The organism is Parabacteroides acidifaciens, assembly GCF_003363715.1.
GTDB lineage: Bacteria > Bacteroidota > Bacteroidia > Bacteroidales > Tannerellaceae > Parabacteroides > Parabacteroides acidifaciens.
In genome coordinates this window covers 1-49065 of sequence record NZ_QREV01000038.1, presented here as the reverse complement: position 1 = coordinate 49065, position 49065 = coordinate 1, and the positions used below count along the sequence as shown (strand labels likewise).

44 protein-coding genes and 2 pseudogenes are annotated in these 49065 nt (G+C 42.8%); 27 read left to right on the top strand and 19 right to left on the bottom strand.

Annotated features, from left to right (window positions below):
• Positions 1–439 precede the first annotated feature (439 nt).
• A complete protein-coding gene (locus tag DWU89_RS14445) occupies positions 440–988 on the top strand; it encodes a flavodoxin family protein (protein ID WP_115500340.1) in 549 nt (182 codons plus the stop codon).
• A 35-nt stretch (positions 989–1023) separates the two neighbouring features.
• Positions 1024–1869 carry an aldo/keto reductase gene (locus tag DWU89_RS14440; protein WP_115500339.1) on the top strand — a complete coding sequence of 282 codons (846 nt, stop codon included), beginning with the start codon at positions 1024–1026 and terminating at the stop codon, positions 1867–1869.
• 113 nt (positions 1870–1982) lie between these two features.
• Here DWU89_RS14440 and DWU89_RS14435 read toward each other — a convergent pair whose 3' ends face one another.
• Positions 1983–2570 carry a phosphoglycerate mutase family protein gene (locus DWU89_RS14435; RefSeq protein WP_115500338.1) on the bottom strand — a complete coding sequence of 196 codons (588 nt, stop codon included), beginning with the start codon at positions 2568–2570 and terminating at the stop codon, positions 1983–1985.
• A 155-nt stretch (positions 2571–2725) separates the two neighbouring features.
• Here DWU89_RS14435 and DWU89_RS14430 point away from each other — a divergent pair, with 155 nt between their 5' ends.
• Positions 2726–3118, top strand: coding sequence for a hypothetical protein (locus tag DWU89_RS14430; RefSeq protein ID WP_115500337.1), 393 nt, complete (start codon positions 2726–2728; stop codon positions 3116–3118).
• A 35-nt stretch (positions 3119–3153) separates the two neighbouring features.
• Here DWU89_RS14430 and DWU89_RS14425 read toward each other — a convergent pair whose 3' ends face one another.
• The 7 genes from DWU89_RS14425 to DWU89_RS14395 form a co-directional block, all read right to left on the bottom strand.
• Positions 3154–3909 carry a hypothetical protein gene (locus tag DWU89_RS14425; RefSeq protein WP_115500336.1) on the bottom strand — a complete coding sequence of 252 codons (756 nt, stop codon included), beginning with the start codon at positions 3907–3909 and terminating at the stop codon, positions 3154–3156.
• Between the two features lie 51 nt (positions 3910–3960).
• Complete coding sequence (locus DWU89_RS20895) at positions 3961–4953, bottom strand: hypothetical protein (RefSeq protein ID WP_187574941.1); 993 nt, start codon at positions 4951–4953, stop codon at positions 3961–3963.
• Between the two features lie 17 nt (positions 4954–4970).
• Entirely contained in the window at positions 4971–5441 is a 471-nt protein-coding gene (locus tag DWU89_RS14415) for a hypothetical protein (protein WP_115500335.1), read from the bottom strand.
• A gap of 58 nt (positions 5442–5499) precedes the next feature.
• A complete protein-coding gene (locus DWU89_RS14410; protein ID WP_147292121.1) occupies positions 5500–5964 on the bottom strand; it encodes a hypothetical protein in 465 nt (154 codons plus the stop codon).
• A gap of 95 nt (positions 5965–6059) precedes the next feature.
• Complete coding sequence (locus tag DWU89_RS14405) at positions 6060–7004, bottom strand: EamA family transporter (protein ID WP_115500333.1); 945 nt, start codon at positions 7002–7004, stop codon at positions 6060–6062.
• A gap of 17 nt (positions 7005–7021) precedes the next feature.
• Positions 7022–7609: a PepSY-associated TM helix domain-containing protein gene (locus DWU89_RS14400; RefSeq protein ID WP_115500332.1), complete on the bottom strand. Its 588-nt coding sequence runs from the start codon at positions 7607–7609 to the stop codon at positions 7022–7024.
• The gene (locus tag DWU89_RS14395; RefSeq protein ID WP_115500331.1) at positions 7594–8247 is read right to left on the bottom strand and encodes a flavin reductase family protein; all 654 of its coding nucleotides are present in this window, start codon (positions 8245–8247) and stop codon (positions 7594–7596) included. The genes DWU89_RS14400 and DWU89_RS14395 overlap by 16 nt, the downstream gene beginning before the upstream one ends.
• Before the next feature lie 95 nt (positions 8248–8342).
• On the opposite strand from DWU89_RS14395, the gene DWU89_RS14390 reads away from it, so the two are divergent.
• From DWU89_RS14390 to dnaB, 3 genes are all read left to right on the top strand, one after another.
• Complete coding sequence (locus DWU89_RS14390) at positions 8343–9182, top strand: AraC family transcriptional regulator (protein WP_115500330.1); 840 nt, start codon at positions 8343–8345, stop codon at positions 9180–9182.
• Between the two features lie 99 nt (positions 9183–9281).
• Positions 9282–11657, top strand: coding sequence for a TonB-dependent receptor domain-containing protein (locus tag DWU89_RS14385; RefSeq protein ID WP_115500329.1), 2376 nt, complete (start codon positions 9282–9284; stop codon positions 11655–11657).
• 69 nt (positions 11658–11726) lie between these two features.
• Complete coding sequence (gene dnaB, locus DWU89_RS14380) at positions 11727–13256, top strand: replicative DNA helicase (RefSeq protein ID WP_115500328.1); 1530 nt, start codon at positions 11727–11729, stop codon at positions 13254–13256.
• Here the strand turns inward: dnaB and DWU89_RS14375 are convergent.
• Positions 13253–14107 (bottom strand): helix-turn-helix domain-containing protein, encoded by an 855-nt coding sequence (locus tag DWU89_RS14375; RefSeq protein ID WP_115500327.1) that lies wholly within the window; start codon positions 14105–14107, stop codon positions 13253–13255. The genes dnaB and DWU89_RS14375 overlap by 4 nt on opposite strands.
• 373 nt (positions 14108–14480) lie before the next feature.
• Complete coding sequence (locus tag DWU89_RS21190) at positions 14481–14615, bottom strand: hypothetical protein (protein WP_255419770.1); 135 nt, start codon at positions 14613–14615, stop codon at positions 14481–14483.
• Positions 14616–14727: 112 nt separating this feature from the next.
• On the opposite strand from DWU89_RS21190, the gene DWU89_RS14365 reads away from it, so the two are divergent.
• The gene (locus DWU89_RS14365; protein ID WP_115500325.1) at positions 14728–15495 is read left to right on the top strand and encodes a DUF6624 domain-containing protein; all 768 of its coding nucleotides are present in this window, start codon (positions 14728–14730) and stop codon (positions 15493–15495) included.
• A gap of 206 nt (positions 15496–15701) precedes the next feature.
• On the opposite strand, the pseudogene DWU89_RS14360 reads toward DWU89_RS14365, so the two are convergent.
• Positions 15702–16676: pseudogene (locus DWU89_RS14360) on the bottom strand (serine hydrolase domain-containing protein); the annotation flags it as partial.
• Between the two features lie 288 nt (positions 16677–16964).
• Between DWU89_RS14360 and DWU89_RS14355 the strand changes: the two are divergent.
• Both DWU89_RS14355 and DWU89_RS14350 read left to right on the top strand, forming a co-directional pair.
• A complete protein-coding gene (locus tag DWU89_RS14355) occupies positions 16965–17567 on the top strand; it encodes a hypothetical protein (RefSeq protein WP_115500323.1) in 603 nt (200 codons plus the stop codon).
• A 122-nt stretch (positions 17568–17689) separates the two neighbouring features.
• Positions 17690–19567 (top strand): glycoside hydrolase family 127 protein, encoded by a 1878-nt coding sequence (locus DWU89_RS14350; protein WP_115500322.1) that lies wholly within the window; start codon positions 17690–17692, stop codon positions 19565–19567.
• A gap of 14 nt (positions 19568–19581) precedes the next feature.
• Here DWU89_RS14350 and DWU89_RS14345 read toward each other — a convergent pair whose 3' ends face one another.
• The 4 genes from DWU89_RS14345 to DWU89_RS14330 all read right to left on the bottom strand — a co-directional run bounded on the left by DWU89_RS14345 (position 19582) and on the right by DWU89_RS14330 (position 24142).
• Positions 19582–20883 carry an alpha-L-fucosidase gene (locus tag DWU89_RS14345; RefSeq protein WP_115500321.1) on the bottom strand — a complete coding sequence of 434 codons (1302 nt, stop codon included), beginning with the start codon at positions 20881–20883 and terminating at the stop codon, positions 19582–19584.
• 5 nt (positions 20884–20888) lie between these two features.
• Complete coding sequence (locus DWU89_RS14340; protein WP_115500320.1) at positions 20889–22064, bottom strand: DUF418 domain-containing protein; 1176 nt, start codon at positions 22062–22064, stop codon at positions 20889–20891.
• 3 nt (positions 22065–22067) lie between these two features.
• Entirely contained in the window at positions 22068–23108 is a 1041-nt protein-coding gene (locus DWU89_RS14335; protein WP_115500319.1) for an acyltransferase family protein, read from the bottom strand.
• Between the two features lie 104 nt (positions 23109–23212).
• On the bottom strand, positions 23213–24142 hold the full coding sequence (locus DWU89_RS14330; protein WP_115500318.1) for a helix-turn-helix domain-containing protein: 930 nt from the start codon (positions 24140–24142) through the stop codon (positions 23213–23215).
• A gap of 221 nt (positions 24143–24363) precedes the next feature.
• On the opposite strand from DWU89_RS14330, the gene DWU89_RS14325 reads away from it, so the two are divergent.
• Positions 24364–26610, top strand: a complete 2247-nt coding sequence (locus DWU89_RS14325; RefSeq protein WP_115500317.1) for an outer membrane beta-barrel family protein — start codon at positions 24364–24366, stop codon at positions 26608–26610.
• A gap of 37 nt (positions 26611–26647) precedes the next feature.
• Positions 26648–28978, top strand: a complete 2331-nt coding sequence (locus tag DWU89_RS14320) for an ATP-dependent helicase (protein ID WP_115500316.1) — start codon at positions 26648–26650, stop codon at positions 28976–28978.
• A gap of 164 nt (positions 28979–29142) precedes the next feature.
• On the opposite strand, the gene DWU89_RS14315 is transcribed toward DWU89_RS14320, so the two are convergent.
• Together DWU89_RS14315 and DWU89_RS14310 are read right to left on the bottom strand one after the other, a co-directional pair.
• Positions 29143–30465 (bottom strand): M56 family metallopeptidase, encoded by a 1323-nt coding sequence (locus DWU89_RS14315; protein ID WP_115500315.1) that lies wholly within the window; start codon positions 30463–30465, stop codon positions 29143–29145.
• A gap of 20 nt (positions 30466–30485) precedes the next feature.
• Positions 30486–30845, bottom strand: coding sequence for a BlaI/MecI/CopY family transcriptional regulator (locus DWU89_RS14310; RefSeq protein ID WP_115500314.1), 360 nt, complete (start codon positions 30843–30845; stop codon positions 30486–30488).
• Positions 30846–31190: 345 nt separating this feature from the next.
• Between DWU89_RS14310 and nspC the strand changes: the two genes are divergently transcribed.
• The 16 genes and pseudogenes from nspC (at position 31191) to DWU89_RS14235 (ending at position 47079) form a co-directional block, all read left to right on the top strand.
• Positions 31191–32330 (top strand): carboxynorspermidine decarboxylase, encoded by a 1140-nt coding sequence (gene nspC, locus DWU89_RS14305; RefSeq protein ID WP_115500313.1) that lies wholly within the window; start codon positions 31191–31193, stop codon positions 32328–32330.
• 87 nt (positions 32331–32417) lie between these two features.
• Entirely contained in the window at positions 32418–33371 is a 954-nt protein-coding gene (gene ftsY, locus DWU89_RS14300) for a signal recognition particle-docking protein FtsY (RefSeq protein WP_115500312.1), read from the top strand.
• Between the two features lie 2 nt (positions 33372–33373).
• Positions 33374–34669: a 30S ribosomal protein S12 methylthiotransferase RimO gene (gene rimO / locus DWU89_RS14295; RefSeq protein WP_115500311.1), complete on the top strand. Its 1296-nt coding sequence runs from the start codon at positions 33374–33376 to the stop codon at positions 34667–34669.
• Positions 34670–34752: 83 nt separating this feature from the next.
• Positions 34753–35043, top strand: a complete 291-nt coding sequence (locus tag DWU89_RS14290; RefSeq protein ID WP_115500343.1) for an HU family DNA-binding protein — start codon at positions 34753–34755, stop codon at positions 35041–35043.
• Positions 35036–36214, top strand: coding sequence for an HU family DNA-binding protein (locus DWU89_RS14285; RefSeq protein ID WP_115500310.1), 1179 nt, complete (start codon positions 35036–35038; stop codon positions 36212–36214). Before DWU89_RS14290 ends, DWU89_RS14285 begins: the two co-directional genes overlap by 8 nt.
• Positions 36215–36370: 156 nt before the next feature.
• Positions 36371–37366 (top strand): AAA family ATPase, encoded by a 996-nt coding sequence (locus tag DWU89_RS14280; protein ID WP_115500309.1) that lies wholly within the window; start codon positions 36371–36373, stop codon positions 37364–37366.
• Between the two features lie 113 nt (positions 37367–37479).
• Entirely contained in the window at positions 37480–38349 is an 870-nt protein-coding gene (locus DWU89_RS14275) for a DUF58 domain-containing protein (RefSeq protein WP_115500342.1), read from the top strand.
• Positions 38350–38358: 9 nt separating this feature from the next.
• A complete protein-coding gene (locus DWU89_RS14270) occupies positions 38359–39372 on the top strand; it encodes a hypothetical protein (protein WP_115500308.1) in 1014 nt (337 codons plus the stop codon).
• A gap of 1 nt (position 39373) precedes the next feature.
• Positions 39374–40360 carry a vWA domain-containing protein gene (locus tag DWU89_RS14265; protein WP_115500307.1) on the top strand — a complete coding sequence of 329 codons (987 nt, stop codon included), beginning with the start codon at positions 39374–39376 and terminating at the stop codon, positions 40358–40360.
• A gap of 13 nt (positions 40361–40373) precedes the next feature.
• Positions 40374–41390, top strand: a pseudogene (locus tag DWU89_RS21130) (VWA domain-containing protein); the annotation flags it as partial.
• Positions 41391–42107, top strand: coding sequence for a tetratricopeptide repeat protein (locus DWU89_RS21125; protein ID WP_244205919.1), 717 nt, complete (start codon positions 41391–41393; stop codon positions 42105–42107). It begins immediately after the preceding pseudogene.
• A 44-nt stretch (positions 42108–42151) separates the two neighbouring features.
• On the top strand, positions 42152–43966 hold the full coding sequence (locus tag DWU89_RS14255) for a BatD family protein (RefSeq protein ID WP_115500305.1): 1815 nt from the start codon (positions 42152–42154) through the stop codon (positions 43964–43966).
• 4 nt (positions 43967–43970) lie between these two features.
• Entirely contained in the window at positions 43971–44738 is a 768-nt protein-coding gene (locus DWU89_RS14250; RefSeq protein ID WP_115500304.1) for a tetratricopeptide repeat protein, read from the top strand.
• Positions 44739–44765: 27 nt separating this feature from the next.
• A complete protein-coding gene (locus DWU89_RS14245) occupies positions 44766–45458 on the top strand; it encodes a phosphatase PAP2 family protein (RefSeq protein ID WP_115500303.1) in 693 nt (230 codons plus the stop codon).
• A gap of 113 nt (positions 45459–45571) precedes the next feature.
• Complete coding sequence (locus DWU89_RS14240; RefSeq protein WP_115500302.1) at positions 45572–45847, top strand: DNA-binding protein; 276 nt, start codon at positions 45572–45574, stop codon at positions 45845–45847.
• A gap of 116 nt (positions 45848–45963) precedes the next feature.
• Positions 45964–47079: a universal stress protein gene (locus DWU89_RS14235; protein WP_115500301.1), complete on the top strand. Its 1116-nt coding sequence runs from the start codon at positions 45964–45966 to the stop codon at positions 47077–47079.
• Positions 47080–47103: 24 nt separating this feature from the next.
• On the opposite strand, the gene DWU89_RS21120 is transcribed toward DWU89_RS14235, so the two are convergent.
• Positions 47104–48792: a PAS domain-containing sensor histidine kinase gene (locus DWU89_RS21120; RefSeq protein WP_244205918.1), complete on the bottom strand. Its 1689-nt coding sequence runs from the start codon at positions 48790–48792 to the stop codon at positions 47104–47106.
• A gap of 75 nt (positions 48793–48867) precedes the next feature.
• Positions 48868–49029 (bottom strand): hypothetical protein, encoded by a 162-nt coding sequence (locus tag DWU89_RS20650; protein WP_158543385.1) that lies wholly within the window; start codon positions 49027–49029, stop codon positions 48868–48870.
• Positions 49030–49065: the final 36 nt, after the last annotated feature.

Sequence of the window (49065 nt, the reverse complement as noted above, 5' to 3'; positions counted from 1 at the left end):
CCGGAGAATCGAATATTTGAAAACAAAACGGACGGCGTTCCAAATATCCCAAGGAAATTCAGGTGCTTTTTTGCCCTGAAAACGGTCCTCTTTCCAATTACGACCGTCCAAATCGCCATTACGACCGTCCTAATCTTCGCGAGCTGCCGAGTGCACTACCTATTAGCACGGTCGCAATGGAAATTAGGACGGTCGTAATGGCGGAAAACGCTCGAAAAAGAGGAAAAAGTCCTTTTTCGAGGCCAAAAAAACGGATTAACATTTGTTTTGTTTCGGACGTTTTTCGAGCCTGAAAAATACGTTTTATACAATAAGCCCATGGAATAAATATTATAATCTGTAATTCGGGTACTATTATCCGTAATTCATCTACAAAGTGTCTTCTTGTAACGGTGTATTTTTGTTGCATGAAAAATAACCGATTAAATAATATGTAATTATGAGCAAGAAAGTATTTATACTATCATCCAGTCCCCGGCGTGGAGGAAACTCCGATACACTTTGCGATGAGTTTATGCGTGGCGCAGTTGAAGCCGGGAATGAGGTGGAGAAGATTTTCCTGGGAGACAAAACAGTCAATTATTGTACAGGCTGTAGCGTATGCAGCCAATATAAGAAACCCTGTCCTCAAAAAGACGATGCTGCCGAAATCATCAGCAAAATGCTGGCCGCTGATGTCATCGTTCTCGGAACGCCGGTTTATTTTTATGCGATGAGTGCGCAACTGAAAACAATGCTCGACCGTTGTTGCGGCCCCTATACGGAAATGACGAACAAGGAGTTTTATTTCCTTGCTGCCGCAGCCGAAGGAGATGAGGGGCGCCCTCTTTTGGAGCATGTTTTCGATAATCTTATGGGCTTCATCGATTGTTTGGAGAATCCGGTAGTCAAAGGGAAAATTCTTGCAACCGGAGTGTGGCACGTGGGTGAAATAAAAGGCAATCCTGCCCTACAGGAAGCATATGAGATGGGAAAGAAAATCTTCTGAAAGTCTTTTTGATAATCATATAGAAAAATGAAATTATGGATATAGTAAAATTGAATAATGGCGTCGAAATGCCGATCTTGGGCTATGGCGTCTATCAGGTGACACCTGAAGAGTGTGAACGTTGTGTAGCGGATGCTTTGAGTGTGGGGTATCGTTCTATCGATACGGCGCAGGCTTATTATAATGAGGAAGGCGTAGGCCGTGCTGTGAAGAAAAGCGGTATTGCCCGTGAAGATGTTTTCATCACCACTAAAGTATGGATTTCCAATGCCGGCTATGAACAGGCGAAGGCATCCATCGACGAATCTTTGCGCAAATTGCAAAGCGACTATGTGGATTTGCTGCTGATTCACCAGCCTTTCAGCGACTACTATGGCACTTATCGCGCCATGGAAGAAGCCTACAAAAACGGCAAGGCTCGTGCTATCGGTGTGAGCAATTTCTATCCCGACCGTTTTGTGGATTTAGCGGAGTTTTGCGAAATCAGACCGATGGTCAACCAAGTGGAAACACATGTATTCAACCAGCAGGTAGAACCGCAGAAAATCATGGAACGTTACGGTGCGCGTGTCATGTCGTGGGGCCCGTTTGCCGAAGGGCGGAATGACTTCTTTACAAATGAAACTCTAAAAGCAATTGGTGAAAAGTACGGCAAGTCAGTAGCACAGACAGCGTTGCGTTTCCTTATTCAACGAGGCGTAATTGTTATTCCGAAGTCCACCCGCAAAGAGCGTATGATTGAGAATTTCAATGTATTCGACTTTGCTTTGACGGATGAAGATATGCAGGAAATAGCCGGACTCGACCAGGGAAAAAGTCTGTTCTTCTCGCATTATGACCCGGAAATGATAAAATGGTTGGTCGATTTGGTGAAAAAATAGTCGGGTTAAATAATGAATTATAGATTAGACCTCGCCCTATTTGCTTGTATTATGGCAAATAGGGCGTTTAATTTAATATTGTAATCTGTAATTGGGGTTATGATGTTTCCATATTATGGCATCCATTCAATTATGCCATCTGTCGGATTATTTTTCAACCATTCTGTAAACTCAGTGTAAGTACGAACACCGCCTTGAATTACAGCTTGATAATAAACTATGCCCATAATTTTCTCCGTATCGGGAGTTTCGTATTTAAGTCGCAGAATTGCTTGTCGTGTCTCTTCGGTAAGGAGTTTAGATATACGTTCGGCAACTTTCTCAAAATAGCCATCGTATGTAGACCCTTTTTCAATGTGAATCATATCCAATTGCCAAAGATCTTTGTTTTCATCTTCATACCAAGCGTGCCATTCAATACATTTTTCGTCGGTATCTATGAGATTCCCATACTCAATACGCTTGATACGTGGATGTTGAGCCAATTTTGTCATTGCGGAAAAACTATCGGCAACATCCAACCTTTCAGTATAAATATGAAAATCAATATCCCGATGCTTCATAAGTAGCCCTGTTTTGAGCGAGCCGACAAGATTAATGGTTGCGCCTGCATCTTGCCAAATTCCCATAATGTTAGTATCTCTGATAATCTCCCACGCTTTGTCTTGATTCTTTGTTGCAATTTCTTCAATCTGCTTCATATTTCCATTTTTTAGCTTGCAAATATAGGAATATAAAGCTTATGCTTAAATAGTTATTTAATAGATTTGATGTTGTGTAGATACCAAAGGCAGAGAAATGAGTTGTCCGGTATCTGGTAAATCTATAACTTTGTGCACTGTAAACTGTATTAAACATGAAATTCACAATAAAGTCATTGTTTCATAAAGAACAGGACATAAAGGAAATTGTAAAGCAATGGATATTATCTATTGATAAGGAACAGAGTATACCGGAAGATATTGTTGCGTTGAACTTTGGGTTGTTTGAGCCTTATGGCATAGAACTGACAGGTGCGAAATGTTATGATGAGAAAAACGACGATTGGGCTTGTGAAGAGGACTATGTGCCAGAACACCGGACATGCTCGGATTTGAATATTCCGGTAAATAAAGGGTGGGAAGATGTGTTGAATGATATGGTAGCTTTGCTGAAAGAGCTTATTAGAGAATTGCCGGATCTACAATTGTGGCAAGTGGAACATATCACTACCGGATTTTCGGAAGGGGATTTGATAAGGGTTAAGTAGACCATAAAAACTTGCTGAAACAATGGTTTGAAATGTTAATCAAACCAGTTCAGAATGCAATGAAAGTATTTTCTTTTACTGAGAGATAGATGTTTAAGCTCTCTGTCGCTAAAAATCATATGTGCTCTCGGTAATTTTGCGATTTTGCCATCATTTATGTTTTTTTGAATTTGTAGAAGGAAAGCATCACGATTTTCCAGTCGATCAAAAAGACGTTGGCGCCAATCTTCGATTTTACCATGCCGCCACTCAAAATAATTAGGGTCCCAACTATTTGAAATTTTGGTAATTTCCGTTTTTACTTTGTCAATAAAATTAGGGTTGTTTATATAAAGAGCAATCATGAACTCATATTCCAATACTTTTGATTGAAGTATGGGGCTACTTTGGACAAGGATATAAGAAAAATACCATTTTAATATTCCGAAAATATCTTTTACTGAGACTTGATCCTGAACACATGTTCCAATTTGCTTTCCAGTAAGATCGATCGCTTTCTTTATGGTATCCTGATTAGCCAGATAAGAAACATCTAACTGCATTTTCTTTGCATTGTACATTTGTTGCATGAAAATCCCATCTTTCATATTCATATTATTGTTTTCTCTCCATAAGGGATAGCACATGAAGTGGGGACGATATTCTTCTCCTCCTATAAGAGGCATTAACCTGATTCCGATAACCGCGATATCCAGTGTCATATAAAAGGCTGTAGGAGAAAAAGCTGTTAAACAAGGGAATGCTTCTCCCCACAATTTGTATATTTCTTTTTTTTCTTTTGTAGAAGCCATCAGTTTTAATTTTTAAAGCGAATTTAGGTGTAATATTAGTTACATGATTATTTATTCATATATATCGTCAAAATATATACCTTTCAAACCGAATTTTTTCATTTTTATTTCTGTTTCTAATCCAACCATTATTAATGGTGATTTCTTTTCCTCCGAACCAAATTCTATATCAGAACGGTAAATGAAGTCATTCGAAGGAAGTGTGAAGTTTTTAGATTTAAAACCGGGGCTACTTCCATAAGCACCTTTAAATCCACCACAAGAAGAGCAACATTCTTCAAATTTAATTTTTTGTCTTATCGGATCTAATGGGAAGATGTTTAATGGTGTGAAATAATAATTGCCTGGTGATTTAGGAAATTCTTTGAACTCTAAATTGGGATAATGATTTAGTGTACAAAAGTTTTTAAAATCTTCAGTCACGATACAGAAGCTGTCATAAGTATATCTTAAACATGATCGTTTATTTGAAACTATAAAGTTGGGATTAATTTCACGTTTCAAAGGAGTATGGCATACAGGACAAATATTTGGAGGAAGTGTTTTATACATGTCTTTACACTCGTCTGGTCCCATAAGTGTTCTTGCAATTGCCGTAGTCTGATTTTTGGGTTTTATATCGACTGAAAATTCAACTGCCGGTTTGCCCAATATAGAAGGAATTGAAATTAAGTGAATAGGAGAAGGCATATCTAACTTGTTGAGTTCTTCCCAATTTCCATATTTGTAATCCCAGTATTGAAGATCATCCAGCTTCATGTTCTCTATATCTAAAAGAGCAGAAACAGGGCAATTATTCTCTTTAATTTTTAGAAGAATGTATGGTGTAGAAAGTTCAGCTTCAACATTTGTAGAGTTGGTGATCGGTTTTACCCAAAACTCATCTTGCCCTTCTACATCTTCTTCTTCCAATGCATATATCCATATAGGATACTTTTCTAATTCGGATAGATAAATTTCTTCAAGAGGTACAGCTTTACCTGTTGTATATTCTATTCTATTTTGATTTCGAAATATCTTCGAAAAAAGATTATTTAAAAACATACTTTTCTGTTATTTTATTATGGGGTAACTATTGTACATCCAATTTGAACGAAAAAGTCTTTCATGTCATTATTGAATCTATTTTTATCAAAACTCTTGATTACTTGTGGATATTTTAATGATTCAAGAAACTTCAAAAGTGTGTTACCAATGATATTGAATCCTTCTTTTTCGTTTGATTGGTAGAATGATTCAAAATCCAAATCCATACTGACAGCAAGTATTTTGCAAAAGTGATTTTTCTCACCCTGGATAAATGGATTATTCAGGGTTACATCGCTGTAATATTTAGTCCTTTTAGGTTTATTAAAAGGTCTAAATGCAGGACTGACACATATGAATTCTATATAGTAACTTTCTACTGAATCAGAATAGAACCTATCTTTAAAAAAAACATTCATTTTTTCTTCCAATGATAATATCTCTTGAAATTTAGTCGTATTATCAAATTCTATAGAAAGCACAGGCGGGTTTAATGCTATTTCCATATTAATTATATTGCATCCGATTTATATGATATTTACAGTTTTAAGATACGTATATGTTTTATAATATGCATCCCATTTGAACGAAAAACTCCCTCATGTCATTATTGAATCTCTTTTTATCAAAATTCTTTATTGCAGAAGGATATTTTAATTCTTCGAGAAATTTCAAAAAGGATTGTGCTATTATATTATAGCCTTCTTCTTTGTTTGAAGGAAAGAAGGTTGCATAATCCAATTTTAATTCGAAGAATAAATGGTGTTTAAGATGAATCTCTTCCGGACCAGGCAGGCCTTTTGCTTTTAATATTTTGTCCTCATAATATTTGGGGCGCCTTGGTTTGAAGAATTCATCAAAGCCAGGACTGACACAAATGAGTCCAACACTGTACTCTTCCACCTTATCCAAGTATAGTTTATTATGAAAGAATGTTTCCATTTTTGAGTTTAGCTCATGTATATCATCATATTTTGTTGTCTTCCCGAACTCAACAGAAAGAATGGGGCAATTGATTGAAATCTTCATGTGTTTATTTGTTTGGTCGGTGAAGGTATAAAAAAATATATTATTTAATGGATGAAATTTTGTTTTTTTGTAGATGTGTTGCATATTAGATAATTTCATTTCGGTTGCCAAGGTTTATGAAGTATTTGTCCTATATAAGTAATAGCAACGGTTAATGTTCGAATTTGAATTGATTTACCAATTATTATTAGAATTACAGCTATTAGTATCATCATAATGCCAACAGCCAACCGTAGCGTGAATATTTCATTGAATATAGTAATACCGATAATCACCGCAGTGAGTGGTTCCAATGCGCCCATGATAGCAGTAGGTGTTGAACCTATTTGGCGTACTGCAATTACCATAAATACTAAGGATATAACAGTAGGAACCAATGCAAGCATTATAGCAAACATCCACATAGAAGAGGTTGTAAGTAACTGTAAATGGTTGTTGCTGTCAAAAAATGATTGAACCATGATAGTTAATGTACAAAATAGCAGAACATAAAACGTTAACTTTATAGATGACATTCTTAAAGAGGATTTATTTACAGCAACTATATAAAGTGCATAAGAAAGGGAGGATAGCATAACAAGCGATACTCCCGTTGCATTCAACACGCTACCATTATTCCCTTTGTATAATAGTCCTATGCCCCCAATAGCCAGAAGAATAGATAAAACCGTAATTAAAGACACTTTTTCTTTAAAGAAAATAGCCATGATGACAGTTACAATAACAGGATATACGAACAGAATTGTAGACGCTATTCCTGCATCCATGTAGTGGAAACTTAGGAACAGGGTCAGCGAAGATGCCGCAAACAAAATCCCTAACCCTGCCAAAATCCCTAATTCTTTTCGTGTAACCCTGAACGATTTATTTTGTATAAACATTAACCCACCGAGAAAAAAAGCCGCAAGTAAGAAGCGGTAAAATAATACAGAGTTAGCGTTTATTCCAGCTTCATAAAGAGATAATGCCCCAAGTGGATTTGTACCATAGCTGATTGCTGCAATAATCCCATAAATTGTACCTTTAAATTTAGCATCCATTTTATTATGTAATTTATCTATAAAATTAAAACCAGCGCAGGGATTAATATACCTGCTAATAATTCAATTCCCCCTATTCCGAACAAACCTCGTTTACCTTTATTCATTAGAATACCACTTATACATATCAATATAAGGCATACCGCAGATAGGTCTGAGAAATAGGTCCACCATGTTCCCGGATTATAATGGAGAAATGAGAGTTGATAAAAAACCGGTCTTTTCTTTATTCCTTCATAAGCAACATTTCCTGTTTGAGTATCAAGAATATAGGATGAGCCACTTTTCAAGAAAACTTTCACTGTTGAGTTATTCGGATAAAAATGTTTGATATAATTATCCTGCTCGCCTACCTCTTCTAACAACTGTATTATTTCATTTTTATTAAATTTATGGGAGGTAGGGAATGTCCCCTTCACTGTATAATTGTTTACAGTTATATAGTATTTCGGATTAAAATTCTTTAAATGATTCATAGTTATGCCTGATACTGCATAAATAAGAATTACTCCCACAAAGAAAAAAGACAGGTGGGTGTGAACCGTCCTGCAATACCGTCGGAACGAATTACGTGTAACTAATTTATTTTTTATTTCTTTATCCATATATTGGTTATTTCTGAAATAAAGAGTTGGTGTTTAGAAGGCTCGTTGTTATAAGATTCTTCCATAATTTTCTCTTTATAAGGTTGAGTCAAATTTGCATAGTCCATCTCTTGAACGAACATTTTCTTACATTCTATAATCATTCGCGCCTCTTCAAAACTCATTAGTCCGGAAGGGGTTTCCAATGGGGTCAACCCTGCTTCTGACACTTTATCAGTATCTCGTCCCGATTTTGTTCCACAAATTCTAAGTGCTCCCCGATATTCTTCTGTAAAAAAACTTAGTGTAAAACTTTCTTCTCGTTGCAAAAATTGATAAGTATGCCTTGAATCACGGACTACGATAAAAGTAGATGGTCTGCTCCACATATCGCCAATCGCTCCCCACGATGCTGTCATTGTGTTATAAGAACTTTTATTCCCTGCTGTCACCAGCATCCATTGCTTACCTATTAAGTCTATTACGTTATCAGGAAGGTCGGTTGCTTCCATCCGGTCATAATGAGATTTCCAACCTGTAGTACTTGTGCTGTCTTCATTCTGAGTGAAGACTGCTTTGTCTGATTTTTTACTGTTTTCCATACATGAAGTAATTAAAAAGGTACCTAAAATCATTGATAATAATGTTATCTTTTTCATTTTCTGTTATTTAGTTAATGATTATTTTGCAAAGGTAGGCGGAAATAGAATTAAAATACTTGTATCCAAATTACATTATTTTGTATATTTGCGCTATGAGAAAGTGCAGCCAGTTTGAATCATTAAAGATTATAGATGTAATTGAGGAAGAATATTCTTGCGAATTACATGCCCAAGACCATTTTGAAATCATCTATATTCATTATGGGTGTGGGGATCATTTCTTTAATGAAGTTACAATTCCTTATGAAAAAGGGGATTTATTTCTGCTTGCACCCGGTGACCGCCATTATTTCACAGTGAAAACAGTAACGCGCTTTACCTATATTAAATTTACTTCAAGCTATTTTGAGACTTATGACCGCTCCTATAAGTCCTTTTCACGAGAAATAACTCCAACTTCCATCATGGAAATTCAATGGCTGAAAGAGGACAAGATAACGGTGAGTGAACCTTGCCAGACTATATTGAAGAATATTTTTGAGAATATTATCCTATATAATTCAACGGTTAACGTACTTCGTTCGTCTATTGTGTATTATCATATTCTTTCCATTTTCGGAATGATAAAAGAATACATTGAGAACCGGAATATTGAATTAAAGAAGAAAACTCCCACTAACGCTCATATAGCAGCATACATTCAAGAGAATATATCTAACCGTGATTGTATTTCCATCAATATGATTGCTAATAATTTTAATATTTCGCCATCTTATTTCAGTACTTATTTCAAGCGGAATTTCGAGATAAGTTATAAAGAATATATCGAAAAGATGCAATTACAACTCATCAAGCGTAGATTAGAAACCGGAGAAATCAAGTTGAAAGAAATTGCGGATGAATTTGGTTTTACAGATGTAAGCCATTTATCCAAATTCTTTAAAAGGCATGAAGGTATTAATCCTTCTGCTTATAAAAACGTAGGAAAATAGGAAAATGATAAGACTAAATAACACTCCGTAAGTGAGTGATAACACAGTTTCTCCCTGGAAGGTTCTTTCTTTGCATTGTTGAACAAAAAAAGAACGAAGATGAAACGAATACTTTATTACTCGCTGGTTTTATTGGTTGCCGGTTGTGGCATGTTGCAGGCGCAGGAACGGATTCACGGTAAAGTGGTCGATAAGGAGGAACAGCCCGTAGACGGAGTGGCTGTCGTATTGCAAACATTGGATTCTACTTATATAGATGCTGTAGTAACAGATAGTCTTGGCGTTTTCTTGTTGAATCGGGAAGCCGGTCAGACTTACCGTCTGTTATTCCAGCATTTGCTGTATGAACCGGCCTGTAAAGAGGTTTCGACAGCGGATGTCGGAACAGTCCTTTTGACTGAAAAGGATTATGAGCTGGAGGGCGTCGTGGTAAAAGCTGAGCGGCCACAGGTGAAAGTCGAGAATGGCGCATTGAAATATGACGTGCCTCAACTGATGAAAGATAAGGCTGTCAGCAATGCTTTTGAAGTCGTGAAAGAGATACCCGGCGTGATCGGAACAGACGATGCCGTTCAACTATTGGGTGCCGGCAGTCCGAGCATTGTGATCAACGGGCAACTGACGACCATGTCGGTCGACCAGCTGATCAGTATGCTGAAAACAATCCCGGCTTCCCGGGTGAGCAATGTCGAGATCATGTATAATGCTCCTGCCAAATATAATATCAAAGGAGCTATGATCAACGTCGTGTTGGATCAGACGGTTGCCGAGAAAAACATGTTACAGGGAGAGGTGGGAGCCGATTACCTTCAACGGCATTATGCGGCTGGGAAAGCACATGGCAACTTGCTTTATTCCACATCCCGCCTTAATATCGATTTTCTGGTCAACGGAGGTAAGGGACGTAACTATATGGGAGAGGAGATTCTGGCCCGCCATACCTTAAAAGACCAGGTGACGGAGGTCAACCAGTCTGACCGTGGCAAACGTCATGGCACCGACGGAACGATGCGCCTGGGAATGGACTATACTTTTAAGAATGACGACAAACTGTCGGCTGCCTACTATCTTACGGCAGGTAAGTCCGATATAACCCGTGTCGCCACTACGACTTTCCATACATTACAATCGGAACAGCCGGCAGAAGAACGTTTCAGCCGAACCTATGTTGAAGGGAACAATGCGTTGCATAATGTACGTGTCCAGTATGACGGCCATTCCGGACTGATGGCGGGAGCCGATTTCACCCGCTATCGCTCACCCGGTTTCCAGACTTTCGTCGACCGGAACAGCGAAAGCGTCCTGACGGACTTGCAGAACAATTCCAAACAGGATATTTCACAAGGAGCACTATTTATTAACCATACCCGCACTTTTGGAACCGGGTGGACACTGAATTACGGTGTCCATGGCGGTTTCACCTCCTCGAAAACCTATATTGATTACTTATATAATAAAGGTAATGGCTACGAGCTTGCCCCGGATGAGCTGGAGAATAACCGCCAGAAAGAATATAGCGCAAATGGTTTTCTGGAAGTGTCGAAGAGCTTCGGTTCGCATTTCTCGGCGACCGCTTCTCTGAAAGCCGAATATTTCAAGTCCGACTATACTTCCAATGGCGTGAAATCCACACTTTGGAATGATTGGGCCTTGTTCCCGAACGCTTCACTTAGTTATACGGTCAGTCCGATGCATGTCCTACAATTGGATGTAAGCAGCGACAAGACATATCCGTCTTATTGGGATGTCACTCCGCAGGCGAGCCCGCTTAACTCTTACTCTGTCGTGTTAGGTAACCCTTCGTTGAAACCCTATCGCTCTTACAGCGGCCAGCTTCTTTATATTCTGAAGCAGAAATATACGTTCCTGGCTTTCTGTGACTATGTACCTGATTACTTCGCTCAGTTACCTTACCAGAACACATCGGAGCTGAAGAATATTTTCCGGTACGAGAATATGGACTATCAGTTGCAGTTCGGGTTGGCCGTGATCGTTCCTTTCCGTGCCGGTGAGTTCTGGAACAGCCAGGTGACGTTGCTTGGCGGGCGCATACAGGAAAAACTGGATCATTTTCACGATCTGTCATTCGACAATGGAAAATATTTCGGGCAGTTCAAGATGAATAATACGTTTGTCCTTTCCAAAGCCCGTCCGAATCTGAAGTTGGAATTGAACGGCTATTTTGTGACAGGAGCTATTCAGGGAGTCTATGAGGTTGGTCATATATCAGATGTTTCAACCGCCCTGAAGTGGCAGTTTTCCGATGATCGTGCCACATTGATACTGAAGTGGAACGACATATTTCAGAATAACGACCCGCATCGTCTGGATATCGACCAGCCCGGCCAATATAGCCGTATCCGGATGCTGAACGACCATCGTTGTCTGACCGTTTCTTTCATCTGGAAGTTCGGAGGATATAAGCAGAAACAGCACGAAGCGGTAGATGCTTCCCGGTTTGGCAAATCGATGTAATATTTTGTTCAGGGTTCGGAGAACCGGATAAAAAGTATTACTTTTGATGCCCGATAATTATATAGAACGATGGCTGAAAGAGGAAATAATACAGGAGGAAAAGGAAAGCGGAAACCGGTTGTAGTACCCGATATGGGGCGTTTGCAGCCACAGGCACGCGAGCTGGAAGAAGCCGTGTTAGGAGCCTTGATGCTGGAAAAAGATGCTTATTCCATAGTTAGTGAAATCCTGAAACCGGAATGTTTCTACGAAAAAGCGCATGAGAAAATCTATGCGGCTATTGTAGACCTGGCGATCAGCCAGCGTCCGGTGGATATGCTGACCGTCACTGAGCAACTGAAGACGCGTGGTGAACTGGAAGACGTAGGCGGTCCGTTCTATATATCCCAGTTGACCAGCAAAGTAGCCAGTAGCGCCCATATCGAGTATCATGCCCGTATCATCGCCCAGAAATATCTGGCACGGGAGTTGATCTCTTTCACGGCCATGATACAGGGTAAAGCCTTCGATGAAACAATCGATGTGGAAGACCTGATGCAGGAAGCCGAAGGAAAACTCTTCGAGATATCCCAGCGTAATGTCAAGAAGGATGTGACCCAGATCAATCCGGTAATCAAGGAAGCTATGGTGCTGTTGGAAAAAGCGGCCAACCAGAAGGAAGGTTTGAGCGGTTTGCGTACCGGTTTTGAAGGGCTCGATAAAATGACTTCAGGATGGCAAAATTCCGATCTTATCATCATTGCCGCCCGTCCTGCGATGGGTAAAACGGCGTTCGTGCTCTCTATGGCTAAGAATATGGCGGTGAACCATAATACGCCGGTCGCTTTGTTCTCGCTTGAAATGAGTAACGTCCAGTTGGTAAACCGTCTGATCGTGAACGTTTGTGAGATTCCGGGCGAAAAGATCAAGAGCGGCCGTCTGGAAAACTACGAATGGGAACAGCTGGACTTCAAGATAAAAGAATTGTATGATGCACCGATCTATGTCGATGATACGCCGAGCCTCTCTGTGTTCGAATTGCGTACGAAAGCCCGGCGTTTGGTTCGCGAACATGGTGTCAAGATTATTATTATCGACTACCTCCAGTTGATGAATGCGAGCGGTATGAGTTTCGGTAGCCGTGAACAGGAGGTAAGTACCATCTCCCGATCCTTGAAGGGATTGGCGAAAGAATTGAATATCCCGATCATCGCCCTGTCTCAGTTGAATCGTGGCGTCGAAGCCCGTCAGGGAGTCGAGGGGAAACGCCCGCAGTTGGCCGACTTGCGTGAGTCCGGTGCCATCGAGCAGGATGCCGATATGGTATGTTTCATCCACCGTCCCGAATACTATAAGATTACGGAGGACGAACGGGGTAATTCCTTGATCGGTCTGGCCGAGATTATCATAGCCAAGCACCGTAACGGTGCGGTAGGGGATGTGCGCCTCCGTTTCAAGAGCGAGTTTGCGAAGTTCATGAATGTGGATGAGGACATTCCTGTCCGTGAGTTCGCTTCCAATATGAACAGCTCGGGCCCGATAGAGGCTATGCCGCCGATACCACCTGCCGGAGCCGATTTCCTGGCCCCGGCTCCGGGAAATAATGAGGTCCCGTTTTAAGTTTTCATTTGGGATTTTTTCCTGATCTCTCTTGGGGGCAATCCGTATTGCAGCTTACAGAATTTGGTCAGATGGGACTGGGAAGAGAATCGCCAGTCCAGCGAGATTTCCTGAAAAGATTTATTCGTTGTTTTTATATCGTGCAGGATTCCTTCTGCACGTTTTTTTTGCATCCAGCGGAATGCCGATTCGCTGAAATAACGCCGGAACTTACGGTTAAAAGAGGAAAGGCTTATGTTTGCTTTTTCGGCCAGCTCTTCCACTGTGGAGACCGTACGGTAGTTGGTGAGAACAAACTGGTTAAATTCTTCATTTTCGTTTATAATGGGATATAAGAAAGTGGCCAGTTCTTCTTTTGAATAATAAGTCCGGAAAAGGATACCTAATTCTTCCAGTTTGCCTTCATGTATGCGGGGGCAATCGACTTTGCTATTTAGATATGACTTTAAGAGTGATAGATAATCCGGCATCTCTCCCCGAAAAGGAAGCGTGTTGTAATGATAGATAATGCTTTTCTTTAACCGGGTGAGATTAGAAAGTTGGACCCGGTTACAGACCTGAGGCATTTTTAAAAAGGAACAGACGATCAGACTGCTTTCCTGCTCCGCATTGATTGCTATCCGGCATCCGATCGGCAAGAGGGCTATTTCCTGTTGCTTCAACGTATGGTTGTAGCAGGCATCGCAATCGATGGTTATTTCTCCTGTAAGCAAGAAGATGATTCGTGTAAATTCATTCCTGGTTTCTGTAAATCTCGTCTCGGATTTTAGTTCGAATGAACGAAATTTACAAGGGGAAGGAGTATTGTAATAATGGCAGTCAATCTGTTCTGTCTCTTTAAAATTACCCATACTAAATATCTACTTTTTCTTAAAAACTCTTGCCGCAAATATAATAGATATGCTGCTGAAATTTGTGGCGGATATACGAAGATGTAAAAGAAGTGGCAACCAAGTTTGAAAGAATCTGTTTGCCTTGTGTTTCAAAAGGAGGAATGGCCTGAAATAGACCGGCCTGGTTTTCGATAACCGAAAATCCAGGCCGGAAGAGTTCTAAAAAACGAAAATAGGGTAAAAACCATTCCTCTTCGCAGAGGTTAGAAAGTCTGGTTAAAATAGCTTTTTGTTTAGATTACAAAGTTACTCTTCCGGCTTCTATCATCTCTTATATAAAAAAAGCATTTACTTATACTTTTCGTCTCGTTGGTTTGTTTCTTATTCCTGCTTATTTCCCATCCGAAGAATCTTTCCCGCTTATATCCAATATATCTTTTACGATATGCCAGACAACAAACAAAATCATGACTCCCCCGATCAGGATTCCACCGACTTTTATGACTGCTCCAATATATTCATCCATGTTTTCCAAGTATTGATTTTGTAAATATAGGAATAATGTAATCACTTGCCCATATTCTCTGGAAAAATATTTCATATATTTGTTACTCAAAAAGATATTACAAGAAACGACCATGAGAAAGAAAATAATATGTTTGATCATCGCCATTACCGGCACAGCCATAACAGCTGAAGCGCAAAGTTTATCGGAACTGAAAGATAGTTGTTATTCTTATCTTGCCTCACATGATACTGCCGCTTTCAATGCGACCTATGTTAAACTGCTCGATGCAATCGAGAAGGATATGGACCCTGAAATATACGAGATACGGAATGAACTGAATGATATCCGGAGTAAGGATCAGAGTATTCGAATTCTTTTGATGGATGCAATGAAAAAGTATGGAAGGGAAGACAAGCGTACGTTGGATATAAGAAAGATTATGCGTGAGATCGATTTAAAGAACGGCTTGCGGGTGCAGCAGATCATCGATGCTTACGGCTGGTTGGGGATTGATGACATAGGGGAAGATGCCAACGAGACACTATTCCTCTGTATCCAGCATATTAATGAATTGACGGTGCAAACCAAATATCTGGAGGCCGTGAAACAAGGAAATGCAAAAGGATGGCATTATGCATTCCTGACAGACCGTATTCTTATGAATCAAGGTAAACCCCAGGTGTATGGTACGCAGACAATTACTTCAAACAACAAAGTCTTTATCGTTCCTTTGGAGAACCCGGATAAAGTCGACGAATTGCGTAAAGAGATCGGACTTGCTCCTTTGAACAACTATATGCAGGATTTTGGCAGCGAATGGTCTTTGGATAGTTATAAAAAGAACTTGCCGGAGATCCGGACCGTTTTCCAGCGTTGGTATCAGAATAAACCGGAATAAGTAGGGTTATAACCGTAAAGGAAGGAACAACCCGGCAGATAGAGTGAATGATGCGGAATGTGTGCCCCTTCCATATCCGCCCGCTATTCATGTCACAGCTATGAAACACAAGAAATCCAAATGTAACATACAAGGAAGACAACTGTGACATGAATAGAATACAGCCGTAACATGCAATAGAGGACCGGAGTTTATCCGTTATTTATTTATAATGCCGGCAATATATGTTTCCAGATCAGATTGATTTCCGCTTGCATGTCGTTAATGTTGGCTGTTGTTACGATGACAGCATCCTTTTCGGGTAATACGATAATGTATTGGCCTGCTGCGCCGTCTGCCCGGAACCCGTTATGCCGGCAACGCCACATCTGGTAGCCGTATCCTTGTAACCAATCGCTGTCCTGGGGCTTCATCGTCAGGTTTTCGGGGCGCATTCCGGAAGGTAAGGAGGCTATTTTGGATGTTGTGGCCTCTTCGATCCAGGATTCCGGTAAAAGTTGCTTGCTGTTCCATTTTCCTTTTTGCAGGAAGAGTTGCCCCATCTTTGCCAGGTCTTCGGTTTTAAGATACAATCCCCAGCCGCCGCAATTGATACCCTGCGGGCTTTCAGTCCAGGAAGCGCCTGTGATTCCCAATGGCTGGAAAAGGCGGGGAGTGAGGTAGTCGATCACTTTCTGTCCGGTCACTTTCTGGACAATAGCGGAAAGCATATAGGTTCCGAGGCTGTTATATACAAAAAATGTACCGGGTTCATGTACGACAGGTATGGCCAGAAAGCCTTGAACCCAGTCTGTCCCTTCTTGCTTGCGGACCAAGCCGGTCGGATCGGCATCGTGCCCGCATGACATGGTCAGCAGGTGGCGGATCTCCATGTTTTTCAGATTCGGACTGATTTCTGCCGGGAGTTTATCGGGGAAGAAAGAGATGACCTTATCCGTCACTTTCAGTTTCCCTTCTGCAACGGCAAAACCGATGGCTGTCGCTGTAAATGTTTTGCTGACGGAGTTTAATACGTGCGGTTTGTTTTCGTCGCCTTCGCCCATCCATTTTGCGGCAATGACTTTACCGTGTTGGAGCACCATGATGCTGTGCAGGTCCTGCTTGGAGTTTTCCACATCTTTCAGATAGTTATCCATTGCCTTCACCATTGTCTTTGGGGTTGCTGCGCGGGGTAAATCCTGTGCGGTGCCTGTTTGTCCCGAAAAAGAAAGAACTGATGCATATACCATGCATCCGAAAATCAGTTTGCTTATCTTGCCTTTTTTCATAATGTATATATGTTTATTGTAAGAGATTACATTGTGTAGTCTTTTCTGCTTCCAAAGATAATAAAATCTGTGTATTATACCAGGTTAAATAAACGTGCAATCTGGCTGATATCGATTCTTTAAGATACTTGAAGGATTTTAATGAACTTCCCGATAGGGTGATTCGACTCTTTTTTTGTCTTTATAAAAAATAAAGATGATATGTGCAGATGTTGGCTGATCCTTTTATTTCTTGTTCTATATCCGGTGGTTCTTTTCGCTCAAAATTCTTTGCAGGAGGATTCGATCTGGGTGTCCGAGATGTTGGCGGGTAAAGATACGATACGGATTAATCCGGAATACCTGAAGGCGATCGAGGAGGGGACGTTGATCAATATGGGACAGCCATCGGAATATGCTCCTTCGGAACTGCCTGTTTTGAAAGATTTTTCGGAATATATAAAAGCTGATACCCTTTGTCGGGCGTTGGAGTTGGATTCGATTTCTCCAGCTGTTTTCTGGCTGTATCCTGCTGATACGGCTGGTATGCATATCCGGGGAATTGTATATAAACCGCTTAAATCACTGGTCATACGTGACCGGATTCGGTTTGGGAAACTGCCTCTTTATGGAAAAGTAGGTACCCAGAACCTTTTCTTGCCGGAAGTGAAGGATGGACAGCGAAGAGGCTCGGTAGGAGCGACCCTCACCGTCGATTTCTCAATGGAAGATATGCTGCGTTACGTCTTCTGGAAAAGTGAACGGGATAAGAAACGCAACAGAAAACGGGATTTCACCTGGAAGCATTATAATTCCTATCCTTGACCGGTCATGGGACTGTCTTGAATATCAATTGTCATAAATGGCAGGTATTCTGTCAATTTTGTAACTATGTCTTTATCACTTACTTTTTATTTTTGCTTTCGTAATTCTTAAATCCGTTTATTATGAATATTTTGTCCTGCGTAAAAAGTATTTCTATCCTGTTGGCTTGTTCCTGTTCGATGACAGGTGTGGCGCAAATTGTCAATAACTCTTCTGTAAAACAGGTTAAAATATCCGGTTATGTCGGAACCCGTATAGATGATTGTATCGCACATCGTGTAAAAGCACAGGATGTGGATCATTTGGTCGAACCTTTCCGCCACCAGGATGAAAAGTCACGTTGGCAGAGCGAGTTCTGGGGGAAATGGATACAGGGGGCGATCGCTTCTTACCGGTATAACCAGGATCCCGAACTGTACCAGATCATAAAGAATGCTGCGGAATCTTTGATGGAAACCCAGTTGCCAAACGGATATATCGGTAATTATGCGCCGGAATATCAGTTGCAGCAATGGGATGTATGGGGACGTAAATATACCTCTTTAGGCTTGATTGCCTGGTATGACCTCTCGGGCGATAAGAAAGCATTGGAAGCGGCCTGTAAAGTGGTCGACCATTTGATGACACAGGTTGGTCCCGGTAAGGTTGATATCGTTTCGACAGGAAATTACGTCGGTATGCCGAGTTCTTCCATCCTGGAACCGGTGATGTACTTGTATAACCGGACAAAAGAAGCGCGCTATCTCGATTTTGCCAAATATATTGTCGGACAATGGGAAACAGCCGGAGGTCCGCAATTGATCAGTAAAGCCATTGCTGATATTCCCGTTGCGAACCGTTTCCCGCATCCTAAAACCTGGTTTTCGCGTGAGAACGGGCAAAAGGCTTATGAAATGATGTCCTGCTACGAAGGTTTGCTGGAACTATACAAAGTGACAGGCAATCCGCTCTATCTTTCCGTAGTGGAAAAAACAGTCGGGCATATTATCCGGGAAGAGATTAATGTCGCCGGATCGGGTAGTGCTTTTGAATGCTGGTATGGGGGAGAAGAACGCCAGACGCAGCCGACTTACCATACGATGGAGACTTGTGTGACTTTCACCTGGATGCAGCTTTGCAACCGTTTATTGGGTGTTACGGGCAATTCTTTGTATGCCGATTATATGGAGACGGCCATTTATAATGCATTGATGGCGTCGTTGAAGGCGGATGCCTCTCAGATTGCGAAATATAGCCCGCTGGAAGGTTGGCGCCATGAAGGGGAAGAACAGTGCGGGATGCATATTAATTGCTGTAATGCGAACGGACCGCGTGCCTTTGCTATGATTCCGCAATTTGCTTATCAGGTTCAGGACGATTGTGTACATATCAACTTTTATGCTCCTTCCGAAGCCGTTCTGGTTTTGCCCGGCAAGAAACCGGTTCAATTGAAGCAAACCACGGATTACCCGGCAACAGACCGGATCGATATAGAAGTCAATCCTGCTAAAGAAACTGCTTTTACGATTGCTTTGCGTATTCCGGCATGGAGTAAGATGGCGACGGTTTCTGTGAATGGACAGCCGGAAAGCGGTGTTCTGCAAGGGGCCTACCTGCCTCTCAACCGCAAATGGAAAAAGGGTGACCGGATAAGCATCGAGCTGGATCTGCGTGCCCGTCTGATAGAGAAAAATCAAGCGCAGGCCATTGTCCGAGGCCCTGTCGTCCTGGCTCGTGATAGTCGTTTCGGAGATGGTTTTGTAGATGAAACGTCTATTATCGTCAGCAAAGACGGGTATGTCGAGCTGACTCCTGTGGCTGCACCAGGTTTTGCCTGGTTGGCTTTTACGGCTCCGATGGTATTGGGGACGGATCTTGAAGGTGATCGCGCCCCCAAACAGATTCATTTCTGCGATTTTGCATCAGCCGGTAATACTTGGGACAAGACACAGCGTTACCGGGTATGGCTGCCCAAGACACTGAATGTGATGTATTCGCCTTATAAACCGTATAATCAATAAAAGAATATCCTGTTTTACAGATCCAGTTCTATCACATAGTCGATGTCTGTCGGTACTTCTGCCAGTTTCAGGACAACACCTTGCTTGTCTTGCGTAAACTTGACGGGTGTCTTATCTGTGAACATGACTGCTTTCTTGATCTTTTGGTCTGTGATGGGCAGGAAAAGACCTTTGTCTTGCAGGTTTAGGATGTGGACGTATAGTTTGTTGCTTTTCTGTGTCGTCACGCCCCAGTCATGAGGAGGAACGATGCCGCCGCGGGTCCCGTAGATCGTTTCGCTGTATATCTTCATCCATTCTCCCATTTCTTTCAGGCGTTCGACAGAAATGGCAGGCAGTTCCCCGTTGGGTTGCGGGCCGATGTTCATCAGCAGGTTTGCATTCATTCCGGCGGCTTTCACCAGATAATGGATCAGTGTTTTTGTCGATTTGTAATCCTGGTCGGTGATCTTATATCCCCACATACCGTTCATTGTTTCGCAGGTTTCCAGCGGGAGCGGGCTGACTTCCTGCCCTGAAAGCCCGGCATTGTTTTCTCCGGGCAGGTCACGCTCGAAGATCTGTATGTCTTCGCCGGGGAAAGGCGTCTGGTGATGGTTGTTCCCGACCAGGCAGGCCGGTTGCAGTTTATGTATCATGGCATACTGTTCGGGCAATTGCCAGTCGAAGCCCGGGTTCTGGTCCTGGTCCCACCAGCCGTCAAACCAGATAGCGCCAACCGGACCGTAGTTGGTCAGCAGTTCCGTCAGTTGGTTATTCATAAACTGGTAATAGGTTTTCCACTCCCCGTGTGTCGTGCGTCCTGTTCCGTGGCCGGTTCGTCCGAGCGGGTAATAGTCATTCCGGTACCAGTCGATATGGGAATAGTAGAAATGGATTTTGATGCCTTGTTTATGGCATTCATCCGCCAGTTCTTTTACAATATCCCGTTTGAAAGGGGTTGCTTTCACAACGTTGTAGTCGGTGTATTTACTGTCGAACATCGAGAAACCGTCGTGATGGCGGGTTGTGAAACAAATATACTTGGCACCGGATGCCTTGATTGCCGCAACCCATTCGGCTGCATTGAATTTGGACGGATAGAAGCCACCCGCCAATTTGGCATACTCCTTATAATTGAGATTCTTGTTATGCATCGCCCATTCTCCGTCCGCCAACATGCTGTAGATGCCGTAGTGGAGGAAAATACCGAATTTATTATCCTGAAACTCTTTTCTTGCCTGTACATTCTCCGGAACGGGAACATACTCCTTTTGTGCCAGTGCCGGGAAGGCAAGACTGGCTGTCAATAATAGACTTAATACTCTCTTTTTCATTTATATTATTTATTTGTACCTATCCAAGTCCATTTATGCCAAATAGACTCCAACGGTCCTTGTTTATATTTGCCTAACCACCATTTACTGAATTTTATCTGCAAAAGGAATGTGAAAATTCCAATTAGTAAGCTAACCGTATATCCGCAATAAGGAGCAAGGTAAAAACCGAAGGGAAAGTAAATGATTACTCCAATGATGGATTGGGTTATGTAGTTGGTCAGACTCATTTTTCCGTAAAAACGCAGATTATTAACAGCCTGACTGAATTTCCGGCTCTGGTAAAGTAGAATGAAAGACGAAACCAGGACCAATGTGAAAGCTAACTTTTGCCACATGTCAAATGCAGTTCCGACAGTTTGCTGTACAATTGCGTCGTTCCCCATAATAAGCTCTTTTAATGTGTATAGGGGAGCAAATGCAATAGCAGATATTATCAGGGTTTTTACCCAAAAACGAAGGTTGTTCTCTGTGGTTACGAAAAGTTGCTTTCTTCCGATGTAGAAGCCTAAAAGGAACAATCCGGCTGTTTGGAAAAAACGTCCGGCATTTACGGCCCACAAGAAACTGGCTTTTTGTCCTAACGTGATATTGCCTGAAATGAAATCCCAAAAGCTTCCGTTTTTGGTGTATTCCGCTACTTCAGCATACATTTCACCTACTTTAAGGTCGGGTAGCTGGTGTGCCGGATTTATCAGATTGGCAATATAGTGATACCATTCGACCGGTTGTAGCAAGAAAATAATGGCCGTTATGATAATAGATTTGTCACTCCAATTTCGAGTAAGGAACAATACTAACCCGACTACTACAAACAGAAGCAAAACGTCTCCAGCCGGGAAAAAGGCCGCGTTTAATGTGGCAAAACCAATCAACAGGACCAATCGCCACAGAAAGCGATAACCAAAATCCTTTCCCTGTTTCTTTTGATTATTGCATTGAATGTAGAATGTAAATCCGAACAGGAGGGCAAAAATGGCATAGGCTTTGCCTGCAAAAAGGGTAAATACTCCGTTAAAAACACCTTGGTCTAAGATATGAAGCCAGTTAGGGGAACTGGCCGGATAGACCGGAAATATGAAATGTTCCAAATTATGAACCAGAATAATAGCCATTACAGCAAAGCCGCGTAAAGCATCCACGACTTCAATACGAGTTTTTTTGTTTGTCAGTTGTTCCATGAGTTATTTATTTAGCATTGTTTTAATTTTTTTATTCGCCGGCTTTTCAAAGTAGTAATAAGAAAGCAGGCTTAATAGAATAACCGTGCAGAAAAGAACGGGTATCGAAATGTACCATGCGATCTGAGTAGTACTGCTTTTTTGCCATTCTACATAAAGCTGTAGTACAAGAAGGTGTATCAGATAAAAACTGTAACTGATTTCTCCTCCAATAATAAAAACACGGTTAGACAAAATACGCGAAATGACTCCCTTTTGGAGTGAGAAGCTTAGTAAAATGGCTGCAACAGGTAACCAATAGTAGCAGGAATAGCGATATACTTTGGGGATTTCGGCTGCATAGAAATAGAAGCCGGAGAACACTGCTACAGCTGTGATCTCAAATAGACTTCCCTGTAAAAAAGTAATGTCTTTATTTTTTAGCCGTTCATATAATTGGAATAGCAACATGCCGACAATGAAATCCGGAAAACGGGTTATCGGATTGACATACCAATATTCTTTTATATTCTCTTCCGGTGTAAAGTACATACCTATAAAAATCAAGATGGCCATAAATCCAAAAACATAAAGCAAGCGCTTGTAATTTTTTGTCAATGGTATAAGAAATGGAAAGCAAATATAAAAAAGCTGTTCGCAACATAAACTCCACGAAGGACTGTTGAACGAGAAAAAATAGTCAGCTTTGGGTATATAGGCATTTGTTAATGTGAGCGAAGCTAAAAAATGCTTGAGCCAGTCCACAATCCCGGATGTTATGACATAGCCACCTAAACCTGCGGCAATAAATAATGTCAGCCAGTGCAGGGGATAAACGCGAGCTATGCGTGCTACCCAAAAAGAACGTTTCGTTATAGTGCTTTTTTGTAGTTTCTCTTGATAGTTATATGCTATGATAAAACCGCTTAATACAAAAAAGAAACTGACACCGACAAATCCTTCTTTGAAAAAATGGGTATTGAAAAAGTCGTTGATTATGTAACAGTGTGCTCCGAAAACCATTATTGCGAATATAAATCGCAACGATGTTAATGTATTAATCATAATTCAATGCTTATCGTCTTTTCATATATATGTCAAATAAATACGACAAATATACGAAAAGTATGCTTGGACGTACCACATATGCCTACTAAAAGTAACTCAACTTAAAGCTGAGATAGCTTTTCGCTTTGCAGTTCCAATATATAAGCACGTCCCCGGTCGGTCGTGATTTTCAGATTCGTGTTTTCTTCGATAAGGGGCCGGAGCCTGCGGATAAGGGTGTTTAAGGTCTCGTCGGCGTTGATTTTCCCCGGCCATAAGGTCTCACATATCTCAGTCCGTGCCAGGATGTGTGTCGACGATAAATAGAACATCTCCATTAATGAATATTGCTGAGGAGTGAGTTTCAGTTTGTCTTTGTTCTCTTTATAGAAATAGTTTTTGCTGCAGGATAAAGTCAGGTTCCCGTATGAGATTTCAGGCTCGTCGGCCTTCTCCGTCGTTTCTTTTTCTTCTTTGTGACGGAGTTGGAAAAAGGCTGTTACTGCAAAAGCAACAGCCAGTAGCAGAAAAATAACCGGCCATGTTTTGTTCATCAGTCCGAATGTATCCAAAGGCGAACAGTTTGCATAGCCCTGAAAAGAGATACCCAGGTTATTTTGCAGGGAATCTTCGGCCGGAACTTGTGCCGATAGCCAGATGACCGTATCGCTTGCCAGATAGTGCTCGGACAGTTCCTTTCCTGTAACAGGTTGCGGGTTAACTGCTTCTTTTTGGTTTTTGACTTGGATAATCAGCCCTGTTTTTTCCTTTTTCAGTTCGGAGAAGCTGAGTGCTTCCGCAAAATCGCGGTTATAGCTTTCGATGGAGACGGGATTCCCGAATAATGAAGACAGGTGCGAGTAGGTCCGGAGACTGTCTTGGCTCATCCACAGATGGCTTTTTTGCATGATGGTTTGTTGTAGCGCCTGGTTCAGATCGCTGATGATCGCCCGTTGCGTTTGGGTATAGTTATGGAAGCCAAAGCTGAACGAGAGCGCCAGCATGACGAATGTGAATAATAAGGATAAATTAGCTGTTAATCGTGTGTTCATCGTTCTTTCTGTCTGCATCATATAATAAAACTAACGTTCGAAGGTAAGGATTTATTATAGAAAGTAATGCCCTGAAACCTCAAAATCGTCAGGAATAGGCTGAATGACCGGATGTCATGGATTTGTCAGATAAATGTCAGGCAGTTGTACGGCTTTTATTTATGATGTCGCTTGGCGGAAGGTCTACTTTTGCCTCTGTTGTTTAAAGGTGAAAAGATCAGATGAAAAAATTATTGTATTTATTTATTGCATGCCTTTTCGTTGCAGGGACGGCAGGACAGGAGAAAAAGAAATATGAGTTGAAGGAGTTTGCTGCCGATTCATTGGGTGTCCAGCCGTCGCTGCTCGATTCTCTTCCAGAGATCAGCATTGTTGCTTCCAAACCGCTGGTAAAGGCGGAGGTGGATAAGACTTCCTATAACGTGGCCGACGATCCGGATTCCAAAACGAATACGCTTCTCGAGATGCTTCGGAAGGTTCCGATGGTGACGGTAGACGGAGATGACAATGTGAAGGTCAACGGGAGTGGCAGTTTCCGTATATATATGAATGGGAAGCCCTCGAATATCCTGTCCAACAACCCGAAAGAAGTCTTACGCAGTATTCCCGCCGGAACGGTAAAAAAGATTGAGGTGATAACCGATCCCGGCGCTAAGTATGATGCCGAAGGGGTAAGCGGCATCTTGAATATCGTGACAAAGAATTCGGATTTCGAGGGCTATAATGCCAGTGTGCAGGCTTTGGTCATGAACCAAGTCCGGATGTTTGGCGGCTATGGTACGATGAAATACGGGAAATTATCGCTTTCCGCCAACTATTCTTTCAGTGACTACCGGATGAAAATGGAGACGGATTATAGACGGCACCAGCTTAACACGCCGGAAGAATCCTATCTGCAGGTCTTATCGTCAACCAAAGATAAGACTCCGGGGCACTTCGGCGGACTGGAGGCCAGCTATGAGATAGACACGCTGAATCTGATAGCAGTTTCGGCTTCTTTGAATATTGCACGTAATGAGGAAACTTCCCATAGCGGCTATGATATGCAGGATTCCGGAAACCATCCTGTCTATGCTTACAATCAGACTTCGGACGAACGGGAGAAATGGGGAAGCAGTTCGGTTAAAGTCGACTTTCAGCATCTTTTCAAACGGAATAAGGAGGAGATGTTGACTGCTTCCTGGCAATATGATTATATGCCGGATGATGTCACACAGTATCTGGATATTACGGATAAGAAAGGGGATTCTCCCTCTCTCCAATACCTGAACGCCTTCAACCGGCAGGTCAACCAGGCTAATGGACGGGAACATACGCTGCAACTGGATTATGTAAATCCTTTCCGTGAAAAGCACCGTCTGGAAGGCGGCCTGAAATACATCCGCCGCAACAATAGGAGTGAGGCGTTGTCTGAAAAGAGAAATCTGGAATCGGATAGCTGGCAACCTGCCGATTTCCAGCCGGAGATAGAATATGAGCACATACAGAATATTATGGCTGCTTATGCCGGTTATACATTTTCTTTCGGTAATTGGAGTATGAATAGCGGGTTGAGAATGGAACATTCCTGGCAGGATGTAAACTATAGACAGGGAAACGGCACGGACTTCGATTACCGGGCGACACATTGGGTTCCGTCACTGTCAGCCTTGTATAAACTGAGTGACCGGCAACAGTTGCGCCTTGCCTATAATATCCGTTTGCGGCGTCCGGGAATCGGTTACCTGAATCCTTATGTGCTGATATCCGGAACCAGTATCAGGTATGGAAATCCGGAGCTGGTTGCCGAAAAGAACCACCGTGTCAACTTGTCGTACAGCTATTTCGGGTCGAAGCTGAATGTGCAGGCAACAGTACTCTATTCCCGGGGAAACGGTACGATCAGCGCATACCAGTTTCTCGACGAAGAAGGCGTGCTGAACAGGACGTATGCAAATCTTTCGAAATTCAATGCGGGCGCCCTTACGCTATATATGGGATATAACCCGACTCCCAAAACATCCGTTTCTTTGAATGCAATCTTTCAATATCTCGATTATCACCCGGTAAAGAAGTATGAGGCGTATTTCCCGGAAGGCGGCAACTCCGGTTTCAGCGGATCTGTCTTTGCTAATTTCAGCCAGAAGATAGGGACTGGCTGGCGGTTTGTCCTTTCGTCCGGTGTTATGCGTCCGGAGATTAGCATCGGGCGGGTGCCGGAAACCTATTATTTCTATAGCTGTTATCTGGGGAAAACGTTTTTGAATGACAAACTGACGATAGCCTTGCGCGGACAGGATTTTGCGGAATCTTACCATGTGTCGAGAAGCAAAGAGTCTTTTGCAGATTTTGAATCCCGCCAAAAGACAAAGAAGTTCGGCCGGACATTCGGTATCACGTTTAGCTATAGTTTTGGCAATCTGAAAGAAAAAGTCAGGAAGGCGGCACGCAGTATCGAGAATGATGACCTGACAGGAAAGGATAAATAAAAAATCGTACCTTTGTGTCTTTAAATACGCAAGACACGTGGAAGAATATCTGAAACAACTAAATGAAAGTCAGCGCGAAGCGGTTGTCTATACGGAAGGCCCTTCACTTGTGATCGCGGGAGCCGGGTCGGGAAAAACGCGCGTGCTGACTTATAAAATAGCTTATTTACTACAACAGGGATTGCCGCCCTGGAGCATTCTGGCACTTACATTCACCAATAAGGCGGCTCGCGAGATGAAAGAGCGTATCGCCACTCTGACGGACGAACAGACGGCGCGCCGGTTGTGGATGGGGACGTTCCATTCCCTTTTTTCCCGTATTCTGAGGAATGAAGCGGAGCATATCGGTTATCCGTCCAACTTTACCATTTACGATGCAACCGATTCCAAAAGCCTGCTCCGCTCCATCATGAAGGAAATGCAGCTTGACGATAAGGTCTATCGGCCGGGAATGATACAAAGCCGTATCTCGAATGCAAAAAATGCACTTGTCACCTGGAAAGCTTATGAACAAAATAAGGAATTGGTGCAACATGATATGGATTCAAAAGTTCCTCTGGTGCGCGAGATATACAAGCGGTATCAGAACCGCTGCCTGCAAGCCGGGGCGATGGATTTCGACGATTTGCTGTTGCAGACGAATATCCTGTTTCGCGACCATCCGGATGTGTTGGAGAAATACCGGAGCTTTTTCCGCTTCGTACTGGTCGATGAGTATCAGGATACGAACTTTGCCCAGCATCTGATCGTACAGCGTTTATGCGAGACGCACCGCCGCATCTGTGTTGTCGGGGATGATGCACAGAGTATTTATTCGTTCCGCGGGGCGAATATCGATAACATCCTGCAGTTTAAGAATCAGTATCCGGGGTGCCGCATCTTCAAGTTGGAACGGAATTACCGCTCTACGCAGAATATTGTAAATGCGGCAAACAGCCTGATCCATAAGAACACGAAACAGATTCAGAAAACGGTTTATTCGGAAAAGGAGGAAGGTAACAAAGTCTCTGTATTGGCCTCTTATTCCGATTATGAGGAAGGGTATGCGGTTGCCGGCAAAATCAACGATATGCGTATGCGGAACTATGATTATGCTGATTTTGCCATTCTGTATCGTACCAACGCCCAGTCGCGTATTCTCGAAGAGGCGCTGCGTAAGCGGGGAATCCCTTATAAGATATACGGTGGCCTGTCTTTTTATCAGCGTAAGGAGGTGAAGGACGTCATTTCTTATCTGCGTCTGATCATTAACCCGCACGACGAGGAGGCGTTCAAACGGGTCATAAACTATCCGGCACGCGGGATAGGAGAGACGACTTTAGGTAAGCTGACGGCGGCTGCAACAGAACATAATGTCAGTCTGTGGACCGTGTTGAATGATCCGATCGGATATGCCTTGCAGATCAATAGTGGAACAGCAAAGAAACTGGGGGATTTCCGGGAAATGATTGCCGGTTTTATCGAAAGGAACGATAAATTGTCTGCAGAAGAAATGGCCTCTGCAGTGGTCAAAGAAAGCGGTATTGTGAGTACCTTGTTTCAAGACCGGTCGGTAGAAGGGATCAGTAAACAGGAGAACTTGCAGGAGTTGTTGAAAGGTATTGCCGAGTTCTGCGAGATACGGCGTGAAGAAGGGGCGGAACATGTTTCGCTGGCCGATTTTTTGTCTGAAGTATCTTTGTTGACGGATCAGGATAACGATAAGGACGAGCAGGCTAACAAAGTGACGATGATGACGGTTCATGCCGCCAAAGGGTTGGAGTTTAAGAATGTTTTTGTTGTCGGCTTGGAAGAAGACTTGTTCCCGTCGTCAATGTCGAAGGATAATCCGAGGGCGGTTGAAGAAGAACGCCGTCTCTTTTATGTCGCTATCACCCGTGCGGAAGAAAACTGCATGTTGACCTATGCCAAGAGCCGTTACCGGAACGGACAAAGTGCGATGTGTTCGCCCAGCCGTTTTTTGCGGGATATCGATACTAAATATCTGCATATGCCGGAAAATACCGCTGCGACAGATTCATCGGCCGCTTCACGTGAACGTTTTGAGCGTCCGTCTGCTTTTGCTTCTCCTTTCCAGCAACCGAAAGCTGTGGAAAGGGAAACGTATGTTTCTCCGGTTGCCCAAGCCGTACAACGGCAATCGCGTCTGACAAAGGTGGAAACAGCGGCTGCTTCTCCTTCCTCGGCTCCGGCTTCCGATCTTTCGGGCTTGTATGTGGGAGCCAAAGTCCGGCATGATCGCTTCGGTGAAGGCGAAGTCACTGCAATAGAAGGGGATGGAGGTAATGCTAAAGCTACAGTTGCATTTACCCATTTCGGGCAAAAGCAGCTGCTTTTGAAGTTTGCCCGTCTGACTATAGTCGAATAAATTCAAGTAAATCGATTGATATTCTGGAATGAATCTCCTATCTTTGAGGCATTATCTCCCTTTTTGAGAGGAGTGTGGGGCATGTAATCTTCGTTTTCGCCTGGCAGCATTTTGAAGATTGCGTGCCTTTTTTGTGTCCGACTCAAAAAGGGAAATACTTTAAATTATTGTAATCTATAGGTTAATGGGACAGCATATTGTACGCGGACAACCGTTCCGTCTTTCAGCTTTCCCGGAGTCCATTTCGGCATGGAATTTATTACTCGTAAGGCTTCCTTATCCAATGAAGGATATAAAGATTGTACTATTTTAGCATTTGTAATCATTCCGTCTTTTTCAATAACAAATGAGATATTGACTGTGCCTTGCTTTCCTAATCTTTGAGCTTCTACCGGATATTTTATACTTTTAGCAAGAAATTGCAATAAAGCTCCTTCTCCGCCTGGGAATTCCGGTTTAATATCACATTTATCCAAATCGTAAATCTTATCCTTGCCGGGAGGAAGCGGATCGGCAATTTCCGTTTCGGAAACAACTGTTTCAAGAGCCGGCAACTGGATAACATCTGTTACCTTTTCATTTAATACTCGCGCCATTGCATCAATATTATTGAGCAACAACAAGCCTGCGGCCATCGGGATCAGTGCCAGATACTTTACTTTTCTGACACTGTTTGTTCTTTTTTTGTTTAACATCGTAATTCTCTTTTTTAGTGGTAAGACACTGAAATTATTATATAAATTCGCTATTGCCATATTGGGTTGTTCCATTCCGATCAGGTGGTATTGGTATTCTTTCTTGTTAAAACCGGAAAGCATAACCTGTTCATCTGCAATAAATTCATGATTTATGCTGATCTCTTTCTTTAACCACCAGGCAAATGGATTGATCCAGCAAATAATGCAGACGATTTCACTCAGAAGTATGTCGGCTGAATGCCATTGACAGACGTGTGTGCGTTCGTGTACCAGAATGTCATCAAGCTTTTCCCCGTAATCCTGGGAAGGAGAAATAAAAATCCATTTGAAGAAAGAGTAAGAACTTTCATCTTTTGGAAGGAGGCAAATCCGGATGCCGTTTAATGTGATTTTCCGGCATTTCTTGTATAGCCGGCAAACCGTGAATAGCTCTGCCAAACATCTGAATAGTAAGATACTTGTTCCCGCCAGCCAGATTAATTGCATAACTGTAAGCCCAGTCTCTTTCCAACCTGTGGTAGAAGTGATTTCGTGATTAGGCATTGTAACGGTTTCTTTTGGCAGCAAAACAGAATAGTAACTGACTATATCCGCCACACTTGTCTGACCAGCCAACCAGCCGCTTAAATCCGGTAGAGGATACAGGAATGCAATCAAGTAAATCGACAATAAAACACCTCTGCGCAACCTGAAGAACGTGTCTTCACGGAACAGGAGGCGATAGCAGACATATAAGAGTGCCAATGCCAGGTTTACTTTCAGAAAATAAATAAGTACCGGAATTATCATACTGATTTCTTTTGTGTTGATTATTCTTCTTTCTCAATCTGATCCATTAGCTCCTGCAAGTCGCTTTTAGACAGTTTGCGGTCGCGGACAAAGAAAGAAACCATTTCTTTGTAAGAACCTGTAAAATAGTTGCGGACAACATTAGACATGAAAGTTCGCTTGTAGTCAGTCTCTTTCACCCGGGGAAAAAATTGGGTGATCGTTCCGAACTTCTTCGGAGTGACATATTTTTTCTTTTCCAGATTGCGTACAACCGATGCTACACTGGTATATGGAGGGCGTGGTTCAGGCATTTCATTCAGTATGTCACGGATGAAACAGGGGCCCAGTTTCCATATATACAACATAATGTCTTCTTCTTGTGATGTCAGTCTTTCCATTATTTTATTATTTAAATAACAAACTACTATGTTTTCGCAAATCTACTAAATCTAAGTAGATGAGCGCTGCTTTGAGTCGTAATTATTGTTAACAGATCGAATTATCCTTCCGTTTGTTCATTTTCTATATAGGACTTTCTGGACTTTTGTCTCTATATTTTTATATTCGATCTGTGGGAAGGTTGTTTTTGAGGGTGTCGGAAATATTAATGAGAACGTCGAAAATATTAATGACATCCTCGAAAACATTTATGAGGGCGTCATTAATAGATTTTCTGCAGATCAAAGTATTGGTATAATCTCTGCTTTTACGTATCTTTGCACTTCGGACAAAAAACGTATCGGATGATAGATTTCAATGTGATACCATCCCCATGTTATGTGATGGAAGAAGAATTGCTTCGCCGTAATTTATCGCTTATAAAAGGCGTGAAGGAGCGGGCTGGTGTAAATATAATTTTAGCTTTTAAGGCATTTGCAATGTGGAAGGCATTCCCGATTGTGCGTGAATATATTCCATATTCAACGGCCAGTTCAATCTATGAGGCTCAATTGGCATTTGAAGAAATGGGCAGTCGGGCGCATACCTATTCGCCGGCTTATACGGAAGCGGATTTCCCTACAATCCTGAAATACAGTAGCCATGTGACATTTAATTCGCTTTCGCAGTTCCAGCGGTTTTATCCGATGGTGCAGGCTGACGGAAACCGGGTGTCGTGCGGTTTGCGGATTAATCCCGAGTATTCGAAAGTGGAAACGGATTTGTATAATCCCTGTGCACCGGGTTCGCGGATGGGTGTAATCAGTGATCTGCTGGGCGACAAGTTGTCGGAAGGAATCGAAGGGTTGCATTTTCATACCTTGTGCGAATCGTCCTCTTATGATTTGGAAAAAACATTAGGAGAGGTGGAAAAGCGTTTCGGTCGTTTCCTGCCACATATCAAATGGTTGAATATGGGCGGCGGGCATTTGATGACGCGGAAAGATTATGATACGGAGCATCTGATCGCTCTTCTACAGTTGTTTAAAGCCCGGTATCCGAACCTTGAGATTATAATGGAACCGGGAAGCGCATTTGCCTGGCAGACTGGTTTTTTGTTGACGACTGTTGTGGATATTGTTGAGAATCACGGTATCAAGACAGCTATTATTGATGCCTCGTTCACCTGTCATATGCCGGATTGCCTGGAAATGCCTTATAAGCCAGCCATTCGCGGAGCCAGTGAGCCGGTAGAAGGGAAACCGACCTATCGTATCGGAGGAAACAGTTGTCTGAGTGGTGATTATATGGGAGACTGGTCGTTTGACCAGCCGTTGAAAGTGGGCGACCGTTTGATATTTGAGGACATGATTCACTATACGATTGTCAAAACGTCGATGTTCAATGGAATCCCGCATCCATCCTTAGCTTTGTGGGGCAAGGATGATGCGCTTGTGATGTATCGCCGGTTCGGTTACGAAGATTACAAAAACCGGATGAGCTAAGGATTTGTCGATTGTCTATTGTCAATTATCAATTATTTAGTAATTTAGCGCACTCGTTTCTAATAGGAATAAATTAAGCAGTAAGATATGGGCATTTTTAACTTTTTCAGTAAGGAAAAAAAAGAGACTCTGGATAAAGGGTTATCAAAGACAAAAGAAAATGTATTTTCCAAGATTACCAGAGCCATCGCCGGTAAGAGCAAGGTGGATGACGAAGTGCTGGACAATCTGGAAGAGGTTTTGATCACGTCCGATGTCGGCGTAGATACTACACTGAAAATCATTTCCCGTATCGAAGACCGTGTGTCGAGAGATAAGTATGTGACAACTGCCGAGCTGACTGCTATCCTGCGTGAAGAAATTGCCGCCCTGCTGACCGAAAACCATACGGAAGACTTGGAGTCGTTTACGGTTCCGGAAGATAAAAAGCCGTATGTTATCATGGTTGTTGGTGTAAATGGCGTGGGCAAGACCACTACGATCGGCAAGTTAGCTTATCAGTTCAAGAAAGCCGGAAAGAATGTTTACCTCGGAGCGGCCGATACATTCCGTGCGGCAGCCGTCGAGCAATTAGTGATTTGGAGCGAACGGGTAGGAGTGCCTATCGTGAAACAGAAGATGGGATCGGACCCGGCTTCTGTGGCTTTCGACACATTGAGTTCTGCGAAGGCGAATGGAGCCGATGTTGTCATTATCGACACAGCCGGCCGTTTGCATAACAAGATCAACCTGATGAACGAGCTGACCAAGATCAAAAACGTGATGAAGAAAGTGATTCCGGATGCTCCCCATGAAGTATTGTTGGTGTTGGACGGTTCTACCGGACAGAATGCGTTTGAGCAGGCCAAGCAGTTTACAGCGGCAACTGAAGTGAATGCTTTAGCTGTTACCAAGCTGGACGGGACTGCCAAAGGCGGTGTCGTGATCGGTATTTCAGACCATTTCCGCATTCCGGTTAAATATATCGGTTTGGGTGAAGGCATGGAAGACTTGCAGGTATTCAACAGAAAAGAATTTGTGAACTCCCTCTTCGGAGAATAAATATGCGGAAAAATAAAGTCGATATTATAACATTAGGTTGTTCGAAAAACCTGGTGGATTCAGAACAACTTATGCGCCAATTCGTGGCAAACGGTTATGCCGTCGAACACGATCCACATAAAATTAACGGTGAAATCGTAGTCGTAAATACTTGCGGCTTTATCGGTGATGCACAAGAAGAGTCGATCAATATGATCCTTGACTTGGGTGAAGCGAAGAAGAAAGGAAAGATCGGTAAACTGTTTGTAATGGGGTGCCTGTCCGAACGCTTCCTGAAAGACCTGGAAAACGAATTGCCGGAGGTCGATCATTTTTATGGAAAGTTTAACTGGAAGGAACTGCTGAACGATTTGGGCAAATCCTATCATCGTGAACTGGCTTCCGACCGTGTGCTGACAACTCCCCGGCATTATGCCTATCTGAAGATTGCGGAAGGGTGTAACCGCACTTGTTCCTATTGTGCCATTCCGATCAGTACGGGGCATTATCAGTCCGTTCCGATGGAAGATATCGAGCGAGAAGTCCGCTTGTTGGTGGAGCAGGGGGTGAAAGAGTTCCAGGTGATTGCGCAGGATCTGACTTACTACGGTCTTGACTTATATAAACGTTATGCGCTGCCCGAATTGATAGAACGTATCTCCGATATTCCAGGCGTGGAATGGATTCGCCTCCATTATGGATATCCTTCCCATTTCCCTTATGATTTGCTGCGGGTTATGCGTGAACGCGATAATGTCTGTAAATATATGGATATCGCGTTGCAACATATCAGCGATCCGATGCTTGCAAAAATGCGCCGGAACATCACGAAAGAAGAAACCTATGCGTTGATACGGCGGATGCGCGAGGAAGTTCCCGGCATCCATTTACGGACAACCTTGATGGTTGGCCATCCGGGTGAAACGGAACAAGATTTTGAAGAGTTGGTAGCCTTTGTGAAGGATGTCCGCTTCGAACGTATGGGAGCTTTTGCTTATAGCCACGAAGAAGGAACCTATTCCTTTAAACATTATACCGATGACATCGATCCGGATGTAAAGCAAGATCGTCTGGATTATTTGATGCGTATCCAGGAAGGTATTTCGGCAGATATAAATGCATCCAAGATCGGAAAAGAGTTTAAAGTGATAATTGACCGTGAAGAGGATGACTTTTATGTAGGCCGTACGGAATTCGATTCACCGGAAGTCGATCCGGAGATTCTTATTACCAAAGAAAAGGTACTGACTCCCGGACAGTTCTATAACGTACAAATAGAAGACGCTCAAGCCTTTGATTTGTACGGAAAAGTGCTTTAATATGATATAAAAACTGCAAAGAAGTTTGCCAGTTTACGAAAAAATAACTAATATAGCTGCATAATCTATTAATGGATGCGGATATGAAGAATAAGGAACTGATTACCGAACTTGCCTCTCGTATGGGATGGACTGCACAGGAAGTTACCGATACACTTTCTGTTTTAAGTTCTGTGGTCAGTTCCCGTTTAGTAGATAACGACATCGTTTACCTGCAAGGGTTCGGTCAGTTTGAAGTGAAAAAGAAGGCGGAGCGTATCTCTGTCAATCCTTCGAACGGAAAGCGTTATCTGGTGCCTCCAAAACTCGTTCCGGTATTCAAGCCGGGAACCACCGTGAAGAATAAACTTAAAGAATTAAGCGAACATGAATAACCGGCTGACCATACAGGATTTGGCAGGTTTGTTAGCCGAATATACAGGGAAAGACAAGAACAGCACCGAACGTTTTCTGAGAGAATTTATAGCGGTTGTTTCGGATGGCGTCTATGCCGATAAGCTTGTGAAGGTGAAGGGGCTCGGTACATTCAAAATCATTCCTGTAGAGAAGCGTGAAAGTATCCATGTAAATACGGGTGAACGTTTCGTAATTCCGGAACATTATAAGTTTTCCTTCCTCCCCGATAAAGATTTGCGGGAACTTGTCAACAAGCCTTTTTCTTTTTTTGAGACAACCGAATTAGGTGAGAACGTCGATTTTACCGATATGGACGTGAGTGCTGACGAGCCGGAAGAAAAGGAGGCGGAAGACGAATCGGTAGAAGAGGTGATGCCGGAAGAAAAGCGTTTGCCACAGGTAGAAGATGCCACACAGGAGGATTCTGCCCTTGTCGAGCAGCCTGATAGCTCTCCTGAGGAACCGGCTGCCCCGTTCCCGCATTCGATGCGGGATCGCGAGGAAACAGACGATATCGTTCTTGATAATACGGATAATAATGTAGCTCCTGATCCTGTTGAGGCGGATAACAGCCAGCCACTTTGCGATCCCGCGTCAGGCGCGGGAACGGGTAAGTCCCGTACAAAGCGGAATGTGGCAATCTGCGTATTCGTGTTCTTTTTGATAGCCTTTAATGTGTGTCTTTATCTGAACCGCAGCCATTTCTTCGAAGGAGAAAAAGAAACTTCCGTTTTAAAGAAAGATACCGCTTCTTCAAAAGAAGATAAATCATGGATGCTCAAACCGGAAGAGGTTAAAAAGCACATGGGGGTTGCCCAAGTGGATTCTGTGCGACAAGATACGACTCAGGTCACAACTCAAACGACCGAAGCAAAGCCGGAAACCACTTCTCCAAAAGTAATCGCCCGTGTCAAAATAGAACCGGGCAGCCGCCTGACTCTTATTTCGTTGGATTATTACGGCAGCAAGATTTTCTGGGTATATCTGTATGAACACAATAAAGCTATTATAAAAGATCCGAACAATATACCTATCGGCACTGTTATCGAAGTGCCTGCTCCTGAGCTGTATGGTATTAATCGCCGTGACCGTGCTTCCGTGGAGAAAGCTGCAGCCCGGCAGACCGAGATTCTGAGTGGCCAACTGTAATAAAAACGCTCCCTTTTAAGTAAAATAAAACAAAATACTTCCATATAGGTTAGTATTATTTAACTGCGAAAGTGTAGAATACGAATTTAACATTTCTAATTTTGTGCATCTCAAAAAAGCAAGTAAAAATAATAACAATATAATTGAAGAAAATCTATGAGTCAGACAGTAGACATTCGTGAGTTGAACGAGCGGATTGAAAGTAAAAGTTCGTTTGTGAACATGATTACGATGGGTATGGACCAGGTAATTGTTGGACAGAAACATTTGGTGGAATCGTTATTGATCGGTCTGCTTTCAGATGGTCATATCCTGCTGGAAGGTGTGCCTGGGTTGGCAAAGACTTTGGCCATTAAAACACTGGCGTCATTGATCGATGCGAAATACAGCCGTATCCAGTTCACGCCGGACTTGCTGCCGGCCGACGTTATCGGTACTATGATTTATAGTCAGAAAAGCGAAGAATTTATGGTTAAACAAGGACCTGTCTTCGCTAATTTTGTATTGGCGGATGAAATCAACCGTGCACCGGCGAAGGTTCAGAGTGCACTTTTGGAAGCGATGCAGGAACGCCAGGTAACAATCAGTGAAAATACTTACAAGCTGCCGGAACCGTTCCTGGTAATGGCTACACAGAACCCGATCGAGCAGGAAGGTACTTATCCGCTGCCAGAAGCACAGGTAGACCGTTTCATGTTGAAGGTCATCATCAACTATCCGAAAAAAGAAGAAGAAAAACTGATTATCCGTCAGAATATTTCAGGAGTGAAACCGGAGATCAAGCCGATCCTGAGTAAAGAGGAAATCCTGGAAGCCCGCAAGGTTGTCCGCGAAGTTTATCTGGATGAAAAGATCGAGCGTTATATCGTTGATATCGTCTTTGCAACCCGTTTCCCGCAGGAACACGGTCTGGCAAACTTGGCTAATATGATCTCGTTCGGTGCTTCTCCACGTGCTTCTATCAACTTGGCATTGGCAGCCCGTGCATACGCGTTCATCAAACGCAGAGGCTACGTGATTCCTGAAGATATCCGTGCCGTATGCCACGACGTTATGCGCCACCGTATCGGCCTGAGCTACGAGGCAGAAGCAAACAACCTGACATCGGAAGAGGTGATCAGTGAAATTCTGAACAAGGTTGAAGTACCTTAATAATTGAAAATGGAAAATGGAGAATTGAAAATTAAAGGGACTGACTCTTTGAAACTACATTCTCCGTTAGTTTGAAATTTTCAACTTTCAATTATCAATTTTCAATTATCAAGATGGAAACAAGTGAACTATTAAAGAAAGTTCGACGGATTGAGATAAAGACTCGTGGCCTGTCCCGCAATATTTTTGCCGGGCAGTACCATTCTGCGTTCAAAGGTCGCGGTATGGCGTTCAGCGAAGTGCGCGAGTACCAATACGGAGACGATATCCGCGATATCGACTGGAATGTAACAGCCCGCTATGTCCGGCCTTATGTAAAGGTGTTCGAAGAAGAACGTGAGCTGACGGTGATGTTGCTGATTGACGTATCGGGAAGTAGGGATTTTGGTTCCGTGAATGTAATGAAGAAAGAGATCATTACGGAGATTGCCGCTACGCTTGCCTTCTCGGCTATTCAGAACAACGATAAAATCGGTGTGGTGTTTTTCTCCGACAAGATAGAAAAGTTTATTCCTCCCCAGAAGGGAAAGAAACATATCTTGTATATCATTCGCGAACTGATCGACTTCCAGCCGGAAGAGAAGCAGACCAATATTGCACAGGCGCTTAAATATCTGACCAACGCGATTAAGAAACGATGCACGGCTTTCCTGATTTCCGACTTTATTGATAAGGACGGCTTCAAGGATGCATTGACGATCGCCAACCGTAAGCATGATGTCGTTGCCATTCAGGTGTACGATCGCCGCGAGACGGAACTTCCTTCTGTCGGCCTGATGAAGATCAAGGATGCCGAAACCGGACGGGAACGCTGGATAGACAGCTCTTCCGCCCATGTGCGTACGGCCTACAAGGAATGGTGGGACCGCCGGCAGGCCGCGATGAGCGATTCGTTCAAGAAGTGCCGGGTCGATTCAGTCTCTATCCGTACCGAAGATGATTATGTGAAAGCATTAATTGCTCTTTTTGATAAACGTAATTAAAGCAAGCAAATGAAATTAATAAAGAAAAGCATTCTGTTACTATCCCTATTCGGTACGTTTTTGTCCGGAGGGAAGGCGTATGCACAGCAGACACTGGTAGACGTGAAAGTCGACTCTGCCGCCATACTGATCGGTGAACAGACTGTTTTACATCTAACGGTAACAGCAGACAAAGATAAGGCCGTTCAGCTGGTTATTCCGCAAGATACATTGATGGCCGGGGTAGAGGTGTTAGGTGTCTCAAAAGCGGATTCTACCTTGATCGATAACGATCGTTTATTGATCGAGCAGGATTTGCTGGTTACCTCTTTTGATTCTTCCCTCTATCTGTTGCCTCCGTTTATGGTGATCGATGGCGCCGATACTGTTTATTCCAACCAAGTCGCGTTAAAGGTTTCGACTATTCCTGTCAATACCGACAAACCGGAAGAGTTTTATGATATCAAAGAGGTCTGGAAACCGCCTTTTGTGCTGGCTGATTATTATCCCTGGATATTCGGCATATTGCTGACACTGTTCCTGATCTGCGTGATCGGCTATATCATACAGCGTATTCGTAACAAGAAGCCGATTATTCCGTTCAAGAAGCCGGAACCGAAGCTTCCTCCTCATGAACAGGCCATAAAGGAACTTGATGAGATCAAGCAGCAGAAACTTTGGCAGCAGGGTCGCAGTAAAGAGTATTATACATTGATTACGGATACGTTGCGTCGTTATATCGTGGATCGTTTCGGTATCAATGCAATGGAAATGACTTCCGGCGAGATACTCGATATCATCCGTAAACAGCATGAGGCTAACTCTGTATATGAAAGCTTGAAGCAGATTATGCAGTTGTCTGATTTTGTGAAATTTGCAAAGATGAATCCGCTGCCGGATGAAAACGATTTGAGTTTGATGAATGCTTATCTGTTCATTAATCAGACGAAGATAGAGGAGATTCCCGCACCCGGTGAAGGAGAAAACGCGGAAGGCGAAGGAAAGCCTGTAGAAAAGAATGATTCAAATATAAGTAAAGAATAAGATGGTATTTGCAAATCCTACATATCTGTATTTGTTATTATTGCTGATCCCGATGATCGGATGGTATATCTACAAACTGAGCAAAAATCAGGCAAGTTTGCAGGTGTCGTCTACGGAAGTCTTCGATGCGCCGGGAGCAAGCACTTGGAAAGTCTGGCTCCGGCATGTCCCGTTCGTGTTACGGATGGCGGCAATAGCTGTCCTGATTGTGATACTGGCACGTCCGCAGTCTACGAATAGTTGGCAGAACTCTTCAACGGAGGGTATTGATATTATGTTGGCAATGGATATTTCGGGCAGTATGAGGGCACAGGATCTGAAGCCGGACCGTCTGGAAGCATCCAAAGACGTGGCTGCATCCTTTATCAATGGCCGCCCGAACGATAATATCGGTTTAGTCGTATTCGCAGCAGAAAGTTTTACGCAATGCCCGCTAACGACAGACCATACCGTATTATTGAATCTGTTTAAAGATGTCCAGCCTGGTATTATTCAAGATGGGACCGCAATCGGTCTGGGGTTGGCAAATGCGGTCAGCCGTATTAAGGACAGCCAGGCTAAATCAAAAGTGATCATCCTGCTGACAGACGGTGTGAATAATCAAGGTGAGATCGCTCCAGTAACGGCAGCAGAAATAGCCAAGACATTCGGTGTCCGTGTTTATACAATCGGTGTCGGTACGCAAGGAAAAGCTCCTTATCCGTGGCAGACAGCATTCGGTGTTAAGTATGTGGATGTCGACGTTGAGATAGACGAACCGACTTTGAAGCAGATTGCCGCTACAACCGGTGGACAATATTTCCGTGCGACGGATAATGCCAGCCTGAAGGAGATCTATTCGGAAATCGATAAGATGGAGAAGACAAAGATCAGCGTGCAGGAATATAGTAAAAAACAGGAAGAGTACAAGAATTGGGCGCTCCTGCTTTTCTCACTGTTGCTGGTTGAGATATTATTGAGAAATACATTGTTAAGAAATATACCGTAAATAAAAAAGGCTTATGTTTCGTTTTGCACATCCGGACTTTTTATACTTGCTCTTTTTGCTTCCCGTACTGATTGCATTCTATGTGTATGCAATCATCCTGAAGAAAAAGGCAATCAAGAAATATGGTAATCCCGAATTGTTGGCAGAGTTGATGCCGGAGGTTTCTCCAAAGCGTCAGCATCTGAAGTTTTGGCTGTTGTTCGGAGCCATTGCGATGGTTATCATTGTCATTGCCGGGCCACAGTTCGGTTCTAAACTGGAAACAGTGAAACGCCAGGGCGTGGAGATCATGGTTTGTCTGGACGTCTCCAATTCGATGTTGGCAGAAGACGTATCGCCCAACCGTTTGGATAAGGCCAAGCAGATGCTATCCAAGTTGACAGACGGTTTCTCGAATGATAAAGTCGGACTGATTGTTTTTGCAGGGGATGCGTTTACGCAGCTTCCCATCACTTCCGATTATGTTTCGGCCAAGATGTTCCTTTCGTCTATCAACCCTTCGATGGTTTCAACGCAAGGTACGGCTATCGGTGCTGCTATCAACTTGGCAGTCCGTTCTTTTACACCGAGCGAAACGTCGGATAAGGCCATTATCCTGATTACGGATGGTGAGAACCATGAAGACGATGCGGTGAAAGCTGCTGCCGCTGCCGCAGATAAAGGTATTCATGTGAATATTGTCGGTATGGGTGATCCGAAAGGTACTCCGATTCCTATAGGCGGAAGTAATAATTACATGAAAGATAAGGAAGGAAATGTCGTTATTACAAAACTGAACGAAGAAATGTGCCAGGAGATTGCAGCTGCAGGTCATGGAACGTATGTTCGTGCCGACAATACTAATTCTGCGCTCCGTGCGCTTCAAAAGGAGATTGAAAAGATGAATAAATCAGAACTGGACAGTAAAGTTTATTCGGAATATGATGAACGTTTCCAGACATTTGCCTGGATTGCATTGATTCTGCTTTTGGTAGATTTCATGACATTAGACCGGAAGAACCGTATATTCAGAAAAGTAAAATTATTCTCTTTGATATTATTGCTCTGTTCAGGCTCTGTTTTCGCCCAGAAAGCTGAACGTAAGAACATCCGCGAAGGGAATAACCTTTACCAGAATGAAAAGTTTACCGAAGCGGAAATCGCTTACCGGAAAAGTCTGGAAGTAAACCCACGCTCATCCGAAGGAACATATAACTTAGGAAATGCCCTTTACAAACAGAAAAAGTTCCCGGAAGCGGCAGAACAATACCAATTGATAGCCGGTCAGGCAGAGAAGATGGTGGAGACTCCGGAAGGAAAAGCCCGTTTAGCGGAAATCTTTCATAATGCCGGAAATATTGGCATGCAAAATAAAGAATATGCCAAAAGTGTAGAAGCTTACAAACAATCCCTGCGTTTGAATCCGAAAGATGACGAAACACGTTATAATTTAGCTTTGGCACAAAAATTGTTGCAAGATCAGCAGAATCAGCAGAATGAAGATCAAAATCAGGATCAGAACGAAGACAAGAAGGAAGATCAGGATAAACAGGATCAACAGCAGCAGAATCAAGATCAGCAGCAACAACAAGATGATAAGAAGCAGGATAAGACACAAGAACAGCAACAGCAGAATGAGCAGATGAGTAAAGACAATGCTCAACAGATGTTGGATGCCTTCCTGCAGGATGAAAAAGACACTCAGGAAAAGGTGAAGAAGGCGCAGGCTCAACAACAGCAACGCCGTCGGACGGATAAAGAGTGGTAATCGGGAAATAAAGAAGTAAGAATTAAAAAAATAAGAATTAAAGAATGAGGAAATTAGTTTTCTTATTTGTTCTCTTTGCAACTTTCGGGGTAGTGGTCAGAGCGGCTGATGTGACGTTCAAGGCTTCTGCTCCGGAAGCTGTCGTAATGGGAGAGACTTTCAGATTATCGTACACGGTAAATGCAGAGGGTAAAGATTTGCGTGTGCCGGAGATACCAGATTTCGATGTGTTGATAGGGCCGTCTACTTCGACCAGTATGAGTACCCAGATCGTCAATGGAAAAATGACTACGGAGACGTCTTTGACGTTTACTTATATTCTCCAGCCAAAGAAAGAAGGTACTTTCAACATTGCACCGGCTACGATCAAGGTAAAAGGCGCCAACTACACGTCCAATGCGTTAGCGATAAAAGTGCTTCCCCCTGATAAAGCGGACGAAGCGGCAAAAGAAGGCTCAACCGGTACAGGTATTAGTAAGGATGATGCCTTTTTGACAATTGATGTCTCTAAGAGAAACGTTTATGAACAGGAAGGTATTCTGGTTACATTCAAGCTTTATGTAAGAAAAGATATTGCAGGTATTGATCAACCGAAATTCCCGGAATTTGAAGGATTCCTCGCACAGGAAGTGGAATTACCACAGAACAAGCAGTTGGTAATGGAGAATTATAAAGGTAAGAATTATGGCACTGCTGTGATAAGACAAACCGTATTATACCCGCAACGTTCCGGGAAGATTATAATACCTTCCGGAAAGCTGGACCTTGTGTTACGTGTACCGGGTCCTCCCAAACAGAGAAGTAGTGTCTTTGATGACTTCTTTGGCGGTTCATCTTCTTACATTGATGTAAAGAAAGAGCTTACTACTCCTTCTGTAACAATTGATGTGAAGCCATTGCCTTCCGGTAAACCTGCTTCATTCTCCGGTGCAGTCGGCAACTTTACTATGACTTCGAGCATTAACTCCAATAATGTAAAAACAAACGAAGCTGTTACTGTCAAAGTGAAGATTTCCGGTAATGGAAACATTAAGCTGGTAAAGAATCCGGAAGTTGTTTTCCCAAATGACTTCGAAGTTTATGATCCGAAAGTAGATGTGGATATTAAGACAACTGCAGCTGGTTCTTCCGGAACAAAGACTATCGAATATATGGCAATCCCGCGTTATGCAGGTGATTTCGAGATTCCGGCTATCGCATTCTCTTATTTTGATACAAAGACCAATTCTTATAAGACTATAACTTCCGAACCTTATAAGCTGCATGTAGAGCAGGGCGCAGGTGGAGGAACGTCTCCCGTTATTTCCAACTTCAGCAATAAGGAAAGTGTGAAGTATCTGGGTAAGGATATCCGTTACCTGAAGGTGAATGACATCCATTTCGTTCCGAATAATGAATTGTTCTTTGGTTCATTCATGTATTACATGTGTTATCTGATCCCGGCAATCTTGTTTATTGTCTTCTTCTTTATCTACCGCAAGCAGGTGAAAGAAAACTCGAACTTAGCATTAGTCCGTACGAAGAAAGCGAACAAGATGGCAACCAGACGTCTGAAAAATGCTGGTAAACTGCTTAAGGAAAACAAGAAAGAAGAATTTTACGACGAAGTGCTTCGTGCATTGTGGGGATATTTGAGTGATAAACTGAGTATTCCGCAGGCAAGCCTGACTAAGGATAATGTAGAGGCTGAATTGACTAAATATGGTGTAGATGAGCCGCTGATCCATGAGTTTATGGATATCCTGAATACGTGCGAATTTGCCCGTTATGCACCGGCACAGGCTTCGGATGCTATGGATAAGTTATATGAACAGACAGTAGATGCCATTGGTAAGATGGAAAATACAATTAAAAAGTAATGCGATGAAGATGAATATAAATATGAAAAAGATCGTATTCTTCCTTTTGGTCCAGTTTGTCGCTTTTGGTGCATTCGCCCAGGAGGCAACGATCAAAGAGGCGGAAGCTGCCTATACGAAAGAAGATTATGGCAAGGCTATCGAACTATATGAAGGTCTTCTGAAGAGTAATGGCGAATCGGCTGAAATCTATTATAATTTGGGAAATGCCTATTATAAGGAAAATAAGATTGCCCCGGCCATTCTGAATTATGAGCGGGCTTTGCTGTTGGATCCGGGAGATGGAGATATCCGCTTCAATCTGCAACTGGCGCGCCAGAAATCGGTAGATAAGATCGAACCGGTTGGCGACTTTTTTCTTCATCGTTGGTTTGATAAAGTGCAGAATATGGGTGCTGCCGATTCATGGGCTCAGATGGGTATCGTCTGCTTTATTCTGTTTATCGGCTGTTTGATATTGTTCTTCTTCTCTAAGTGGATTCATCTGAAGAAGATCGGCTTCTATCTTGGATTGATATTGCTGGTTTTGGTTATCTTTTCCAATATCTTTGCCAGCAATCAGAAGAGTGAACTGGTGAATCGGAAAAGTGCAATTGTATTTGCTCCGACTGTTACGGTAAAGAGCTCTCCGGATGCAAGCGGAACAGATCTTTTTATTTTGCATGAAGGAACTAAAGTCTCCATTAAAAGTAAACTGGGAGATTGGAGTGAAATAGCAATGGAAGATGGAAATGTAGGATGGATGCCGAGTAAAGACATTGAAATCATTTAATATCCGGCATCGAAGCTTAATCCTACTATGGTTGAAAAAATATTGATTTATGAGCGCGATGCGTTCTTAGCTCTCAACGGCAGCGACTCTGCTTTCCTGGATCGTTTTATGTGGATCTTTACAGGGAGGGCAGTTTGGCTGCCGTTAGCCTTTTTTATTCTTCTGGTCTTAATTTATAAAAAGAACTGGCGCGAATCTCTACTTATTTTATTGGCAATTGCGCTGGTTATAACCTTATGTGATCAGTTTGCTTCCCACCTCTGCAAGCCTGTTTTCACCCGCTTTCGGCCGACACATCATCCTGATTTTATGTATCTGGTAAAAACCGTTTTCGGATATCGGGGAGGGCTTTATGGGTTCATCTCCAGCCATGCGGCGAATGCATTTGGTTTTGCAACGCTTATGACGTTAATTATGCGGGATAAGTTATTTGGCTGGACCCTCTTTTTCTGGGCGTTTTTGACTGCCTACACGCGGGTTTACTTGGGAGTCCATTTTATTTCGGATATTGTGCCGGGAGCCATTGTGGGAGTATTCTTCGGTTATTTAGTGTATTGGCTTTATTCTCTTAGCCGTTCAAAATTAGTGCCGGCAGAGGTAAAACAAGATGAGCCGTTATATTCAAAACAACGTATCCGTCTCATTGTCTATGCCATATATCTGACGATTCTTGTCATTCTCATTTTTAATGAGCCATTGGCCGCTTGCCTTCAAAAATAATACATGTCGTAAAGCATATTAATTTTTGATGAATAATTTGTTGCTGTAATTTATAATGATTAAGTTAGTGGCATCAAATTAAACAAAGTATTAACCTTCAAAATAAGGAAGCCATGACAAAGACTATTACATTTAATGAACTCCGCAGACTGAAAGACAGCCTGCCTGACGGAAGTACCCACCGGATTGCTGATGAACTGGGTATCACTGTTGAAACTGTTCGTAATTATTTCGGTGGGCATAATTTTAAAGATGGCAAGAGTTGTGGAATACATATTGAACCTGGGCCTGACGGAGGTTTGGTTGTATTAGACGACACCACAATATTTGAACGTGCTTTGCAGATACTCGCAGAAAAAGACGAAGTGTCGGAAGCACAGCAAGCGTAAAGAAATTCATTGTTACAGAAGAATCCCATAGCTGAATCTAAACGATGCTGCTGTGGGATTTTTTTTATTCAACTTTTAGCGAATTCCGATTGTTTAATCTATAAAAACACACGAGTATGGAAGATAAATTAGTAACGTTAGCAATTCACACGTTCGAGAAAGCCCAAATTCTCAAAACGATGCTTGAAACAGAGGGGATTGAAGTCTACATACATAATGTAAACCAGATCCAACCGGTTGTTTCGGCCGGTGTACGTGTGCGGATTAAAGAAAGCGATCTGCCTCATGCCTTGCGCATCATTGAAGATAGCAAGTGGTTTAGCGAGGACACCGAACAAGAGGAAAAAAACGGCCATCAGGAAAAGAAAATATTGATACCGATAGATTTTTCCGATTATTCGATAAAAGCATGTGATTTAGGTATTAATTATGCCCATAAGATCGGAGCGGAAGTGATGATCATGCATGCCTATTTCAGCCCGTATTTCCCGTCCGCTATTCCGATGGGCGATACGCTGGCTTACCAGGTGAACGAGGAAGAGACGACACAGAATGTCTTGAAACGTGTCAATATCGATATGGAAAATATCTGTACGATGATCAACCGTAAAATCCAGTCGGGCGAACTTCCCAAAGTGAAATACAATTATGTACTTCGTGAAGGGTTACCGGAGGAAGAGATTATTGCATATTGCAAAGAATATCATCCGACATTGATTGTAATGGGTACCCGCGGAAAGAGCCAGAAAGACATGGATCTGATCGGTAGTGTTACCGGTGAAGTGATTGAAGTAAACAAAGTCCCGGTTTTGGCTATTCCGGAAAATGTCCCGTTTGAAGATTTGAGTGAAGCTAAAAACATCGCTTTTGCGACCTCTTTCAACCAGCGTGACCTGGTCGCTTTTGACGAATTTATGGAAATCATCAAACCGTATGATGTGCATATCCATTTGTTCAATATCTCGACCAGCAAGGATGAATGGAATGAAATCCGTCTGACCGGTGTTAATGAATACTTCAAAAAGCAATATCCGGATGCCCATATCACCCATACGGTTTTGGACGATGGCGACCTGTTGCTGGCGATTGAGAAATTCGTGCGCGACAAAGATATCGATGTGATAGCGCTTAGCACGTACCGCCGGAATATCCTGGCCCGTATGTTCAATCCTTCGATTGCCCGTAAGATGCTATTCCATACCGACACGCCTTTGTTGGTGATGCACTCATAGAATATTGTTGAGAGTTGACGTCTGTCAACTCTCGACTCTTTCAGAAATCGGTAATGTAAACCAAAACGTAGAGCCTTTCCCAACTTCCGACTCCACACCAATCTCACCTCCTAATGTCTGTATGATCAGTTCGCAGATCGAAAGCCCCAGTCCGGTGCCTTTTACAAAAGTGTCGAATTTGGCAAAGCGCTCGAAGACGTGGGGCAGGTTCTCTTTCTCAATTCCTTTTCCGGTATCCCTTACATAGAAATAAATCTGTTTGCCTTCGATTTCGTAACCGACTGTTATGGAACCTTCGAATGTGTATTTGCAGGCATTGCTGATAAAGTTGGATAAGACTTGTGTCAAACGATTCTTTTCGGTGTACAATATGTAAGGTTCCGATGGTATATCCAGGGACATATAGACCTCTTTCTTTATTTTGAACCGGAAAGTATATCCCAAGTTTTGAATCAAGTCATTCAAATTAACCTCCGAATAAATGAATTCCATCTGTCCGGCTTCTATCTTCGACATATCCAGGATATCGTTAATCAGATGAAGAAGCATGTCGTTGTTTGCCTCGATGATTTGGGCAAACTCTTGCCTTTCTTCTTTGTCGTCCGTTTCGGCCATAAGCGTCGAGAAACCTACAATGGCATTGAGCGGTGTCCGTATGTCATGGCTCATATTGGCGAGGAAAGTGCTTTTGAGGCGGTTGGATTCTTCGGCTTTTTCACGCAGGCGAACCAGTTCCTCGGTATGTTTCAGATCGGTGATATCATGTTTCAAACCGATAATACTGCGCACCCGCCTGTCTTCGTAACGTTGATAAGCGACGGCTTGCATCTCGAACCACTGGTAGTCTTCCATTCCCGGCTCCTTGCTCCGTATCTGAATGACCATCAGGCTGCATGTCTCTTCAATCAGGTTACTCAGCCCCTGGATCAGGAGTTGGGCGTCGGAAGGATACATATATTTGAGGATCTCGTCCAGCGCGACGGAGTTTTGGGAGAGATTGGATTGCTGGAGGAAGTTGTCGCTTATATTAACTGTCTGCGACTCTACGTCATATTCCCAAGGCGTAATGTGGACCGCTTTGAGGACAAATTCGAGCATCTGCTTGTTTTTGTCGTATATGTTCTTTTGCTTCATTTCGGCGGAAACATTCCGCTCGGTACCGATGATATGGCTCACTTTCCCGCTCTTGTCTTTTAATCCGATTGCATAGACGTCGGTCCAGACGTTTCCGTTGTCGAGGTTGAGATGGAATACTTCGTTTTTTATTTCTTCCTCTCCGGATGTTAAGGCATGAAGGTAATTTTCATATTTCTGCATATCTTCCGGATGTATTTTGGAGCCTAATTCAGCTTTGGTCATACCGGTAGTCGGGATGCCGACACGGTGCACTGCCGTGAAAACCTCTTTTTTGACATCGTACCGCCATACGGCCATATAGACGGCATCGAGGGCGATGGTAAGTTCGGTATGTACCCTGTCGAGTTCTTTTTTATGCTTGCGTTTTTTGGTCAGGAAGAAGATGAACAGGAAGGCTGTGAAACAGATGCCTGCTATTTCGAAGGGGTGTGCTTTGATTTGCAGGTAACTTTTGTCGTATTCGTGGGTTACTTCCAGCCGTTTCGGACCCATATCCTGCCTGGTGGAGGCTGAACCATCGAAGGATATTGCCTGGAGCAAGAAAATCAGAAAAAGAAATACCCTATACTTTTTCATGTTTTTAGAAAGAATAATCATCTCTTATTGTTGTTATTGATTAATGTGTAACGGCGTGTATGTGATTGGATAAAGTTATGTTGTTGTAAAACCAAATTCTACGGTAGAAGCAGAGTAGAGTCCCTCCTTGGTTGCGACACATATGCTGTTGAAAGCGTAATCGTCATTACGCTCGGTTAGCATCAGATGGGTAAGCGTGTCGTTGATACAGTGCATTTTAGGATTGGATATAACCATAATTGATGTTTTATAGAGTTCTTAATGAACTCCGGT

Excerpts from the sequence above, each read along its gene's own strand:
- DWU89_RS14445 (WP_115500340.1), top strand. The coding sequence starts at position 440 with ATGAGCAAGAAAGTATTTATACTATCATCCAGTCCCCGGCGTGGAGGA.
- DWU89_RS14440 (WP_115500339.1), top strand. The coding sequence starts at position 1,024 with ATGGATATAGTAAAATTGAATAATGGCGTCGAAATGCCGATCTTGGGC.
- DWU89_RS14435 (WP_115500338.1), bottom strand. The coding sequence starts at position 2,570 with ATGAAGCAGATTGAAGAAATTGCAACAAAGAATCAAGACAAAGCGTGG.
- DWU89_RS14430 (WP_115500337.1), top strand. The coding sequence starts at position 2,726 with ATGAAATTCACAATAAAGTCATTGTTTCATAAAGAACAGGACATAAAG.
- DWU89_RS14425 (WP_115500336.1), bottom strand. The coding sequence starts at position 3,909 with ATGGCTTCTACAAAAGAAAAAAAAGAAATATACAAATTGTGGGGAGAA.
- DWU89_RS20895 (WP_187574941.1), bottom strand. The coding sequence starts at position 4,953 with ATGTTTTTAAATAATCTTTTTTCGAAGATATTTCGAAATCAAAATAGA.
- DWU89_RS14415 (WP_115500335.1), bottom strand. The coding sequence starts at position 5,441 with ATGGAAATAGCATTAAACCCGCCTGTGCTTTCTATAGAATTTGATAAT.
- DWU89_RS14410 (WP_147292121.1), bottom strand. The coding sequence starts at position 5,964 with ATGAAGATTTCAATCAATTGCCCCATTCTTTCTGTTGAGTTCGGGAAG.
- DWU89_RS14405 (WP_115500333.1), bottom strand. The coding sequence starts at position 7,004 with ATGGATGCTAAATTTAAAGGTACAATTTATGGGATTATTGCAGCAATC.
- DWU89_RS14400 (WP_115500332.1), bottom strand. The coding sequence starts at position 7,609 with ATGGATAAAGAAATAAAAAATAAATTAGTTACACGTAATTCGTTCCGA.
- DWU89_RS14395 (WP_115500331.1), bottom strand. The coding sequence starts at position 8,247 with ATGAAAAAGATAACATTATTATCAATGATTTTAGGTACCTTTTTAATT.
- DWU89_RS14390 (WP_115500330.1), top strand. The coding sequence starts at position 8,343 with ATGAGAAAGTGCAGCCAGTTTGAATCATTAAAGATTATAGATGTAATT.
- DWU89_RS14385 (WP_115500329.1), top strand. The coding sequence starts at position 9,282 with ATGAAACGAATACTTTATTACTCGCTGGTTTTATTGGTTGCCGGTTGT.
- dnaB (WP_115500328.1), top strand. The coding sequence starts at position 11,727 with ATGGCTGAAAGAGGAAATAATACAGGAGGAAAAGGAAAGCGGAAACCG.
- DWU89_RS14375 (WP_115500327.1), bottom strand. The coding sequence starts at position 14,107 with ATGGGTAATTTTAAAGAGACAGAACAGATTGACTGCCATTATTACAAT.
- DWU89_RS21190 (WP_255419770.1), bottom strand. The coding sequence starts at position 14,615 with ATGGATGAATATATTGGAGCAGTCATAAAAGTCGGTGGAATCCTGATC.
- DWU89_RS14365 (WP_115500325.1), top strand. The coding sequence starts at position 14,728 with ATGAGAAAGAAAATAATATGTTTGATCATCGCCATTACCGGCACAGCC.
- DWU89_RS14355 (WP_115500323.1), top strand. The coding sequence starts at position 16,965 with ATGTGCAGATGTTGGCTGATCCTTTTATTTCTTGTTCTATATCCGGTG.
- DWU89_RS14350 (WP_115500322.1), top strand. The coding sequence starts at position 17,690 with ATGAATATTTTGTCCTGCGTAAAAAGTATTTCTATCCTGTTGGCTTGT.
- DWU89_RS14345 (WP_115500321.1), bottom strand. The coding sequence starts at position 20,883 with ATGAAAAAGAGAGTATTAAGTCTATTATTGACAGCCAGTCTTGCCTTC.
- DWU89_RS14340 (WP_115500320.1), bottom strand. The coding sequence starts at position 22,064 with ATGGAACAACTGACAAACAAAAAAACTCGTATTGAAGTCGTGGATGCT.
- DWU89_RS14335 (WP_115500319.1), bottom strand. The coding sequence starts at position 23,108 with ATGATTAATACATTAACATCGTTGCGATTTATATTCGCAATAATGGTT.
- DWU89_RS14330 (WP_115500318.1), bottom strand. The coding sequence starts at position 24,142 with ATGAACACACGATTAACAGCTAATTTATCCTTATTATTCACATTCGTC.
- DWU89_RS14325 (WP_115500317.1), top strand. The coding sequence starts at position 24,364 with ATGAAAAAATTATTGTATTTATTTATTGCATGCCTTTTCGTTGCAGGG.
- DWU89_RS14315 (WP_115500315.1), bottom strand. The coding sequence starts at position 30,465 with ATGATAATTCCGGTACTTATTTATTTTCTGAAAGTAAACCTGGCATTG.
- DWU89_RS14310 (WP_115500314.1), bottom strand. The coding sequence starts at position 30,845 with ATGGAAAGACTGACATCACAAGAAGAAGACATTATGTTGTATATATGG.
- nspC (WP_115500313.1), top strand. The coding sequence starts at position 31,191 with ATGATAGATTTCAATGTGATACCATCCCCATGTTATGTGATGGAAGAA.
- ftsY (WP_115500312.1), top strand. The coding sequence starts at position 32,418 with ATGGGCATTTTTAACTTTTTCAGTAAGGAAAAAAAAGAGACTCTGGAT.
- rimO (WP_115500311.1), top strand. The coding sequence starts at position 33,374 with ATGCGGAAAAATAAAGTCGATATTATAACATTAGGTTGTTCGAAAAAC.
- DWU89_RS14290 (WP_115500343.1), top strand. The coding sequence starts at position 34,753 with ATGAAGAATAAGGAACTGATTACCGAACTTGCCTCTCGTATGGGATGG.
- DWU89_RS14285 (WP_115500310.1), top strand. The coding sequence starts at position 35,036 with ATGAATAACCGGCTGACCATACAGGATTTGGCAGGTTTGTTAGCCGAA.
- DWU89_RS14280 (WP_115500309.1), top strand. The coding sequence starts at position 36,371 with ATGAGTCAGACAGTAGACATTCGTGAGTTGAACGAGCGGATTGAAAGT.
- DWU89_RS14275 (WP_115500342.1), top strand. The coding sequence starts at position 37,480 with ATGGAAACAAGTGAACTATTAAAGAAAGTTCGACGGATTGAGATAAAG.
- DWU89_RS14270 (WP_115500308.1), top strand. The coding sequence starts at position 38,359 with ATGAAATTAATAAAGAAAAGCATTCTGTTACTATCCCTATTCGGTACG.
- DWU89_RS14265 (WP_115500307.1), top strand. The coding sequence starts at position 39,374 with ATGGTATTTGCAAATCCTACATATCTGTATTTGTTATTATTGCTGATC.
- DWU89_RS14255 (WP_115500305.1), top strand. The coding sequence starts at position 42,152 with ATGAGGAAATTAGTTTTCTTATTTGTTCTCTTTGCAACTTTCGGGGTA.
- DWU89_RS14250 (WP_115500304.1), top strand. The coding sequence starts at position 43,971 with ATGAAGATGAATATAAATATGAAAAAGATCGTATTCTTCCTTTTGGTC.
- DWU89_RS14245 (WP_115500303.1), top strand. The coding sequence starts at position 44,766 with ATGGTTGAAAAAATATTGATTTATGAGCGCGATGCGTTCTTAGCTCTC.
- DWU89_RS14240 (WP_115500302.1), top strand. The coding sequence starts at position 45,572 with ATGACAAAGACTATTACATTTAATGAACTCCGCAGACTGAAAGACAGC.
- DWU89_RS14235 (WP_115500301.1), top strand. The coding sequence starts at position 45,964 with ATGGAAGATAAATTAGTAACGTTAGCAATTCACACGTTCGAGAAAGCC.
- DWU89_RS21120 (WP_244205918.1), bottom strand. The coding sequence starts at position 48,792 with ATGAAAAAGTATAGGGTATTTCTTTTTCTGATTTTCTTGCTCCAGGCA.
- DWU89_RS20650 (WP_158543385.1), bottom strand. The coding sequence starts at position 49,029 with ATGGTTATATCCAATCCTAAAATGCACTGTATCAACGACACGCTTACC.